At 65.9% G+C, this 56,090-nt stretch carries 54 protein-coding genes (1 of these 54 running past the window's edge); 31 read left to right on the plus strand and 23 right to left on the minus strand.

Features of this window, described 5'->3' with window-relative positions; translation table 11 throughout:
- Positions 1-173: 173 nt before the first annotated feature.
- The gene (locus MFF62_RS23835) at positions 174-920 is read right to left on the minus strand and encodes an SDR family oxidoreductase (protein ID WP_238265594.1); all 747 of its coding nucleotides are present in this window, start codon (positions 918-920) and stop codon (positions 174-176) included.
- A 158-nt stretch (positions 921-1,078) separates the two neighbouring features.
- Here MFF62_RS23835 and MFF62_RS23840 point away from each other — a divergent pair, with 158 nt between their 5' ends.
- Positions 1,079-1,993 (plus strand): LysR family transcriptional regulator, encoded by a 915-nt coding sequence (locus tag MFF62_RS23840; RefSeq protein ID WP_238265595.1) that lies wholly within the window; start codon positions 1,079-1,081, stop codon positions 1,991-1,993.
- A gap of 13 nt (positions 1,994-2,006) precedes the next feature.
- Here MFF62_RS23840 and MFF62_RS23845 read toward each other — a convergent pair whose 3' ends face one another.
- Positions 2,007-3,125: an NAD(P)H-dependent flavin oxidoreductase gene (locus MFF62_RS23845; protein ID WP_238265596.1), complete on the minus strand. Its 1,119-nt coding sequence runs from the start codon at positions 3,123-3,125 to the stop codon at positions 2,007-2,009.
- Positions 3,126-3,149: 24 nt separating this feature from the next.
- A complete protein-coding gene (locus tag MFF62_RS23850) occupies positions 3,150-4,037 on the minus strand; it encodes a LysR family transcriptional regulator (RefSeq protein WP_238265597.1) in 888 nt (295 codons plus the stop codon).
- Between the two features lie 168 nt (positions 4,038-4,205).
- Here MFF62_RS23850 and MFF62_RS23855 point away from each other — a divergent pair, with 168 nt between their 5' ends.
- The 5 genes from MFF62_RS23855 to MFF62_RS23875 all read left to right on the plus strand — a co-directional run bounded on the left by MFF62_RS23855 (position 4,206) and on the right by MFF62_RS23875 (position 10,551).
- Positions 4,206-4,643: a DUF1801 domain-containing protein gene (locus MFF62_RS23855; RefSeq protein ID WP_238265598.1), complete on the plus strand. Its 438-nt coding sequence runs from the start codon at positions 4,206-4,208 to the stop codon at positions 4,641-4,643.
- 135 nt (positions 4,644-4,778) lie between these two features.
- Positions 4,779-7,931 carry a response regulator gene (locus MFF62_RS23860; protein WP_238265599.1) on the plus strand — a complete coding sequence of 1,051 codons (3,153 nt, stop codon included), beginning with the start codon at positions 4,779-4,781 and terminating at the stop codon, positions 7,929-7,931.
- Positions 7,913-8,803: a CheR family methyltransferase gene (locus MFF62_RS23865; RefSeq protein ID WP_238265600.1), complete on the plus strand. Its 891-nt coding sequence runs from the start codon at positions 7,913-7,915 to the stop codon at positions 8,801-8,803. The genes MFF62_RS23860 and MFF62_RS23865 overlap by 19 nt, the downstream gene beginning before the upstream one ends.
- A gap of 9 nt (positions 8,804-8,812) precedes the next feature.
- Entirely contained in the window at positions 8,813-9,409 is a 597-nt protein-coding gene (locus MFF62_RS23870) for a chemotaxis protein CheB (protein WP_283205372.1), read from the plus strand.
- 8 nt (positions 9,410-9,417) lie between these two features.
- Positions 9,418-10,551 (plus strand): hybrid sensor histidine kinase/response regulator, encoded by a 1,134-nt coding sequence (locus tag MFF62_RS23875; RefSeq protein WP_238265601.1) that lies wholly within the window; start codon positions 9,418-9,420, stop codon positions 10,549-10,551.
- Between the two features lie 7 nt (positions 10,552-10,558).
- Here MFF62_RS23875 and MFF62_RS23880 read toward each other — a convergent pair whose 3' ends face one another.
- The 3 genes from MFF62_RS23880 to MFF62_RS23890 all read right to left on the minus strand — a co-directional run bounded on the left by MFF62_RS23880 (position 10,559) and on the right by MFF62_RS23890 (position 16,520).
- On the minus strand, positions 10,559-12,043 hold the full coding sequence (locus tag MFF62_RS23880; protein WP_238265602.1) for a SulP family inorganic anion transporter: 1,485 nt from the start codon (positions 12,041-12,043) through the stop codon (positions 10,559-10,561).
- A gap of 357 nt (positions 12,044-12,400) precedes the next feature.
- A complete protein-coding gene (gene mdeB, locus MFF62_RS23885; protein ID WP_238265604.1) occupies positions 12,401-15,055 on the minus strand; it encodes an alpha-ketoglutarate dehydrogenase in 2,655 nt (884 codons plus the stop codon).
- 157 nt (positions 15,056-15,212) lie between these two features.
- A complete protein-coding gene (locus MFF62_RS23890; RefSeq protein WP_238265605.1) occupies positions 15,213-16,520 on the minus strand; it encodes a sensor histidine kinase in 1,308 nt (435 codons plus the stop codon).
- Between the two features lie 346 nt (positions 16,521-16,866).
- Between MFF62_RS23890 and MFF62_RS23895 the strand changes: the two genes are divergently transcribed.
- From MFF62_RS23895 to MFF62_RS23920, 6 genes are all read left to right on the plus strand, one after another.
- The gene (locus tag MFF62_RS23895) at positions 16,867-17,553 is read left to right on the plus strand and encodes a TetR/AcrR family transcriptional regulator (protein ID WP_238265606.1); all 687 of its coding nucleotides are present in this window, start codon (positions 16,867-16,869) and stop codon (positions 17,551-17,553) included.
- A gap of 24 nt (positions 17,554-17,577) precedes the next feature.
- Positions 17,578-18,429, plus strand: coding sequence for an FAD binding domain-containing protein (locus MFF62_RS23900; protein WP_238265607.1), 852 nt, complete (start codon positions 17,578-17,580; stop codon positions 18,427-18,429).
- Positions 18,410-21,199, plus strand: a complete 2,790-nt coding sequence (locus MFF62_RS23905) for a molybdopterin-dependent oxidoreductase (protein ID WP_238265608.1) — start codon at positions 18,410-18,412, stop codon at positions 21,197-21,199. Before MFF62_RS23900 ends, MFF62_RS23905 begins: the two co-directional genes overlap by 20 nt.
- Positions 21,200-21,253: 54 nt before the next feature.
- Positions 21,254-22,531 (plus strand): MFS transporter, encoded by a 1,278-nt coding sequence (locus MFF62_RS23910; RefSeq protein ID WP_238265609.1) that lies wholly within the window; start codon positions 21,254-21,256, stop codon positions 22,529-22,531.
- 78 nt (positions 22,532-22,609) lie between these two features.
- Entirely contained in the window at positions 22,610-23,272 is a 663-nt protein-coding gene (locus MFF62_RS23915; protein ID WP_238265610.1) for a response regulator transcription factor, read from the plus strand.
- 136 nt (positions 23,273-23,408) lie between these two features.
- A complete protein-coding gene (locus MFF62_RS23920; protein WP_238265611.1) occupies positions 23,409-24,476 on the plus strand; it encodes a sensor histidine kinase in 1,068 nt (355 codons plus the stop codon).
- Positions 24,477-24,486: 10 nt separating this feature from the next.
- Here the strand turns inward: MFF62_RS23920 and MFF62_RS23925 are convergent, their stop codons facing one another.
- Positions 24,487-25,704 (minus strand): cytochrome P450, encoded by a 1,218-nt coding sequence (locus tag MFF62_RS23925; RefSeq protein ID WP_238265612.1) that lies wholly within the window; start codon positions 25,702-25,704, stop codon positions 24,487-24,489.
- Positions 25,705-26,086: 382 nt separating this feature from the next.
- Between MFF62_RS23925 and MFF62_RS23930 the strand changes: the two genes are divergently transcribed.
- The 5 genes from MFF62_RS23930 (at position 26,087) to MFF62_RS23950 (ending at position 29,775) form a co-directional block, all read left to right on the plus strand.
- Positions 26,087-27,367, plus strand: coding sequence for an epoxide hydrolase family protein (locus MFF62_RS23930; protein WP_404990828.1), 1,281 nt, complete (start codon positions 26,087-26,089; stop codon positions 27,365-27,367).
- 140 nt (positions 27,368-27,507) lie between these two features.
- The gene (locus tag MFF62_RS23935) at positions 27,508-28,275 is read left to right on the plus strand and encodes a bestrophin-like domain (RefSeq protein WP_238265613.1); all 768 of its coding nucleotides are present in this window, start codon (positions 27,508-27,510) and stop codon (positions 28,273-28,275) included.
- A gap of 79 nt (positions 28,276-28,354) precedes the next feature.
- On the plus strand, positions 28,355-28,810 hold the full coding sequence (gene parS, locus MFF62_RS23940) for a type II RES/Xre toxin-antitoxin system antitoxin (protein ID WP_238265614.1): 456 nt from the start codon (positions 28,355-28,357) through the stop codon (positions 28,808-28,810).
- The gene (locus tag MFF62_RS23945) at positions 28,807-29,277 is read left to right on the plus strand and encodes an RES family NAD+ phosphorylase (RefSeq protein ID WP_238265719.1); all 471 of its coding nucleotides are present in this window, start codon (positions 28,807-28,809) and stop codon (positions 29,275-29,277) included. Before parS ends, MFF62_RS23945 begins: the two co-directional genes overlap by 4 nt.
- A 33-nt stretch (positions 29,278-29,310) precedes the next feature.
- Positions 29,311-29,775, plus strand: a complete 465-nt coding sequence (locus MFF62_RS23950; RefSeq protein ID WP_238265615.1) for a YaiI/YqxD family protein — start codon at positions 29,311-29,313, stop codon at positions 29,773-29,775.
- On the opposite strand, the gene MFF62_RS23955 is transcribed toward MFF62_RS23950, so the two are convergent.
- A complete protein-coding gene (locus tag MFF62_RS23955; RefSeq protein ID WP_238265617.1) occupies positions 29,772-30,746 on the minus strand; it encodes a bifunctional helix-turn-helix transcriptional regulator/GNAT family N-acetyltransferase in 975 nt (324 codons plus the stop codon). The two genes, MFF62_RS23950 and MFF62_RS23955, sit on opposite strands and share 4 nt — an antisense overlap.
- 85 nt (positions 30,747-30,831) lie before the next feature.
- On the minus strand, positions 30,832-31,605 hold the full coding sequence (locus tag MFF62_RS23960; RefSeq protein ID WP_238265618.1) for an SDR family NAD(P)-dependent oxidoreductase: 774 nt from the start codon (positions 31,603-31,605) through the stop codon (positions 30,832-30,834).
- 179 nt (positions 31,606-31,784) lie between these two features.
- Between MFF62_RS23960 and gcvA the strand changes: the two genes are divergently transcribed.
- Positions 31,785-32,726, plus strand: a complete 942-nt coding sequence (gene gcvA, locus MFF62_RS23965) for a transcriptional regulator GcvA (RefSeq protein WP_238265619.1) — start codon at positions 31,785-31,787, stop codon at positions 32,724-32,726.
- A gap of 245 nt (positions 32,727-32,971) precedes the next feature.
- Here gcvA and MFF62_RS23970 read toward each other — a convergent pair whose 3' ends face one another.
- The 3 genes from MFF62_RS23970 to MFF62_RS30960 all read right to left on the minus strand — a co-directional run bounded on the left by MFF62_RS23970 (position 32,972) and on the right by MFF62_RS30960 (position 34,179).
- Positions 32,972-33,439 (minus strand): cupin domain-containing protein, encoded by a 468-nt coding sequence (locus tag MFF62_RS23970; protein WP_238265620.1) that lies wholly within the window; start codon positions 33,437-33,439, stop codon positions 32,972-32,974.
- Positions 33,440-33,685: 246 nt separating this feature from the next.
- A complete protein-coding gene (locus MFF62_RS30955) occupies positions 33,686-34,003 on the minus strand; it encodes an IclR family transcriptional regulator domain-containing protein (protein ID WP_404990827.1) in 318 nt (105 codons plus the stop codon).
- Positions 33,940-34,179 carry an IclR family transcriptional regulator gene (locus MFF62_RS30960; protein ID WP_404990829.1) on the minus strand — a complete coding sequence of 80 codons (240 nt, stop codon included), beginning with the start codon at positions 34,177-34,179 and terminating at the stop codon, positions 33,940-33,942. Before MFF62_RS30960 ends, MFF62_RS30955 begins: the two co-directional genes overlap by 64 nt.
- Positions 34,180-34,494: 315 nt before the next feature.
- Here MFF62_RS30960 and MFF62_RS23980 point away from each other — a divergent pair, with 315 nt between their 5' ends.
- From MFF62_RS23980 to MFF62_RS24010, 7 genes are read left to right on the plus strand one after another with little or no spacing between them, the layout of a single operon-like run.
- Positions 34,495-35,460 (plus strand): Bug family tripartite tricarboxylate transporter substrate binding protein, encoded by a 966-nt coding sequence (locus tag MFF62_RS23980; RefSeq protein ID WP_238265621.1) that lies wholly within the window; start codon positions 34,495-34,497, stop codon positions 35,458-35,460.
- Between the two features lie 53 nt (positions 35,461-35,513).
- A complete protein-coding gene (locus MFF62_RS23985) occupies positions 35,514-36,470 on the plus strand; it encodes an NAD(P)H-dependent flavin oxidoreductase (RefSeq protein WP_238265622.1) in 957 nt (318 codons plus the stop codon).
- 4 nt (positions 36,471-36,474) lie between these two features.
- Positions 36,475-37,206: an enoyl-CoA hydratase/isomerase family protein gene (locus MFF62_RS23990; RefSeq protein WP_238265623.1), complete on the plus strand. Its 732-nt coding sequence runs from the start codon at positions 36,475-36,477 to the stop codon at positions 37,204-37,206.
- A gap of 6 nt (positions 37,207-37,212) precedes the next feature.
- Positions 37,213-38,424 (plus strand): CaiB/BaiF CoA transferase family protein, encoded by a 1,212-nt coding sequence (locus tag MFF62_RS23995; RefSeq protein WP_238265624.1) that lies wholly within the window; start codon positions 37,213-37,215, stop codon positions 38,422-38,424.
- Positions 38,425-38,450: 26 nt separating this feature from the next.
- Complete coding sequence (locus MFF62_RS24000) at positions 38,451-39,221, plus strand: enoyl-CoA hydratase/isomerase family protein (protein WP_238265625.1); 771 nt, start codon at positions 38,451-38,453, stop codon at positions 39,219-39,221.
- Positions 39,218-40,840, plus strand: coding sequence for an AMP-binding protein (locus MFF62_RS24005; protein WP_238265626.1), 1,623 nt, complete (start codon positions 39,218-39,220; stop codon positions 40,838-40,840). The genes MFF62_RS24000 and MFF62_RS24005 overlap by 4 nt, the downstream gene beginning before the upstream one ends.
- 21 nt (positions 40,841-40,861) lie before the next feature.
- Positions 40,862-41,815, plus strand: a complete 954-nt coding sequence (locus tag MFF62_RS24010) for a hydroxymethylglutaryl-CoA lyase (protein WP_238265627.1) — start codon at positions 40,862-40,864, stop codon at positions 41,813-41,815.
- A gap of 23 nt (positions 41,816-41,838) precedes the next feature.
- On the opposite strand, the gene MFF62_RS24015 is transcribed toward MFF62_RS24010, so the two are convergent.
- The gene (locus MFF62_RS24015) at positions 41,839-42,474 is read right to left on the minus strand and encodes a MarR family winged helix-turn-helix transcriptional regulator (RefSeq protein WP_238265628.1); all 636 of its coding nucleotides are present in this window, start codon (positions 42,472-42,474) and stop codon (positions 41,839-41,841) included.
- A gap of 221 nt (positions 42,475-42,695) precedes the next feature.
- Between MFF62_RS24015 and MFF62_RS24020 the strand changes: the two genes are divergently transcribed.
- The 5 genes from MFF62_RS24020 (at position 42,696) to MFF62_RS24040 (ending at position 47,619) form a co-directional block, all read left to right on the plus strand.
- On the plus strand, positions 42,696-43,820 hold the full coding sequence (locus tag MFF62_RS24020; RefSeq protein ID WP_238265629.1) for a porin: 1,125 nt from the start codon (positions 42,696-42,698) through the stop codon (positions 43,818-43,820).
- Between the two features lie 209 nt (positions 43,821-44,029).
- Positions 44,030-45,742, plus strand: coding sequence for a M30 family zinc metallopeptidase (locus MFF62_RS24025; RefSeq protein ID WP_238265630.1), 1,713 nt, complete (start codon positions 44,030-44,032; stop codon positions 45,740-45,742).
- A 49-nt stretch (positions 45,743-45,791) separates the two neighbouring features.
- Positions 45,792-46,100 carry a hypothetical protein gene (locus tag MFF62_RS24030; protein ID WP_238265631.1) on the plus strand — a complete coding sequence of 103 codons (309 nt, stop codon included), beginning with the start codon at positions 45,792-45,794 and terminating at the stop codon, positions 46,098-46,100.
- Between the two features lie 137 nt (positions 46,101-46,237).
- Positions 46,238-46,738, plus strand: a complete 501-nt coding sequence (locus MFF62_RS24035) for a hypothetical protein (protein ID WP_238265632.1) — start codon at positions 46,238-46,240, stop codon at positions 46,736-46,738.
- 143 nt (positions 46,739-46,881) lie between these two features.
- Positions 46,882-47,619 carry a hypothetical protein gene (locus MFF62_RS24040; protein WP_238265633.1) on the plus strand — a complete coding sequence of 246 codons (738 nt, stop codon included), beginning with the start codon at positions 46,882-46,884 and terminating at the stop codon, positions 47,617-47,619.
- A gap of 25 nt (positions 47,620-47,644) precedes the next feature.
- Here MFF62_RS24040 and MFF62_RS24045 read toward each other — a convergent pair whose 3' ends face one another.
- From MFF62_RS24045 to MFF62_RS24055, 3 genes are read right to left on the minus strand one after another with little or no spacing between them, the layout of a single operon-like run.
- Positions 47,645-47,986 (minus strand): YciI family protein, encoded by a 342-nt coding sequence (locus tag MFF62_RS24045; protein WP_238265634.1) that lies wholly within the window; start codon positions 47,984-47,986, stop codon positions 47,645-47,647.
- A gap of 26 nt (positions 47,987-48,012) precedes the next feature.
- Positions 48,013-49,410 carry an ATP-dependent RNA helicase DbpA gene (gene dbpA / locus MFF62_RS24050; RefSeq protein ID WP_238265635.1) on the minus strand — a complete coding sequence of 466 codons (1,398 nt, stop codon included), beginning with the start codon at positions 49,408-49,410 and terminating at the stop codon, positions 48,013-48,015.
- 50 nt (positions 49,411-49,460) lie between these two features.
- Positions 49,461-50,447, minus strand: coding sequence for a zinc-dependent alcohol dehydrogenase family protein (locus MFF62_RS24055; protein WP_238265636.1), 987 nt, complete (start codon positions 50,445-50,447; stop codon positions 49,461-49,463).
- Positions 50,448-50,591: 144 nt separating this feature from the next.
- Between MFF62_RS24055 and MFF62_RS24060 the strand changes: the two genes are divergently transcribed.
- Entirely contained in the window at positions 50,592-51,467 is an 876-nt protein-coding gene (locus tag MFF62_RS24060) for a LysR family transcriptional regulator (RefSeq protein ID WP_238265637.1), read from the plus strand.
- Here the strand turns inward: MFF62_RS24060 and MFF62_RS24065 are convergent.
- From MFF62_RS24065 to MFF62_RS24095, 7 genes are all read right to left on the minus strand, one after another.
- Positions 51,464-52,192, minus strand: a complete 729-nt coding sequence (locus tag MFF62_RS24065) for an anti-sigma factor (protein ID WP_238265638.1) — start codon at positions 52,190-52,192, stop codon at positions 51,464-51,466. The genes MFF62_RS24060 and MFF62_RS24065 overlap by 4 nt on opposite strands.
- Positions 52,189-52,767 carry a sigma-70 family RNA polymerase sigma factor gene (locus MFF62_RS24070; protein ID WP_238265639.1) on the minus strand — a complete coding sequence of 193 codons (579 nt, stop codon included), beginning with the start codon at positions 52,765-52,767 and terminating at the stop codon, positions 52,189-52,191. Before MFF62_RS24070 ends, MFF62_RS24065 begins: the two co-directional genes overlap by 4 nt.
- 67 nt (positions 52,768-52,834) lie before the next feature.
- Complete coding sequence (locus MFF62_RS24075) at positions 52,835-53,371, minus strand: DUF3455 domain-containing protein (protein WP_238265640.1); 537 nt, start codon at positions 53,369-53,371, stop codon at positions 52,835-52,837.
- A 122-nt stretch (positions 53,372-53,493) separates the two neighbouring features.
- Positions 53,494-54,372: an alpha/beta hydrolase gene (locus tag MFF62_RS24080; RefSeq protein ID WP_238265720.1), complete on the minus strand. Its 879-nt coding sequence runs from the start codon at positions 54,370-54,372 to the stop codon at positions 53,494-53,496.
- A complete protein-coding gene (locus tag MFF62_RS24085) occupies positions 54,372-54,821 on the minus strand; it encodes a nuclear transport factor 2 family protein (RefSeq protein ID WP_238265641.1) in 450 nt (149 codons plus the stop codon). The genes MFF62_RS24080 and MFF62_RS24085 overlap by 1 nt, the downstream gene beginning before the upstream one ends.
- A 6-nt stretch (positions 54,822-54,827) precedes the next feature.
- Complete coding sequence (locus MFF62_RS24090) at positions 54,828-55,613, minus strand: SDR family NAD(P)-dependent oxidoreductase (RefSeq protein WP_238265642.1); 786 nt, start codon at positions 55,611-55,613, stop codon at positions 54,828-54,830.
- A gap of 17 nt (positions 55,614-55,630) precedes the next feature.
- Positions 55,631-56,090: the 3' portion of a DUF3833 domain-containing protein gene (locus MFF62_RS24095; protein WP_238265643.1), read on the minus strand. 77 nt of this gene lie beyond the right edge of the window; 460 of the gene's 537 nt are visible here — the last part of the coding sequence; its start codon lies beyond the right edge, outside the window; it ends in the stop codon at positions 55,631-55,633.

A 56,090-nucleotide genomic window follows, 5' to 3' on the forward strand; every position in this document is an offset into this window, starting at 1 on the left:
CACGCGTTGATCCATGAGTGACACTTCCTTCCATGGCATGGCAGGTCTCCAAAAAGACACTGCCGGCCAGTCTAGACGTGTTACCCATGTTCCCGAACGGGTGTTACCTATGTTCCCGGTCTGTACATGCGGGAGAGGGGAGCAAACCGACAGTTGCGAGATCGACGCGCGCCTCAAATAACCCCGCCATTCACCCGCAACGTCTGCCCGTTCACCCACGCACCATCCGCCCCAGCCAGAAAAGCCACCACATTGGCAATATCCTCCGGCTTGCCCAAACGTTCCAGCGGCGCCATCTTCGCCATCTTTTCGATCAGTTCCGGCGACTTGCCGTCCAGGAACAATTCGGTCGCGGTCGGGCCGGGTGCCACGGCGTTTACGCTGATATTGCGGCCGCGCAGTTCCTTCATCAACACGTGGGTCATCGCCTCCACGGCCGTTTTGGACGCCGCGTAGACCCCATACGTCGGCATCAGCAGGCCCACCAGGCTTGACGACAGGTTGACGATGCGGCCGCCGTCGCGCAGGCGGCGCGAAGCTTCGCGCAGCGTGTTGAACGTGCCCTTGACGTTGATGTCGATGATGCTGTCGAACAGCGCATCGTCGGCCTCGGCCAGCGTGGCCAGCTTCATGACGCCAGCGTTGTTCACCAGCACGTCCACGCCACCGAAGGCCGCTTCGGCCGCGGCGAACATGCGTGCCACGGCGGCGGGGTCGCTGACGTCGGCCTGGTGGGTCAGGGCGCGGCCGCCCGCGGCTTCGATGTTGGCGGCCACGCCTTCGGCGTCGCGGGCGTTGCCAGCGTAGTTGACGACGATGGTGAAGCCGTCGGCGGCCAGGCGGCGGGCGATGGCGGCGCCAATGCCGCGCGAGGCGCCGGTGACGATAGCGACTTTCTGAGTGGTTTCGGTACGGGTCATCTGGGGCTCCGGTAGATCAGGTTGTGGTGTGAATGAACTATGGGCGATACCAGTGTCTGGATAATCGGCCTAGAATTGCCAGCACTTGTTCTGCCAGGGAAACAATCAAAACCCGGCAAACGCAAAAAAGAGACGCAAAATACACAAACGGGGCGAGCATGGACCGATTCGACGCGATGCGGCTTTTCACACGCGTGGTGGAGCGGCGCAGCTTCACGGTGGCGGCCAACGACATGGAGGTGCCGCGTTCCACCGTGACAAAGGTGATTGCCGATCTGGAGAAGCGCCTCGGGGTACGGCTGTTGCAGCGGACGACGCGCGTGGTGCGGCCGACGCTCGATGGCGAGGCGTACTACCGGCGCTGCCTGCGCATCCTTGACGATATCGAGGACGCGGAAGGCGGCTTCAGCGGTGCCGAACCACGCGGCATGCTGCGCATCGAAGTGCAGGGCACATTGGCCCGGTATTTCCTGATGCCCGGCTTTCCGGCATTCCTGGAGCGCTATCCGGCACTGCAGATCACGATGAGCGAAGGCGACCGCTGGGTCGATCTCGTGCAAGAGGGCGTGGATTGCGTGTTGCGCTACGGCGTGCTGCCCGATAGCGAACTGGTGGCGCGGCAGGTGGCCATGCTCGACCGCCTGACTTGCGCCACGCCTAGATACCTGGAACGATTTGGCACGCCCACCGGCCTCGATGCGCTCGACGGTCACCGGATGGTGGCAATTCGCCAGATGAGCACCGGCAACGTCACGCCACTGGAATTTGTCGTGGGGGATGACCTCAAATCGGCCGCGCTACCGTGCCCGTTGGCCGTGACAGGCACCGAAAGCTACCTGGCTGGCATCGAGCTGGGCCTGGGCATGGCGCAGGTACCGCGCTTCCACGTGGTCGACCAGCTCAAGTCCGGCTCGCTCGTGGAAATCCTGCGCGACACCCCGCCGCCGTCGCAGCCGGTGTCGCTGCTGTATCCGCGCTCGCGCCAGCTTTCGCCGCGCGTGCGCGCATTCCTGGACTGGGCGGCCGGTGAGTTTGCCAACAGCCCATTGCTAAGCCAGCCGAAAGCCGGCTGACCGGTGCGAGAAATCAGCCCAGCGCCGCCCGCAGGCCGGCGAGTTGATCGAGCGATTCGCGCAGTTCCTGTTCCAGCACCCTGACCAGTTCCGCCGACGGCATCGAGCGCGTCAGCGGCACGGCCTGGCCGGCCCATTGCGCCGCGTATTCGCTAACGCCCTTGGCCTTGGCCGCCGCGTGCAGCGCCTTGCCGGCGTCGTACGTCACCGGATAGTCCGGAATTACCGGGGCGCCGGCGGCGATGCCCAGCCGCGTGAAGTGGCTCGTGAAGCCGCGTGCGGGACGGCCCGAAATGGCGCGGGTCAGCGTGGTGGGGCGCGTATCGGCGGCGGTCAGGTTGGCGCGATAGGCGGCGTCGGCGGCTGATTCGTCGGTGGCCACGAACGCGGTGCCAAGCTGCGCGGCCGTGGCGCCCAGCGCCAGAACTGCGGCAATGCCAGCACCGTCCATGATGCCGCCGGACGCGATGACCGGTAGGCGGGTGCGCTCAACCAGCACGCGCACCAGCGCGAACGTGCCCAGCCCTTCGTCCTCGGCCTCGGAATCGAACGTGCCGCGATGGCCGCCAGCCTCGATGCCTTGGGCGACGATGGCATCCACGCCGGCCGCCTCGATGCGTCGGGCATCCGCCAGCGACGTGGCGCTGGCCAGCAGCACGATACCGGCCGCGTGCAACGCGTCGATCCATTCCTGCGCCGGCAGGCCGAAATGAAAGCTCACCACGGCGGGCTTTTCTTCCAGCAGCATCCGGTACATCGCGTCGTCGACGACAAAGCTCTTGTAGATCTCGCGCAGGCTGGCCGGCGGCGTGGCGCCGAATTCGGCAAACGCGGACGCCAGATACATCAGCCATGCCGACTCGCGTTCGGCGTTCGCCGTGGCGGGGGCGTGGCAGAACAGGTTGATGTTGAACGGCTTGGCGGTCAGCGCGCGAGTGTCGCGAATGACCTTGCGCGCGCCTTCGGCGTCCATGGCGCCAACGCCCAGGGAGCCCAGGCCGCCGGCTTCGGATACCGCCGCCGCCATGGCAGGCGTGCTGACGCCAGCCATCGGCGCCTGGATGATCGGAAGGCGCATGCCCATGCGGGACAGCAGGTTGCGCGACAGGGTCTGACGATCGGAGGTGTCCATTGCAAAAATCCTCGGGGGTACGGGCTAGCTACGGCGCAGTTCCTGCTGGAACGCCTCGTAGGCGGAGGTAGAGAATCCGGCGCGGTGAATCAGATACGTATGCACCTTGCGCACCGGAACGGTCTGGAGTTCGCTGGTGTCGCCTTGCATGGCCAGCAGCGAGCGCGGCACGATGGCGACAGCGGACCCGGCCGTCACATGGGCCAGGATCGCGTGATAAGAGGGCAGTTCGATGACGGACAGATTGCGGCGCGCATCGTCGCCAGCCTGCTCCAGCCAGTCTTCGGCACAGCGGCGATAGGTGCAGCCGCGTGAAAAGGCCGCCAGTTGGCGCAGCTTCACGTCTTCGGGCCGGCGCACCTTGGGATGCGTGGCGGGCAGCACCAGCACCAGCTCCTCGGTCTTCAGGAACACGCCTTCCAGGCCCTCGCCCATGTCGGCGACGTCGATATCGCGCGGCGCGCCCGTGCCCGGATGCGCGACGATCGCGCAGTCGATACGGCGCTGCAGCACGGCATCGACCAGTGCTTGCGAGGTGCCCGTGGCGAGGTCCACCTCCACGTCGGGCCAGGCGGCATGAAAGCGGCCCAGCGGGCGCGGCAGCAGCGTGGCGGCGGTGCTTTCCATCGACCCCACGTGCAGGCGCCCGCTCGGGGCATCGACGCGCATCGACTGGCGCGCTTCCTCGGCCAGCGCCAGCAACTGGTCGGCATAGCCCAGTAACCGCTGGCCGGCGGGGGTCAGGATCATTTGCTTGTTCGTGCGCTGGAACAGCGGCACGCCCAGGCTTTCTTCCAGTTGCTTGACGCGCGTGGTCACGTTGGACTGCACGCGTTCCAGCAACTTGGCGGCGCGAGTGATGCTCTGCTCGCGTGCGACGGCCCGGAAAATCTCAAGTTCAGCCAGTTCCACGGCGATTTGGCGACACGTCCGTGTCGTTCTCCAATTGAGAATGAAAAGTGTGGTTAGTATTGTAATTGGAGAACGATTTGTCAAGCTGTCGGATTGGGGCGGCAGGTGATCTATAGTGATGTCCGTCCGGCCTTGGCCGCAACGCAGTGATCCGATGGAGACACCGGTATGGGAAAGAGCGCTAGCGAGACGGACGCGGGTATTCCCGCCGACGAGCTGATCGATGCACGGATTGCCGAGCTGGCCGACTGGCGCGGCGAGACGCTGGCGGCGCTGCGGGCCATCGTCCAGGAAGCCGACCCCGAGGTGGTAGAGGAATGGAAGTGGAGCGTGCCCGTCTGGTCGCACGACGGCATCCTCTGCACGGGCGAGGTCTACAAGGCCGCTGTGAAGATGACCTTCCCGAAAGGCGCGTCGCTGCCTGACCCCAAAAAGCTGTTCAATTCGAGCCTGGAAGGCAATGTCCGCCGGGCCATCGACTTCCGTGAAGGCGAAAAGATCGACAAGACGGCCTTGAAGGCGTTGATCCGGGCCGCCATCGCCGCGAACCAGGCATCGGCCAAACCGAAGCCGAAACCCCGGGCCAGGGCCGCCGCGAAGGCGTAGCGCCGGCGCCGCATGTCGGTGTGACACCGACATCTATTTCGGTGCACGCGGGGTAGCATGAGGCGCTTTGCTTGACGCTGGGGTGTCGGCCGGTCTTCGGCCAGCGCCGCCCCGTCATCTTCCTGCCCCGTCGGTATGAATCCGTCCTCCCTGCAACGCTTTCTGTTCGGCGCGATCCTGGTACCGGTCTCGATGGCCGTGGTATTTGGCATCGACGCGCTGACGCCACTCGGCCTGGCGGCATGGATCTTCTACCTCGTGCCGGTCTGCCTGAGCCTGTATGGCAACGACTCGCGGGTGCCGCTGATTGCGGCGGCGGTGGGCACGGTGCTGGTTGGCATCGGCTATGCGATATCGCCCACCAGCAACGCCAACGTGCTGTTCGCCATCATCAATCGCAGCGCCGGCGTGGCCATGCTGTGGTTCCTGGCGGTGGTGGTCTACCGCTATATCGTGTCGCAGCAGGCCATGCAGCGCGCCAACTGGCTGCAGCAATCGCAGGTGCGCGTGCATCAGGCCATGCGCGACGCGCAGTCGGCCGGCAATGTTGGCGACGGGCTGGTGCGGGCGCTGGCGCAGATCTGCCAAGCCCACGTCGGCGTGGTCTACCAGGTTGAAGGCAGCCAGATGCAGCGCGTGGCGGTGTGGGGGCTGGCCAATGCCGCCGCATTGCCGCAGACGATCATCGCGGGCCAGACGCTGGCCGGCCAGGCCGCTGCCGAGAACCGCGTGATCGCCGTGGGCGGTCTGCCCGCCGATTATCTGCAGGTGTCGTCCGCGCTGGGCCGCACGGCGGCCAATGAGATCGTGGTGGCGCCGCTGACCGCCGAGGGCGAGGTGATCGGCGTGGTGGAACTGGGCTTTGTCTCGATGCAGCACGAGACCGCCGACATCGTGGAATTGCTCGAACGCATTGGCGAGCCCATCGGCATGATGCTGCGCTCGGCAGCGTATCGTGGCCGGCTGGAAAAGCTGCTGGGCGAGACCCAGCGCCAGAGCGAGGAACTGCAGGTCCAGCAGGAAGAACTGCGCGTATCGAACGAGGAACTGGAGGAACGCGGCCGCGCGCTGATGGATTCGCAGGCGCGGCTCGAAGCGCAGCAGGCCGAACTGGAGCAGACCAACGTCCAGTTGGAGGAACACTCGCAGCGGCTGGAAGGCCAGAAGCGCGAGATGATGACGTTCCAGGCCGAACTGGCGGCCAATGCGCGCGCGCTGGAGCGCTCGAACCAGTACAAGAGCGAATTCCTGGCCAATATGTCGCATGAACTGCGCACGCCGCTGAACAGTGCGCTGATCCTGGCCAAGCTGCTGCAGGAAAACAAGGATGGCACGCTGACCACCGAACAGGTGCGCTACGCGGCCACGATCCACGCGGCCAACACCGACCTGCTGAACCTGATCAACGACATCCTGGACCTGTCGAAGATCGAGGCCGGACACCTGGTGATCGAGCGCGAAACGGTGGAGCTGCAATCGCTGGCCAGCACGCTGCAGAACCTGTTCGGGCATGTGGGCGAGGCCAAGGGCGTGCCGTTCCGCGTGGAGATGCTGCCCGGCGTGCCGGATGCCATCGTGTCGGACAACCAGCGCCTGCAGCAGGTGCTCAAGAACCTGCTGTCCAACGCGTTCAAGTTCACGGAATCGGGCTCGGTCACGCTGGCCATGGCCGTGCAGGGCGACGATGCGCTGCGCTTTGAAGTGCGCGACACCGGCATCGGCATTCCCAAGGACAAGCAGCAGGTCATCTTCGAAGCCTTCCAGCAGGCCGATGGCACCACGAGCCGGCGCTATGGCGGCACGGGGCTGGGCCTGTCGATCTCGCGCGAACTGGGTCGGCTGCTGGGCGGCGTGATTTCCGTGGCCAGCGAACCGGGGCAGGGCAGCGTCTTCGCGCTGACCGTGCCGCGCGTGCTGTCCGGCGACGCGGCGACGCAGGCCGGACTGATGACACAGGCCGAGCCGCACGACAAGGTGCTGGCGCCGCCGCCGCGCGCGGTGCCGCCGGTGCCCGCGCCGGCGCCCAAACAGGACGTGCCGGAGCGCGTGCAGCCGGGCTATCCGGCGCCCATCGCCGACGACCGCGACCATCGCACGCGCGGCAACCGCCTGATCCTGGTGGTGGAGGACGACAGCGACTTCGCGGGCATCCTCTACGACCTGGCTCACGAACTCGATTTCGACTGCATCCACGCCACCACTTCGGCACAGGGCCTGGAACTGGCGCGCCACCACCAGCCGTGCGGCATCCTGCTGGACGTGGCGCTGCCGGACCAGTCCGGCCTGACGCTGCTGGACTGGCTCAAGCGCGATCCGGCCACACGGCACATCCCCACGCACCTGGTGTCGGTGAGCGACCATGCCGAAGCGGCGCTGCACCTGGGCGCGGTGGGCTACACCTTCAAACCGAGCGAGCGCGACAAGCTGGCTGCGGCAATCCGTGGGCTGGAAGCGCGCATGACGGCCGGCCAGCGCCGCGTGCTGGTGATCGAAGACGACCCGGCCTTGCGCGAGAGCATCCGCGCGCTGCTGAAGTCGCTCGACGCCGAGATCGTCACGGCGGACAGCGTGGCGGACGCCACGGCCGCGCTGGATGGCACGCCATTCGATTGCGTGGTGATGGACATGGTGCTGCCCGACGGCACCGGCCACGACCTGCTGGCCTACATGGCGCAACTGGCCCAGGACCATGCCGGCTTGATGCCGCCCGTCATCATCTACACGGGCCGGCAGTTGTCGGCCGAGGACGAGCAGCGCCTGCGCCGTTATTCGAAGTCGATCATCATCAAGGGCGCGCGCTCGCCGGACCGGCTGCTGGACGAGGTGACGCTGTTCCTGCACAGCGTGGAATCGTCGTTGCCGCCCGAGCACCAGCGCATGTTGCGCGCCGCGCGCAGCCGTGACGACACGTTCGACGGCCGCAAGCTGCTGCTGGTGGAGGACGATGCGCGGAACATCTTCGCGCTGTCGAAGGTCATCGAGCCGCTTGGCGCATCGGTGGAAATCGCGCGCAGCGGGCGCGAGGCGCTGGACGTGCTGAACCGCATGGACGACGTGGACCTGGTGCTGATGGACATCATGATGCCCGAGATGGACGGCATCACGGCCATGCGCCACATCCGCGAGATGCCGCGCTACGCGCGCCTGCCGATCATCGCACTGACCGCCAAGGCCATGCAGTCCGATCGCGAGGCGTGCCTGAAGGCCGGTGCCAACGACTACATCGCCAAGCCGATCGACGTCGACAAACTTCTTTCGCTGTGTCGCGTATGGCTACACGCAAACTGAGGCCGAAGGCCACGGACCCGGCCGCCTTGCCCGTGGGCGAGGACGCCGGCACCTTGCCCGACGACAACTTCGAAATCGAGCTGGACCTGCTGCTGGAGGCCATCTTCCGCAAGTACCAGCACGACTTCCGGGCCTATTCACGCGCGTCGCTGCGCCGCCGGCTGCAGCAGGCGCTGCAGGACCTGCACCTTTCCACGCTGTCGCGGCTGCAGGACCGCATGCTGCGCGACCCCGTGGTATTCGGCCGGCTGCTGCAGTACCTGACGGTGCAGGTCAGCGAGATGTTCCGTGACCCGCACTACTTCCTGGCGATTCGCGAGCACGTGATACCGGTGCTGAAGACCTATCCGTCGATCAACGTCTGGGTGGCCGGCTGCAGCAGTGGTGAGGAACTGTGGTCGCTGGCGATACTGTTCGAGGAAGAGGGCCTGGCGCAGCGCACGGTGTTCTACGCCACCGACATCAACCCCGAGGCACTGGTCACTGCGCGCGCCGGCGTGTACGATGCGGGCCGCCTGCGCGGGTTTAGCCAGAACTACCTGGACGCGGGCGGCAAGCGGTCGCTGTCCGACTACTATCACGCCGCCTACGGCAAGGCCAAGTTCGATGCGCGGCTGATCCAGCAGTCGGTGTTTGCCGATCACAGCCTGGCCACCGACAGCGTGTTCCAGGAGGCGCAGCTGATTTCGTGCCGCAACGTGCTGATCTATTTCGACCGGCCGCTGCAGGACCGTGCCATCGGGCTGTTCCGCGATGCGCTGGCGCGTCGCGGCTTCCTGGGCCTGGGCAGCAAGGAGAGCCTGCATTTCAGTGCGCATGTGCAGGATTTCGAGGCGCTGGTGCCGCGCGAGCGGCTCTACCGCAAGTTATGAGGCATGGCCATGGATACCGCGAGACAGTCATGCGCCGCAGTGGTCATCGGCGGCTCGGCCGGTGCGCTGGAAGCGCTGAACACGCTGCTGCCAATGCTGCCGGGTGTCGGTGCGCCGGCGGTGCTGGTGGTGGTGCACCAGGTGCCGTCGTCGACGAGCCTGCTGCCCGAGCTGCTGGCGCTGCGTTGCAGGCTGCCCGTGCATGAAGGCGAGGACAAGATGATGGTACAAGCCGGCCACCTGTATGTGGCGCCGCCCGACTACCACCTGCTGGTGGAAGCGGACCCCGCCGTGCCGGGCAGCGTGCGGCTGGCACTGTCCGTGGAACCGCCGGTGCGGTATTCGCGCCCGTCCATCGACGTGCTGTTCGAATCGGCGGCCATTGCATGGCGCAAACGCATGCTCGGCATCCTGTTGTCGGGCGCCAACGACGACGGTGCGCGCGGCCTGGCCGCCATCCACGCGGCCGGCGGCCAGACGTGGGTGCAGGCGCCGGACAGCGCGCTGGTCGATACCATGCCGCAGGATGCCATCACACGCGGTGTTGCCGACCGCATCCTGACACCGGAAGCCATTGGCCAAGGGCTGGCCTGCCTGACTGAATGATGCCTACCATGCAAGCTCCCGTAAAAATTCTCGCTGTCGACGATATCGTCTCGAACCTGACCGCGCTGGACGCGGTACTGGCCAAGCCCGGCGTGGAGATCGTCCATGCCAACTCGGGGGCCCAGGCGCTGGAACTGCTGCTCGACCACGAGTTCGGGCTGGCTATCCTCGACGTGCACATGCCCGAGATGGATGGCTTTGAACTGGCCGAGCTGATGCGCGGCAGCAAGCGCACGAGCCAGATCCCGATCCTGTTCCTGACGGCCGCGGGCCACGATAGCCAGCGGGCGTTTCGCGGCTACGCCACGGGCGCCGTGGATTTCCTGTTCAAGCCCGTGGATGCGCGCGTGCTGTCGGCCAAGGTTGATGTCTTCGTGCAACTGGCGCAACAGAAACAACTGCTGGCCGAGCAGCTCGAAACCGCGCAGCAGCTACTGAAGACCAACCAGATGCTGATGGCCGTGCTGGCGCACGACCTGCGCACGCCGCTGTCGGCGATCATCGCGTCGGCGTCGTTCCTGGGCCGCTTCGGCGGCGAGGAAAAGCTCAAGCCCGCCACCGAGCGTATTTCACGTAGCAGCCAGCGCATGGCACGCATGGTGGACCAGTTGCTGCACGTGGCGCGGCTGCATGGCGGCCGGGTGAGTCTGATGCCGCAGGCGTCGGACCTTGGCGCGATCTGCGCGGCGATTGTCGACGAATGCCAGGTGTCGCGGGGCCAGATGCAACTGGCGCTGGAACTGGCGGGCGACTGCCGGGCCACGATCGATCCGGACCTGATCGCGCAGGTGCTGCAGAACCTGGTGGGTAACGCGCTGCAGCACGGCGATTCCGTGGCGCCCGTCAACGTGCGCGTTGACGGCTCGGCTACCAACAGCGTGGTGGTGTCCGTCTCGAACGGCGGCGCGATCGACCCGGGGGTGCTGCACCATATCTTCGAGGCGTTCCATTCCGGCGCCGAGAACGCCGTGGGCAACAGCAGCCCGGAAGGGCTCGGGCTGGGGCTCTACATCGCCCGCGAGCTGGTGATGCTGCACGGCGGCACGGTGGTCGCCGAATCGTCGCCGGAGCAGGGCACCACGACATTCACCGTGACCCTGCCGCGCGAATGCTGCACGGCGCAGCGCGCCATCCAGCGTTAAAAATCGGTCAGTGGGACAGTCCGGCGCCGGCCTCGGTACCAGCCTTGTCGTGCGTGCCGTACTTCTCGATCATCGTCGCGCTGGCACGATTCAGGCCGGTAACCTCGACTGCGATGCCATTGCGCCGGAACTTGTGGACGATGCGGTCCAGTGCGTCGATGGCAGTGATGTCCCAGAAATGGGCGTGCGACAGATCGAGCCTGACGGCACGGATCGGCTCGCGGAAATCGAACTCGGCGACTAGTGCTTCCGACGACGCAAAGAACACCTGGCCGCGCACCACGTAGCGGCGCGTCTGCGTGTCCGCATCGAGCGCGGATTCCACCGTCAGCACGCGGCGCGCCTTTTCTGTAAAGAAGATCGCGCTCAGCAACACCCCGAGCCCGACGCCGATTGCCAGGTTGTGGGTGGTGACCACGGCCACGACCGTCGCCACCATGACCACCGACGAACTGGCCGGATTGGTGCGGAGCTTGGCCACCGAGCGCCAGTCGAAGGTGCTGATCGACACCATGACCATGACGGCCACCAGCGCCGCCATCGGGATCTGACGCACCCACGGTGCCAGGAATACCACCAGCACCAGCAGGAATGCGCCGGCAATGAACGTGGAAAGCCGGCCGCGCCCGCCCGATTTTAGGTTGATCACGGTCTGCCCGATCATCGCGCAGCCGGGCATGCCACCCAGAAAGCCCGCGACGATGTTGGCGCAACCCTGGCCCCGGCATTCGCGGTTCTTGTCGCTGGCGGTGTCGGTGAAGTCGTCCACGATGCTAGCCGTCATCAGCGATTCCAGCAGGCCCACCACGGCGATGCTGACCGAGTACGGGAAGATGATGCGCAGCGTATCGAGTGAGAACGGCACCTGGGGCAGGGCGAACACCGGCAGCTCGTCCGGGAACGATCCCATGTCACCGACCGTGCGCAGGTCCAGTTGCAGCGCCATCGAGATGGCAGTCATCACGACAATGCAGACCAGCGGCGACGGCACCGCCCGCGTGATGCGCGGCAGCAGGTAGATGATGGCCAGGCCGCCGGCAACCATGGCATAGGCATACCAGGCGCCGCCCTGCAGTTGCGGCAACTGGGCCAGGAAGATCAGGATCGCCAGTGCATTGACGAAGCCGGTGACCACCGAACGCGAGACGAAGCGCATCAGTGCACCCAGCCGCAGGTAGCCGGCGCCGATCTGCAACACGCCCGCCAGGATGCCGTCGGCCAGCACATATTCCACGCCGTGCGCCTTGACCAGCGACGCGATGACCAGCGCCACGGCACCGGTGGCCGCCGAGATCATGCCGGGCCGGCCGCCTGCGATAGCGGAGACCACGGCGATGCTGAACGCGGCGTAAAGGCCGACGCACGGATCCACGCCAGCAATGATCGAAAAGGCCAGCGCCTCGGGAATGAGCGCGAGCGCCACGACAATGCCCGCAAGCGTGTCGCCACGGACGTTGGAGAACCATTCCTCGCGGAAAGTATGCGTTTTCATGGGAAGGACCTGCTGATTGTGCGAGTTCGACAAGGCCGCTTGGGCGCAGGATGTCGACTCGAAGGGAAGCTGGGGGCAAGCAGGCGAGGGGAATCGCCGCGAGGCGGAATTTTAGGGGAATGGGGCGGCGCGGTCTAGTGTGGAGAGTGTTGGGTGGGGCGCGGAAGGCCGGTTTGCTCTGGAGTATCCCGCCGGTTTGCTCCCCTCTCCCACAGCGTGGGAGAGGGGCTGCGGGTGAGGGCGCAGCGGTTCAAATTGCGACTTGTCGGCAAGCAGAGCCGCATGCCCTCTCCCCTAACCCTTCTCCCGCGGGCGGGAGAAGGGAGCAAACCAGCGGTGACGGGCAGGACTAAACGATCAGCAATTCCACGGCGCGGCCTTCTCCACACTCAAGCCATACCTTGCCACGGCCTGCGCATGCAACAACGCATCCACCGCATGCAGCGCGCTGGCCACGACATGGTGCCGATCGATCCCGAAGAAGCGGCGCAAGGCGTTTCGCGTGTCGCTGCGGCCGAAGCCGTCGGTGCCCAACGCGATGTAGCGGGCATCGACATACGGCGCGATCAGTTGGGCGTAGGCGCGCACGTAGTCGGTGGCGGCCACCACCGGAGCCGCGCCGGCAAGGCAGCGTGCCACATGGCTGGTGGCGTCGGCACCGCCAAACAGCTGCTGGCGCTCGCATTCCCTGGCGTCGCGGGCCAGTTCGGGGAAGCTTGTCACGCTCCAGATTTCGCTGGCGATGTTCCAGTCTTGCGCGAGCAGGTCGGCGGCGGCGATCACTTCGCGCAGGATGGGGCCCGAGCCCAGCAGCCGTACGCGTGCGGCGCCGTCGCCACGCGTGCCGAAGCGGTACATGCCGCGGATCACGTCGGCGTGCGCGGACTCCGGCACCGGTGCCTGTGCGTAGTTCTCGTTGTTGACCGTGATGTAGTAGAACTCGTCGCGCTGATGCTCCAGCATTGCCCGTGCGCCGTGGTCGATAATCACGGCGGCCTCGCCGATGAAGGCGGGGTCGTAGGCGCGGCAGTTGGGCACCGTGGCGGCCACCAGTTGGCTGCTGCCGTCCTGGTGCTGCAGTCCCTCGCCGGACAGCGTGGTGCGGCCGGCGGTGGCGCCGATCAGGAAGCCGCGCGCACGCTGGTCGGCGGCGGCCCAGATCATGTCGCCCACGCGCTGGAAGCCGAACATCGAGTAGTAAATGTAGAACGGCAGCATCGGCTCGCCATTGACACTGTACGACGTGGCGGCCGCCGTCCACGATGCCATCGCACCGGCTTCGGTGATGCCTTCCTCCAGCAACTGGCCGTCGCGGCTTTCCTTGTAGTACAGCATCGAGCCGGCATCCTCGGGCTCGTAGAGCTGGCCCTGCGGCGAGTAGATGCCGATTTGCCGGAACAGGTTGGCCATGCCGAAGGTACGCGCCTCGTCGGCCACGATGGGCACGATGCGTCGACCGATCCTGGCGTCCTTGATCAGATTGGTGAACAGGCGCACCACGCCGGTGGTGGTAGACACCTCGCGCCCGTCCGGTGCCAGGGCAAAGCCGCCATAGCTGTCGAGCGGCGGCACGGGCAGCGCGGGTGCCTGGTCGGTGCGGCGCGGCAGGTAGCCGCCCAGCGCTTCGCGCCGCTGCCGCAGGTACACCATCTCGGGGCTATTGTCGGCGGGCTTGTAGAACTGCATCGACGCCAGCGCGTCGTCGTCGATTGGCAGCGCAAAGCGCTGGCGGAAGGCTTGCAGCGCATCGATGTCGAGCTTCTTCTGCTGGTGCGCGGTCATGCGCGACTCGCCCGCGTTGCCCATGCCAAAGCCCTTCTTGGTCTTGGCCAGTATGACCGTGGGCCGTCCCGGATGCCGCACCGCCGCGTGATACGCCGCGTGCAGCTTGCGCAGGTCATGGCCACCGCGCCGCAGGCCGTCGATGTCGGCGGCGCTCATGCCCGCCACCAGTGCCTTGAGTTCGGGGTCCTGGTGGAAGAAGTGCGAGAGGTTGTAGTCGCCGTCCTTGGCGCCAAGGTTCTGGTATTCGCCGTCGACCATGGCCGCAAAGCGCTTGAGCAGCGCGTGGTTGGTATCGCGCGCGAACAGCGTGTCCCACTCGGAGCCCCAGACCACCTTGATGACGTTCCAGCCGGCGCCGCTGAACAGCGCTTCGAGTTCGTTGATCACCTGGCCGTTGCCGCGCACCGGGCCGTCCAGCCGCTGCAGGTTGCAGTTGATGACGAACGTCAGGTTGTCCAGCCCCTCGCGTGCCGCCAGCGACAACGCGGCCAGCGATTCGGGCTCGTCCATCTCGCCATCGCCAAACACACCCCACACGCGGCGGCCTGCCGTGGACGCGATGCCGCGATGCTCCAGATAGCGCAGGAAACGCGCCTGGTAGATGGCGCTGATGGGCCCGATGCCCATCGAGCCAGTCGGGAATTGCCAGAAATCGGGCATCAGCCAGGGATGCGGGTACGAGCACAGTCCGGCACCGTCCACCTCTTGCCGATAGCGCGACAGTTGGTCCTCTGACAGTCGGCCCTCCAGGAAGGCGCGGGCATAGACGCCGGGCGCCGAGTGGGGCTGGAAGAACACCAGGTCGCCCTTGCGCTCGGCCGTATCGGCGCGAAAGAAATGCTGGAAGCCCACCTCGAAGATTTCCGCCGCCGATGCATAGCTGGCCAGATGGCCGCCCAGTTCGCCATACGCCTTGTTGGCGCGTACCACCATGGCCAGTGCATTCCAGCGCAGGATGGCCGTCAGGCGCTGCTCCAGCGCGAGGTCGCCGGGATAGGGCGGCTGAGCCTGCGGGGTAATCGAATTCTGGTAGGCGGAGTAGGGGTGCGCGCGCTTGTCCAGCCCCAGGTGCGCCGCGTGCTCACCAAGCCGTTCGAGCAGGAATCCCGCTCGCTGCGCGCCCGCGCCGGTCACGACGCCGCTCAGGGCCTCGATCCATTCCTGTGTTTCCAGCGGATCGATGTCCCCGTCGATCTGCAGTGGCTTGAGTGGTTCGGCGTGCCCCATGGCTTGTCTCCTGAAAAGCGAATGCCGTTGTCGTGCAATCGATTCTAGGCCGCAGGGGGGAACAGAACATTCCGGATTGGGTTGTGGTCTCGCGGTTGTGCAGCACGTCATGCTGCCAATGTCATCATTGGCAGCATGACGTATTAAAAGCTGCTGCTCAGCTCGCCAGGCGTGGCAAGGCGATCGTGGCCCGTGTGCCGCCGGCCGCGCGTGGCGTGAGTTCCAGCCGGCCGTGATGGGCGTCGACAATCGACCGGCAGATCGACAGCCCCATGCCCATGCCGTTGGGCTTGGTCGTGAACAGCGGCTCGAAGAAGCGGTCCGCCAGTTGCGGGTCGAAACCTTCGCCGTTGTCGTCGATGTGGATGCACAGCAGATCATGCGCTGACTCGCAACTCAGCGACAGCACGCGCTGGCCCTGCGGAACCGCCAGCATCGACTCTGCGCCATTCATCAGCAGGTTGACGATGGCCTGCTGCAGTTGCACGCGCTCGGCTCGTACCAGGGTTTTAGGCGATGGCGCCTCCAGGCGCAGGGTCACGTTCATGGCGTCGAGCGTGCAGGCGACCATCTCCGCCACTTCCGCCAGCGCGCCATCGAGCTCGAACACGGCAAAGGTGGGCTCTACCTGCTGGGCCTTGGCGCGCAGACCGTTGATGATGGTGCGGGCGCGCATCGCGCAGGCGGAAATATGCGCGAGCATCTCGCGGGCGCCGTCGATGTTGGGGCTGCTGCGATCCAGCCAGCGCAAGCCGGCCCGTGCGGACGAGTCCAGCGCCGTCACCGGTTGCGCCACCTCGTGCACGATCGACGCCACCAGTTCGCCGTACGCCTTGAAGCGGCTGGCGCGGGCCAGTTCCGACAGCGTATCGCGCATCTTCGCCTCGGTGCTGGTCAGCCGGGCGCCCTGTTCGCACAGTGCATCGTGCAGCCGGGCGTTTTCGAGTGCGAAACCGGCCTGCAACGCGATAATCTCCACCACGGCCGTCCTGGCCGGCGTGAATACCCCGGTGACGTGCCGATGTTCCAGGTAGAGCGCCCCGACCAGAGATCCATGGCAACGCATAGGCACGCAGATCACGGCGCGTGGCCGGCATCGACGCACGTAGTCGTCCGCTTGCCAGTCGGGCGCGGTGATGGCGTCGTCCAGTACCAGCCCGTTGCGCAGGGTCGTCGCGGTGGCCAGCAGGGACAGCGGCAATTCGCTGGCAGCCACCGGTGCCGGCAAGGCGCACAGCGCGCTCAGGACTTTCGACCAGCCCGGCGCCAACGCTTCGGCGGCCACGTCCCAGATGCCGTCCTGCGCCACGGCGAGGCAGCCCCATGACGCGCCAGTGCTTTCCAGCGCGGCATTGAGCAGCGTCTGCACGCGCTTGTCGGGCATGGCTTCGGTGGCCAGCGTATCGGAAATCCGCTGCAGCGCGCGTACGTCCGGCACCTGTAAATCATCGAGTTTGTTGTTCATTTCTTTTTGGCCTCTCACCCCGCTTGTGTGTAACTCCGCACGATCCGCATGACTGCTTCGAATCGTCATTCATGTAGTGAACACTCCATACACCAACCTTAGCACATCCGTTTTGAAAAAGACAAACGGAAGACCTTGATGATGGTTCTGAAAGGGCCGGATTTACCGACTTTTATCGTGAACAAGATATTGAAAATAAACGGTATTTTTCTTTTTGTTGCGAATCGTCACATCACCGCGTATCATCCGTTCACTCATGTAGTGTTCCCTGTATGAAATGCACGGAACGGATGCCTCCAGAAAAATGAGGAGGCCAGCGGAGAGGGGCCGCTGTCATAGGAGTGATATGACCCAAGCAGCAAAGAAGGCCGTGCGCGGCACCGGAGTCCGGGAAGCTGCGGCGCAGGCCACTCGCGACAAGATTCTCAGCGCGGCGACCAAGGTCTTCGCGCGGTATGGCTATGAAGGCGGCAGTGTCGAGAAGATTTCCCGACTGGCGAAGTCTTACGACCGCATGATCTATTACTACTACGGGAGCAAGGAAGGTCTGTTCATCGCGGTGCTGGAAGGGATCTACCGGCGTATGGACGAGGCCGAGGCAAGCGTGGCGCCCGATCCGTCGGACCCCGTGGAGGCGCTCAAGACGGTCATCCGCTTCAAGCTGGACTACTATCGGCGCAATCCCGATTTCGTCAATCTGCTCAATACCGAGAACCTGCACAAGGGCCGGCACGTATCGAAGTCCGATCGCCGGGGCGAGTATTCGTCGCACGCGGTGGAGATCATCGAGCGGATACTGGCGAGCGGCATGGCGCAGGGATTGTTCCGGCCGGGCCTGAACGCCCGTGACGTGTTCCTGCTGATTGCGTCGCCGGCTTATTTCTATACATCGAACCGCTACACGCTGTCGGCATTCCTGGGCGAGGAGCTGGATACCCCGGAAGCCGTGCGCCATTGGGAGTCTTTCGTGATCGACAGTGTGTTGCGCACGGTTCGCGCGGATGTACTGCCCGCAGGGCAGCCGGCACAATAACGAAGACATCGTCCCCACATCGCGATGCACTACCTACGCCCCCACACCGTCGAAGCCGCTCTGGCCGGGCTTGCCGAGCGCCCACGCCGCATCGTCTGCGGCGCCACCGATTGCTTCGCGCAACCGGCGCTGGTGCCAGCCCGGTACGAATGGATGGATATCAGCGGCATCGACGCGCTGCGCGGCATTGCCCGCCACGACGGAACGGTGCGCATTGGCGCGGCAACCACCTGGCAGGCCATCGCTCAGACCGCGTGGCTGCCCGTTGCGCTGCGTGAAGCCGCCGCTGGCGTTGGATCGCGGCAAATCCGCATCCAGGGCAGCATTGGCGGCAACCTGTGCCATGCGTCGCCGGTGGCCGACGGCGTGCCGCCACTGCTGGTATTGGGCGCCACCGTGGAGTTGGCCAGCGTGCGCGGCGTGCGTCGCCTGCCGCTGGGGGACTTCCTGCTGGACCGGTACCGCACTGCGCTGGCGCCGGACGAACTGCTCGTGGCCATCACATTCCGGCAACCGGGCGAGCATGACCACACCGCTTTCATGAAATGCACGAATCGCGATGGCATGGCGCTGGCCGTGGTGTCGGCGGCCGTCCACCTGCGCATGGCGCCCGGCAACACGCTGGCGGAAGCAGCCGTGGCCGTCGGCGGCGCTTCGGCCGTGCCGCTGCGGCTGCCGGCGCTGGAGGCCGCGCTGGCCGGACGCAGGCCGAGCGAGCTAGCCGGCGTGATCGACGCAGCCAGTCTGGCAACGCTCACCCCCATCGACGACTGCCGCGCCACCGCCGCGCATCGACTTCACCTTGCCCGGCTCGCCATTGCGCGGGCCGTCAATCTTTGCATCGAGGAATCCGGCCATGACGCAGCCGCTGCCTGAAGCCACCAGCCGCGACGGCGACACCACGGCCGATGCCGGCTGGTTCGACCTGAACGGCGCGCGGCTGCCGCTGCCCGCCGACCCGTCGCGCCGCCTGCTCGACCATCTGCGCACGGACCTGCGCCAGTTCGGCACCAAGGAAGGCTGCCGGCAGGGCGACTGCGGAAGCTGCACCGTGCTGATCGACGGCAAGGCGCGCTATGCCTGCCTGGTGCCCGTGGGCCAGATTGCCGGGCGCAGCGTGGTGACCGTTGAAGGCATGGCCGAGCGCACGCAATGCGGCGGGCGCCTTCAGCACGCATTCCTGGCGCACCAGGCCGTGCAGTGCGGCTTCTGTACGCCGGGCATGTTGCTGGCGTCGGCGGCGGCCATCGATGCTGGCCGCGTGACCGACCGCGCGAGCGCCCGCGAAGCCATCGACGGCGTGCTCTGCCGCTGCACCGGCTACCAGAAGATTGTTGATGCCGTGACCGAAGTGGGGTGCGGCGCCCCGGCGCGGCCGTGCACGATGCCGCCCGCGCAGGGCACGATGGTCGGCGTGCCGCTAACCCGTCTCGATGGTCCGGAAAAAGTCGACGGCAGCCAGTGCTTTGGCGCCGATGGCTGGCCCGCCGACAGCCTTGTGCTGCGCGCGGTCCGCAGCCCGCATCACCGAGCCAGCTTTGCGTTTGGCGATATCGATGCGTTCGTCGCGGCCCATCCGGGCGTGCACCGGGTGCTGACGCATGCCGATGTGCCGGGCCAGAACCTCCACGGCGTGGCCACGCCTTATGCCGACCAGCCCGTGCTGCCGGTTGCCGAGGTGCGCCACTACCTGGAGGCCGTTGCGCTGGTGATCGGCGAGCCCGAGGTGGTCGCCGCGCTGGATCTGGAAGATTTCCCGGTGACCTGGCAGCCGCTGGTGCCGGTGATGGCCGTCGCCGACGCCTTGCGCGACGACAGCCCCAAACTCCACGACAGCCGTCCGGACAATGTGCTGATCGAAGGTGTGGTCCGCCAGGGCGATACCACGGAGGCGTTGAAGGATGCCCGCCACGTGGTCAGCGCCAGTTTCACGTCGAGCTTCGTCGAGCACGCTTACCTGGAGCCTGAAGCCGGCTGGGCGCGGCGTGTCGGCGACGTCGTCGAGATTTACTCGTCCACGCAGGCGCCGCATCCGCATCGCGCCGATCTGGCGCGCATCCTTGGCGTAGCGCCGGAACGGGTGCGCGTGGTGGCCACTGCCGTGGGCGGCGGCTTTGGCGGCAAGCTCGACATGACGTTACAGCCGTGGCTGGCGATTGCCGCCTGGCACGTGGACCGGCCCGTGGGCATGGTGTTCTCGCGTGAGGAATCGATGGCGACATCGACCAAGCGTCATCCCGCCAGCATCGTGTCGACCATGGCGGCCGATGCCGAGGGCCGGCTCTGCGCGGTGGAGTTCGACGGCGACTACAACACCGGCGCGTTTGCGTCGTGGGGCACCGCAGTCGCCAACCGGGTGCCGGTGCACGCGGGCGGCCCGTATGTCATTCCGCACTACCGGGCGCGTGCCCGCGCGGTGCACACGCACATCACGCCAGCCGGGGCGTTCCGTGGCTTCGGTGTGCCGCAGACCACGATGTCGCAGGAGCAACTGATCGACGAACTGGCGCGCAAGGTCGGCATCGACGCGCTGGAGTTTCGTGTGATCAACGCCATGCGCCCGGGGGATTCGTTGCCCACGGGGCAGGTGCTGGACCACAGCGTCGGGCTGGTCGAATGTCTCGATGCGTTGCGCCCCGCCTGGCTTGAAGCCCAGGCGCGCGTGGCCACGCTCAATGCAGCGTCGCCGGCCGGCATTCGCCATGGCGTTGGCCTGGCCGCCTTCTTCTATGGCTGCGGCAATACCGCGTTGCCGAATCCATCGACGGTGCGCTTTGGCGTGCGGCCGGACGGCACGGTGGTGCTGCACCAGGGCGCCGTGGACGCCGGGCAGGGCGCCAACACGGTGATCCCGCAAATCGCGGCCGATGCGCTGGGCGTGCCAGTCGACCAGCTTCACATCGTCGGCCCCGATACCCACCTGACGCCCGACTGCGGCCGCACGTCGGCCTCGCGGCAGACGTTCATTACCGGCCGCGCCGCCTTCCTGGCCGGCACCGCCTTGCGGCGCCGGCTGCTGGAACTGGCGGGCGCGCCGGCAGATGCCCGCATCCACGCGAACGCGGACGGTCTCCACATCGATGGCCAGCGACTGGACCTGCGCGGCCTGCCGGTGGACGCCCATGGCTACACCGTGGCCGCCGAGGAAAGCTTCGATCCGCCGATCACGGCGCTGGACGCTGCCGGCCAGGGCAGTCCGTACGGCACCTACGCGTTCGGCGCGCAGATTGCCGAAGTGGTGGTCGATTGCGAGAGCGGGCGCGTGCGGGTAAGCAAGGTGGTGGCCGCGCACGACGTGGGGCGCATGATCAATCCGACGCTGCTGGAAGGCCAGGTGGAAGGCGCGGTGGCCCAGGGCGTGGGGCTGGCGCTGATGGAGCAGTATCACCCCGGCAAGCACAACAACCTGCACGACTACCTGATTGCCACGGTGCACGACATGCCCGAGGTACGCGCGATCTTTGTCGAGGCACCGAACCCGCTGGGCCCCTACGGCGCCAAGGGCATTGGCGAACCAGCGCTGGTGCCCACGGCGGCGGCCATCCTGAATGCCATCCACGATGCAACCGGTGTGCGCATCCGGCAGGCGCCCGCGTTGCCCGACGTCGTGCTGCGCGCGCTGGCGGAACAGGGCGGCCACGACTAGCCTGTACGGGCGACCGACAGATCTGGAATCCAGACAATGATGACAACAACAAAAATGGATCAAGCCCCCACGCAGTCGGCCTCCGGCTTAGGGTGGTATGCGGAACTGGGCCCGGCGGACAAGCGGGCATTCAAGGCATCGTTCGCGGGCTGGGCGACTGATGCGTTCGACTTCATGGTGTTCAGCTTCGTGCTGGCGTCGCTGATCGACCTGTGGAGCCTGGATCGCGGCCAGGCCGGGCTGCTGGGCACCGTGACGCTGATTTTCTCGTCCATCGGCGGCTGGATCGCCGGCATGCTGGCCGACCGCTACGGCCGGGTCAAGGTATTGCAGGGCACGATCCTGTGGTTCTCGGTCTGTACGCTCGCCATCGGCTTTGCCCAGAATTTCGAACAGGTCTTCGTGCTGCGCGCGCTGCAGGGCCTGGGCTTTGGCGGCGAATGGGCGGTTGGCGCGGTGCTGATCGGCGAGATGATCGCGCCCAAGCACCGTGGCAAGGCCGTGGGTCTGGTGCAAAGCGGTTGGGCCGTGGGCTGGGGCGTGGCGGCGATTCTCTACAGCATCGCGTTCTCGGTACTGCCCGAATCGCTGGCGTGGCGCAGCCTGTTCTGGGTGGGTATCCTGCCCGCGCTGCTGGTGATCTACGTACGCCGCCATGTGGAGGAACCGGAGGCGTTCAAGGCCACCGGCGCCGCGCGCAAGCAGGGCAAGGGCCCGTCGGTGTGGGTCATCTTCTCGCCGGCGCTGCTGCGTCGGACCGTGGCCTCGGCGCTGCTGTGCACCGGCATCCAAGGCGGGTTCTATGCGATGTCGACGTGGCTGCCGACCTATCTCAAGATCGAGCGCCACCTGTCGGTGCTCGATACCGGCGGCTACCTGCTCGTGATCATCGTGGGATCGTTCTGCGGCTACATAGCGGGTGCCTATCTGGTGGACCACTGGGGACGCCGGCGCAATTTCATGCTGTTCTCGGTGCTGTCGCTGGTGTCGGTCTACCTGTACCTGACGCTGCCGTTGACCAATGCCGAAATGCTCTGGCTCGGATTTCCGCTGGGCTTTTCGTCGTGCGGCATCTTCAGCGGCGTCGGGGCGTACCTGACCGAGTTGTTCCCGTCGGAGAGCCGGGCCAACGGCCAGAGCTTTACCTACAACTTTGGCCGGGGCATCGGCGCGCTGTTTCCGAGCCTGGTCGGCTGGCTGAGCCATTCGATGAGCCTGGCGATGGCCATCGCCATTTTCTCCGGCGCCGCCTACGGACTGGTGCTGCTGATGGTGCTGGTGCTGCCGGAAACCAAGGGCCAAGCGCTCGAAACCATGGGAACAACGCCATGACGCCCGGATTTTCACGCCGCCGCACCATACATTGGTATGGATTCGCGCCTATGGACGTTTACATCACCGCTTTCGATCATGCTCGCGGCTGAATCCACGCTCTCATTGGCGCCGCAGGTGGTCGCGCAGGGCACCGTCCACATCGTCGATGACGATGAACTGGTGCGCGCCGCCCTGGTGGGGCTGCTGGAATCGATCGACATGCAGGTCAGGGCGTTCGGCTCGATCGAGGAATTCCTGCGCGCGCCGCAGGCCGACGGACCGTCGTGCCTGGTGCTGGACGTGCGCCTGCGCGGCCAGAGCGGGCTGGCGTTCCAGAGGTCGCTGGTGGATAAGGGCCAGCCGCATATGCCGATCGTCTTCATGAGCGGGCATGGCGATGTGGCCATGACGGTCAAGGCCATGAAGGCCGGCGCGGTCGACTTTCTGGCCAAGCCGTTCCGTGACCAGGACATGATCGATGCCGTGATTGCCGCGCTGGAACGCGACATGAAGCGGCTGGAAACCGAGCAGCAACTGAGCGGCCTGCGGTCGAGCTGGGAAACCCTGACGCTGCGCGAGCGCGAGGTGCTGCGGCACCTGGTGACCGGCCTGATGAACAAGCAGATCGCGGCCGCCATGGGCGTGGCCGAGATCACCGCCAAGATCTATCGCGGCCATGCCATGCGCAAGATGAACGCGCGGACCGTGGTGGAAGTGGTGCGCATGATGCAGGCGCTGGACGTCGAAGCCGCCGCCTAGCCCATCTGCATTTTGGCAATGCCAGCACATATGTTGGTATGCCCGCCGTCACCTGCCGGGCTGATGGTGCGTTGCACCCAAACCATGATGTCATTCCGCCGCGCCGTACGAGACAGACGGCGAACGGAGATCGACAATGACCATGGACACGGCCGCACCGCCAAACGTTTCCTCCCAGTCTCCCATCTATACGGATTGGACCCGCCAATGGACCCGCCAGTGGGCCGGCTACTGGTCCCGCCATGGCCGGTTGCGGCATGCGCTGGCGCTGGGCATCCTGCTTCTGCTGTTGGGCGCGGAATGGCTGGGCGTGCGTGGCCAGCTGGCCAGCATGACATCGGGCGCGGCGGCGCTGGTGATTGGCGTGCTGGGTTTTGGCACGGGCACCGCGCTGGTGGCCGGCACCTGCGTGCATCGTGCGCGCCTGCTGCGGGCCGCGATGGCGGCCCTGGCCTGGCAGGTGGAACAACTGGCGACGGCGGATCAGGGGCGCACGGTACCACTGACCGAGGCCGGCCCGCCCGACGTGGCAAGGCTGAGCGGAGCCATCAATGCGGCCCGGCGGCACAGCGCGGAGCGCGAATCGGAACTGCTGACGATGCAGGCGTCATACGTGCATGACCTGCGCACGCCGCTGACGCGCCTAGTGCTGCGGTGCGACCTGATAGAAGACCCATCGCTGCGCGCGGCGATGGAGCGCGATCTCGACGAGATGCGCGAGCTTGCCGAGGCGGGGCTGGCGTGTGCGCGCATGCAGAGCGGCCAGGCGCAGAAGCCGCGCGACGTCGATGCCGACGGCATGCTGGCCGCGCTGGTACGGAACTACCGCGATGCCGGCTGCGCGCTGGTGCTCGATGGCCAGGTGGGCCGATCCGTGCTCACGTGCCCGCACGCGCTGCGTCGCATCCTGGTCAACCTGGTCGATAACGCGCTGCGCTATGGCAGCGATGTCCGGGTAAGCGTGCGCATGGACGACCGGCACCTGCACCTGGCCGTGCTCGATTCGGGGCCCGGCATCGCCCCGACGGAGCTGGAGGCCGTGTTCAGGCCGTGGTACCGGTCGGCGGAAACCGCTACCCGGGGGCCGGGCAGCGGACTGGGCCTGGCCATAGCCCGCCGGCTCGCACTGGCAATTCGCGGCGAACTGGCGCTGCGAAACCGGTGCGAGGGCGGACTGGAGGCGCGGCTGTCGTTACCGCTCTAGGGGTTGATTCTCAGCGCGTGCGCACGCGCAGCGACTGCACGCCGCGCAGGTTATTGCGGCGATGCCACTGCAGTTGGTCCAGATCGACCGGCGCCAGCGCTGGAAAGCGCGACAGCACGCCCGCGATGGCCGATTCCAGTTCGAGCATGGCCAGCCGTGCACCCAGGCAGTAGTGAATGCCGCCGCCGAACGACAGCGACGGCGTGCCATCGCGCGACAGGTCGAGTCGATCCGGATCGCTGAACGCATCGGGGTCGCGATTGGCGGCGCCGACAAGCATGAACACGATGCTGCCTCGCGGCACGGTGACACCACTGCCATCGTCCAGCGTCACGTCCTCGAAGGCCGTACGCACCACCATCTGCACCGCGCCGTCGTACCGCAGGCATTCCGCCACGGCGCGCGACACCAGCGCCCGGTCGCCCAGCCCATCCTTCAGACGCTGCAGTTCGTCCGGCGCCCGGAACAGCGCGATCATCGTGTTGCCGATCATGTTCGAGGTGGTCTCGTGCCCGGCCACGAACAGCAGGATCACGTTCGAGATGATCTCGGCTTCGGTCAGCGTGGCGCCGTCGTCTTCCACGCCCAGCAGGCTCGATACCAGGTCGTCGCCGGGCTGCGCACGGCGCTGCGCCACGATATCGCGGAAGTAGGCTTCCAGCGTGCGGGCTGCCGTGTTGGCTTCAGCCAGAAGGCTCTCGTTGAGCGGCGCCAGGTCCATCGCGCTGGCCAGCCGGCTGGCGGCGCCACCCAGCTTGACGCCGTCTTCCACAGGAATATCGAGCAGGCGGCAGATGATCTCCACCGGCAGCGGCAGCGCGAAATCGGAGATCAGGTCGAATTCGCCCTTGTTGCCGATGCGGTCGAGCAGGCTGCGCGTGGTGGTCTCCACGATCTGCGCCAGGCCTTCCACCTGCCTGCGGTTGAACGCCTGCATCAGCAGCGCGCGCAGCCGGGTATGCGCGGGCGGATTCATCATCAGGAAGGTTCGGCTCAACGCCTGGAACACCGGGTCTTGCGTGGCGGCTTCGCCGTAGCGGGCCTGCACGCTCTGCAAGTAGGTCTTGCCCATGCGGCGGTCACGCAGCAGGGCGTCGATCACGCGAAAGCGTCCGGTGACGTAGAGGTTGGGGCCGAGTGGCAGCAGGGGGCCGGCGTTGCGGATCTGCTCGTACAGCGAATAGGGGTTTTCGAAGAAGGCGGGCGAGGCGAAGGACTCGAAATTCATCACGGCTTTTTTATTGATCTGGCGAGGGAGACGAGAGGAGAACCGGCACGGTTTCCGCGCCAACTTATAGCAGCGCGCGTGCCGGCAATCCATCGCGTTATGTATCGCAATGTATCCGGGGCGCCTATTGGTACAAGGTGTTACGGACGCGCTTGTATCGGGTTGTATCCGTCCGCGATGGCGATACACGGCGATCCAAAAACGCCGCCAGCCGACATGTGACGCCTGCATTGGCTCTCCAGAATGCCTTCCATTCGTTCACGCACCGGTGCATCGCACCGGGTAGAGCCAACCAGGAGAAAAATCCATGATGTCCCAGGCAGTCGTTCGAAACACTTCGCGTCGTCCGTCTACCCGCCGCGCCATCGCGCTGGCTTCGGCCATGGCCGCCGTGGCCACCGTGGCCCTGACCGGCTACATCCAGCCGGCCGCCGCGGCCGATGCCGCGCCGAAGGCCGTGGCCGCGACGCGCGTCAATGCCGACGAGAGCATCCGCCCGTTCCACGTGCACGTACCCCAATCTCAACTGGACGACCTGCGCAAGCGCATCGCCGCCACGCGCTGGCCGGACAAGGAACCTGTGGCCGACGAAAGCCAGGGCATCCAGCTTGCGCAGGTGCAGGAGCTGGTCAAGTACTGGGGCACGAAGTACGACTGGCGCAAGGCCGAGGCGCAGCTCAACGCGCTGCCGCAGTTCGTGACCAAGATCGATGGCCTTGACATCCACTTCATCCACGTCAAGTCGAAGAACCCCAATGCGCTGCCGCTGATCCTGACCCACGGCTGGCCCGGCTCGATCTTCGAATTCGTCAAGACCATCGGTCCGCTGACCGACCCCACCGCCTACGGTGGCCGTGCGGAAGACGCGTTCGACGTGGTGATCCCGTCGATTCCGGGTTACGGCTTCTCGGGCCGGCCGACGGAGCTGGGCTGGAACCCCGAGCGCACCGCGCGTGCGTGGGACGTGCTGATGAAGCGCCTTGGCTATACGCAATACGTGTCGCAGGGCGGCGACCATGGCTCGGTCGTCTCCGACGCGCTGGCACGTCAGGCGCCGGCCGGGCTCAAGGCCATCCACCTGAACATGCCCGCCACCGTGCCGGGACCGGTGATGCGGTCGATCCTGGCCGGCGACCCTGTGCCCCAGGAACTGACCGATCCGGAACGCAAGGCTTACCAGTCGCTGAGCACGTTCTTCGGACGCAACGCCGCGTACGGCGGCATGATGGTCACGCGTCCGCAGACCATCGGCTATTCGCTGGCCGATTCCCCGGCGGGCCTGGCCACGTTCACGTACGAAAAGATCGCCGAATGGAGCGACAGCAACGGCGTGCCCGAGCGCGTGCTGACGCGCGACGCCATCCTGAACGACATCACGCTGTACTGGCTGACTAACACCGGTGCCTCGTCGTCGCGCTACTACTGGGAGAACAACAACAACAACTTCAGCGCCGATGCCCAGAAGACCCGGGATATCAAGGTGCCGGTGGCGATCAGCGTGTTCCCGCACGAGATCTATCAGGCGCCCGAAAGCTGGAGCAAGCAGGCGTACCCGTCGCTGTACTACTACAAGACGGTGTCCAAGGGCGGCCACTTCGCGGCCTGGGAGCAGCCGCAACTGTTCGCCGAGGAATTGCGCGCTGCGTTCAAGTCGGTGCGCTAGCACCAGCCACCGGTATCCCGGTGGCTTGAAAGAAAAATTCAGATCGGCGGCGTAAAAATGAAAGGCATCCCGTATGGCCACAAGTGGCGCGGGATGCCTATCATCAGAAGAAGTCCACCGCCCCGATTCTGGATAGACAAATGCGCAACCTGATCAGCCACCCGGGTTTCCTGTTCCTTGTGTTGATGGTGCTGATGGGCAGCGCCACGGCGATTGGTGCGCTGGTGCTGCGCCGGGCGCGGCCAGTCGACCCCAAGAGCCGCGACGATTTCAATATCGTCCAGGGCGCCACGCTGACCCTGCTGGCTCTGCTGATCGGGTTCACGCTGTCGATGGCGGTCGGCCGATACGACCAGCGCAAGAACCTCGAGGAAGAAGAGGCCAACGCCATCGGCACCGAATACCTGCGCGCCGACCTGCTGGAAAAGGCCCTGGACCAGGACAAGATAAGGGCGCTGCTCCGCCAGTACCTGGACGAGCGCATCCGCTACTACCAGACGCGCGACCGTGACGAGCAGGCGGAAATCGCCGCCGGAACGGCCAGGATCGAGGACGAGATGTGGAAGATCGTCCGCGACGCGGCCCGCACGGCGCCAAACCCGATCACGGCGCTGGCGGTGGCCGGCATGAACGACGTCATCAACTCGCAGGGCTATTCCGAAGCTGCGTCGATCAACCGCATTCCCGTGGCCGCCTGGGGTCTGATGTTCGGCATCGCGTTCTTCAGCAGCCTGATGCAGGGATACGGCGTACGAACGGAAAACGGCAAGTCGTTCCTGTTGCTGGTGGTGCCGCTGACCGTATCGCTCTCCATGGCGTTGATCGCCGACATCGACAGTCCGCGTGGCGGCCTGATTCGCGTGGCGCCTCAGAATCTGCTTAGCCTGCAGGCGTCGCTGCCCAAGTAGCGCCCAGACAGGCCGGAAGCGCCTGGTTTGCTTTCATGGCAAAATGCCGCTAATATTCAGGCATATTGCCGGAGTCGCCATGCAAACCATTGCTTTCCGCCCGACTGGCGCGCAAGCGCCTTACGAGCGCTATCTCGATCGTCTAAGTGATTTTCTGAGCACGAAAGTGCGCACCGGGGCCGATCTGGCCACGCTGGCCAACGACCGTTTGCCGGTCGATATCCTGGAGCGCCTGCTCGAAGCCGGCCTGACCTGGGACGAGGTGGCGTTCATCATCCCCCGCCGCACCCTGAGCCATCGTCGCGAGAAAGGGCAGCCGCTGACCGTCGAGGAATCGGACAAGGCGATTCGCCTGGCCCGCATTCTCGCGCAGGCGGCCAGCACGTTTGGCGACGGCGAGCGTGCGCTGAACTGGCTGCGCGCCCGGCAACAACGGCTTGGCGGCGCCGCGCCGCTGTCGCTGGCCGGGACGGAGCAGGGCGCCCATCTGGTCGAAGAGCAACTGGTGCAGATCGACGAAGGTTATTTCGCCTGATGGTCCTTTGGCGAATCAGCAACTATGCCGACCTGAAGGGCATCGGCGGCCTGCGCGCCGGGGGCCGCTGGCATTTTCCCGGTCAGCCTGTGGTGTACCTGGCGGAACATCCGGCGCTGGCTTTCCTGGAGGTGCTGGTACACCACGAAGTGTCCAGAATCGAGGACCTGCCCAAACACTATCAACTGCTTACCGTGGAAGTCGACGATGCCATCGCCGTGGCGAACATCGCCGATCTGCCCGATGACTGGAAGCAGGACGCCGGCTGGTCGAAGAGTGCCGGCACCGAGTGGCTGACCGTACGATCCAGCCTGCTGCTGAAGGTGCCGAGCGTGCTGGTGCCCTATGCGTCGAACTATCTTTTCAACCCGGTTCACCCGGACGCCGGCAAGGCCCGGATCGTCGAGGCCAAGCGCATCGAACACGATCCACGGATTCTATCGCTGCTGTCCGAGCCGCGCGGTTGAGATCCACACCCACACAGAACTGGAAACACCGTCATGCAAGTACTGGTAGACGCAGACGCCTGCCCGGTCGTCGTCAAGGATATGCTGTTCAGGGCCGCGCAGCGCGTCGAGGTAAATGTCACGCTGGTGGCGAACAAATTCCTGCGCACGCCGCCATCGCGCTTTATCAAGTCGGTGCAGGTACCGGCAGGCTTCGATGCCGCCGATGACCGCATCGTAGAACTGGCCGAAACCGGCGACCTGGTGATCACGGCCGATATCCCGCTGGCCGCCGCCGCGCTGGACAAAGGCGCGCATGTGCTGGACCCCCGGGGCGTCTGGTTCAGCCGCGAGAATATCCAGGAGCGCCTGACCATGCGCGACGTACTGGACCAGCTGCGCGGCGCGGGCATCGATACCGGCGGGCCGCCACCGTTTTCCCCGCAGGACAGCAAGGCGTTCGCCGGCCAGCTTGACCGGTTCCTGGCCCAGCATGCACGCGCGGCTAAAGGTAGCTAGGGGCGGCCAGGACGGCTGAAGCGCTGTTCTGTCACCGCGGAACCCCACTGGGTTCCTTCCGCCTCGCTCGTCAGGGCGAAGCCGAACGATTCGTACAGGTGACGCGCCGAGTCGAGTCCCTTGAACGTCCACAAATAGGTTTCCCGGAACCGCAGGTCATCGACAAACTGGATCGCCCGTTGCATGAGCTGCCGGCCCACGCCGGAGCCACGCAGGGAGTCATCCACGATGAACCACCTCAGATGCGCGATGCCGGTCTGCATATCGCCATCGATGGCCAGCGATGCCAGCGCGCGGCCGTTCTCAACGTATAGCCATAGCGCCTTGCCTTGCGCCGGCAACGCGCCGGCAAACTCGGCCAGTTCGGTGGCCACCTTCTTTTCGAAGAACGATCCAAAGCCCCAGTGCTCGGCATAAAACCGCGCATGCATGCCCGCCACATCGCCGATGCAGCCGGCCTGATAGCCTTCAACAATTCGCGAGCCCGTTTGCCCGGTATCGCTTGCCTTGGTGGCGTTGTCTTGTGCCAGCGCGTCCGAGTAGAGCGCCAATGAGCGGAGCAGCGCCTGCTGGTCTGATGGCAGCAGGCGGCGCAGGGCGTTCGACACCTGATCCGTCGCAAACCGGTCTATCCGGTTCCTGAGTGTCTTGCCCTCGGCGGTCAGATATAGCTCGGACGTGCGGCCGTCATCGGCGCTAGGCCGGCGCTCGACCAGGCCATCGCTTTCCAGGCGCGACACCTGCCGGCTGGTATTCGATTTGTCCAGCCGCAGGATGTCGCCCAGATCCCTGGCACTGAGGCCAGGCTTCATGCCGATTTCCAGCACGGCATGCACGGCGGACGGCGCGAGCGCGCTGTCCGCCAGCGTCTCGCGCATAAAACCGAGTTCACGCACCAACCGGCGCGAGAAATCCCGTAGTTCCAGGATGGTGGTCTCTCGGCTTTTGGCGGGCAGGTCGACGAGGTCCATGGTGGGCTCCAGAAGGTTGCGTGTCGCAACCAATACTAGTTGCGGAGCGCAACCAAGTCAACGCCCGCCTGTTCCGCCGAGCCGATCAGTTGCGCCCAGCCATCACGCCGCCGTCGACGTCCCAGATGGCACCCGTCACCCAGCCCGCCTTTTCCGACAGCAGGAAGGTGACCGCCGCAGCCACATCCTCGGGCGTACCGACGCGGCCGATCGGGTGGAAGCCGTTGAAACCCTGCAGCGCGTCCGCGACTTCGGCCTTCGGAATGAAACCCTCGTAGATCGGCGTATGCACCACGGCCGGCGACACCGCGTTGACGCGGATGTGATTCGGCGCCAGTTCCATGGCCAGGTGCTGGGTTAGCGAATGCAGCCCGGCCTTGGCCATGGAATAGACCGACGATGGCGTAGCCGCGATGGCCTGCCTGGCCCACATCGAGCCGATATTGACGATGGCACCGGGCCGGCCCGCCTTGACCAGATTGGCGGCCACGCGTTGTGTAATGAAAAACTGCGCCTTGTTCAGCGCCATGTACTGGTCGTAGTCGGCTTCCTGGTGATCGAGGAAGGGCTTCGGAAAGAACACACCGGCCGCGTTCACGAGAAGATCGATGTCCTGGTGCTGGTCGTCAATGGTCTGCAGCAAGCCGGCCAGCGCCTCGCCGTTGGACAGGTTGGCCACCAGCGCCGTGACCGCGCCCAGCGCCGCCAGATCCTGGCGGGCCTGTTCGGCCTTGTCGGCACGATTGCCGACCACCACCACGCTGCCGCACTGGGTCAGCACGTCGCGGGCAACCTGCAGGCCCATGCCGCTGGTGCCGCCTACGACCAGCAGCTTGCGGCCCCGGAATTGGTTGTTCATGAATGACTCCGTCTAAGTCGATGGTTGTTGAGATGCGATAGCTAAACTATCTGGAGGTCGCTGCCGCCCGTAATGCATGTGGCTGGCTGTAGAGCGCCTTGGACCTAGCCATTCTTTGACATCCTCGCCCCATCCACAAACGAGATAAACTCCGCCGCATTGAAAGAAAATATTTAGTGATGAAGACGCCAGTCCACCTCAATGCACTACGTGCATTCGAAGCCAGTGCCCGGCATCAGAGCTTTTCGATGGCGGCGGCCGAACTCAACGTGACACCGGCGGCGGTCGGGCAACTCGTCAGGACCCTGGAGGAATGGCTGGGTACGCCGCTGTTCCACCGGACGTCTAGTGGTCGCGTCCGCCTGATCCCCACCGAAGCCGCCGAGCGGGCGCTGCCCGACATCCGCGCGGGCTTCGACAGGTTGGTACTGGGCGTGGAGCGTCTGAAGGAAGGCGCGACAAGCGGCGTGCTGACCGTGACCGTCAGCCCGGCCTTCGCGGCCAAATGGCTGTTGCCGCGCGTGGACCGGTTTCAGGCGGCATGGCCCGATACGGACGTGCGGCTGGAAACCAGTCTCAAGCCCGTGGATTTTGTCGCCCAGGGCATCGATATCGGCGTGCGCTACGGCACCGGCACGTGGCCCGGATTGACGGCCGAGAAGCTGATGGACGAGGAGGTCTATCCGGTGTGCTCGCCGGCCTTGCTACGGCAGCGGGCTATCGAGCAGCCGGCCGACCTGGCGCGAGAGATCCTGATCCACGACCTGTCGATGGCGGGGCACGCAGGTTTTCCGGTGTGGGACGCCTGGCTGCGCCGCGCGAAGATTACCGACGCCGCCACCACACGTGGCATGCAGATCAACAACTCGGCAGCGGTCTTGCAGGCAGCCGCCGAAGGGCAGGGCATCGCGCTGGCACGTAGCGTGATGGCCCGTGAGGACATTGCAAGCGGGCGCCTGGTGCGCCTGTTCCCGGAAATCGGCTTCGCGTCGCCGCTGGCCTACTTCATCGTGTACCGGCCCGAGTGCGCCAATCTGCCGAGGCTGGTGGCCTTTCGCGACTGGCTGCTGGAGGAAGCGGCTGGCGCGCAGGCAGTGTTCAGTCCAGCAGATAACGGATAGGAAAGGGGATCCGCATATCGCGGTTGATGCCGCCGAATTTTGCCACGTCGCAGAAATTGGATACCTTTGACTGCGTTGCTCGACGGGCACAATTCGACCCTTAGGGGACAGCGGCACTTCCTCGAAGCTGCCCGACTATCCGAAGCTCGCGCAACTCTGGTGGAAGAACGCGGCCACAGCCGTCACGGAAACGGCGACGCCTGGTGGCGTCGCCGTTTTGCATTGTGCTTTTAGCCTGCAGGAGTTCAGGGCAGCAGATGGGTATCGCCGGCGGCTTGCGGCGGCAGCTTGATGGCCAGCGCCTTGAACTCGCCGTTGGTGGCCATCGACCCCGCGTGGGCCGCGCCCTTCGGAATGATGATCAGGTCGCCTGGGCCAACCTCGCGCTGCTCGTTGCCGAGCCAGAACGTGCCCTTGCCGGCAATGACGTACTGAATCTCGTCGGCGCTGGTGTGGTAGTGCTTCGGCACGTTGCCGGCCTGCACCGCTACCGTGCCGTGCGGCGTTGAGACCAGTCCTTTCGTGCGGAGCGTGCCCATGTTGGGAACTTGCGGCCCGATGTCTTCGTTGCTCATCGCCGCGAGATTGATGATTTGCGGCGCGAGCCCGGCGGGCGGGGTCTGCGCGTGAGCCAGTGGCAGCTCCAGGTGCGCAGCAAGGTAGCCGCAGGCAAACGCGGCAGGCACGGCGAGTAGAGCAGCAAGGCGACGCATTGTTGTTATCTCCCTTTTGATTTTTATTCCCTTTGCGGGGCTCCCGATCATTACACCGCCGTTACGCTTCGATCAAGCGGCGAGGGAGGACTGTCTCAGTAATATTGCAATGCTCTGCACCATCGTTGGGCGGTCGCAACACGCATTCCTGTCGAGTGTCGGCAATCCTCAGGCGAACCGCCATTGCCATCCGCAGCGCCGCGCGGAGAATTCGGCTTCTCGGCGAGACCGATGTAGCGGCACCCGTTAGCGGCGGCGTGGCACGCCGCCCCCAAGCGCCGAGGAAATTTTGAATACTGCCGCTCGTACGGTATTCGCAAAGGATTCCGAATACCGAGCGGTCGGCATGGTCAACGTAACGGCACCGGCGAGTTCGCCAGCGGCGTTGAATACTGGGGCAGAGACACCCCCGAGTTCTGGCACCCGGTCTCCTACAAGCATCGCTATACCTTCTTCGCGCACCCGTTCGTAGACTCCTCCTTCTGCACCCCCGTAAGCCATCAGGACGCGACCACCTGCGCCGCGTCGCGGACGGGTTGAGGCGAGTCGACGCGATACAGGCATAGCCGGAAATCACCTTGGCGTACGTGAAACGCGGCGCTTTCCTTCGTCTCGCGCATGAGTTCTCGCAACGCGGGCATCACGATCTCTTCAAGTGAAAACGAAGCCGAGTGGATGGCATGCAGCCTTGCTACGCCAGGGCCGAGGCTGTGGCTCCCATCGGCCTTTTGCTGAACCAAGCCTCTGTTCTGCACCGACCTTGGTCAACACAAAGCCGCCCGTATCGAGCGTAATTGGCTTGGTGGGCGTGCCGACCGTGAATAAGCGTTACAAACATGCTTGTGGGGTGCTGTGATGACGTGACGACAATCCGACTTTCCCACGTTGCGATCAGGGTTAACTCCATATTAGAGCTGACGCTCTAAGCGGGTCGGAGGTTTCTGCCTGGCGATTGGTGCCGCAGTCAACGAGCTACGTCGATATAGTGGACAATATCAACAATATAAAGTACTATGTCCACCACCATATCGAACAATTCCAAGACAGGAGACACGATGTTCCGCCCATTGCTGTACACGCTCTGCACGGCCGCCTTGCTGGCGGTCAGCCCGGCGCAGGCCGCCTTTCCGGACAAGCCGATCGTGCTGGTGGTGCCGTTCGCGGCCGGCGGTCCGGCCGACGTCATGGCGCGCACGCTGGCCAAGTCGATGGGCGGCCGCCTGGGCCAGCCGATCGTCGTGGAAAACCGCCCCGGCGCGGGCGGGCTGGTCGGCATCTCCGCCGTCACGCGTGCCACGGCCGACGGCTACACATTGGGCATGGCCGGCACTGGCGCCATGGTCTACGCGCCGTTCATCTCGCCGAAGATGCCGTTCGATCCGATCAAGGACGTGACCTATCTGAGCACGATGGTCAGCACGCCCAACCTGCTGGTGGTCAACGCGAATTCGCCATTCAAGACGGTGGCTGAACTGCAGGCCGCCGCCAAGCGTGAGCCGGACAAGTTCACGGTGGCATCGGCCGGCGTAGGCAGCAGCACCCACGTGGTGGGCGCGCTGTTCCAGCGCGAGGCGGGCATCCGTCTGCGCCACGTGCCGTACAAGGGCGGCGCCCCGGCCGTGCAGGACCTGATGGGCGGCCAGGTGGACATGTTCATCGCCGAAGTGCCGGCCGTGGCGCACCTGATCAAGTCCGGCAAGCTGCGCGGGCTGCTGGTGACCGATTCCAAGCGCCTGGCTGCGCTGCCCGACGTGCCTACCGCCGCCGAAGCCGGCTTGCCGAAGGTGCTGGCTGCCGGCGCATACGGCATCGTGGCGCCGCGCGGGCTGCCCGACGATGTGGCGCGCAAGATCGTCGACGCCGTCACGGGCGCCTTGCGCACCCATGAAGTTGTGGAGAAATTCGCCGAGCAGGGCGGCGTGGCGCAAGCGAGCACGCCCGACGCCTATCGCGCGCTGATCAAGTCCGAGCAGGGCCGCTGGGGCCCGATCATCAAGGCGGCAGGCATCACGGCGGAATAATCGCCAATCGCCGGTTTTTTTGGCGCCAAGGCGCCTCGTACAGGAATCAGAACATGAGTATCAAGACGCGAATCACCGAGTTGCTTGGGATTCGCTATCCCATCGTCCAGGCCGGCATGAGCTGGGCGTCGTCGAGTTCGCTGCTGGCCGGGGCGGTGTCCAAGGCCGGTGGCCTGGGCGTGATCGCGGCCGGCCCGATGCGGCCCGAAGACCTGCGCCGCGCGATCAGCGAGGTGCGCGAGATGACCGACGCGCCGTTCGCGGTCAACGTGGCGCTCTATAACAAGCGCGCAGCGGAACACCTGCAGATCGTGCTGGACGAAGGGGTGCCGATCCTGATCGCATCGCAGGGCAGTCCGCGCGAGCATATCGCCCGCTTCCAGGCGGCCGGGGTCAAGTGGCTCCACGTGGTGGCGCATCCCGAGCATGCCCGCAAGGCGGCAGCGGCCGGCGTGGATGGGCTGGTTGTGGTCGGCGGCGAGGCTGGCGGACATCCGCCGCCCAGCGGCACCAGCACGCTGGTGCTGGTCCGGCTGATTGCGCGCGCCGTGGATCTGCCGATCATTGCCGGCGGCGGCGTGGCCGATGGCGCGGGCGTGGCAGCCATGCTGTGCCTGGGCGCCGATGCCGTCCAGATGGGCACGCGATTCCTGCTGACGCCTGAAGCGTCACTGCACGACGCCTACAAGTACAAGGTGCTGGCCGCCGGCGTGGGCGACACCACGCTGGTTGGCTGGCGCGGCCTGCCGATTCGCGCGGTGCGTAACGCGTTCACCGACGAATACGAAGCGGCCGAACGTGCCGGCCAGCCGCGCGAGGCGCTGGAAGCGCTGTTCGGCAGCCGCTCGCTGAAGATGGCCGCGCTCGACGGCGACGTGGACCAGGGCAAGGTCGAGGCGGGGCAGAGCGCCGCGCTGGTCGACGAACTGGTGCCGGCCGCCACGCTGGTGGAACAGATTGCGGCGGAAACGCGCGAAGCGCTGGCCCGCATGACCCAACTGAACGGATAAAGACATGAACGAACTGCTGATCGAAGACGTCGGCCACGTACGCGTGCTGCGCATGAACCGCCCGGAAAAGCGCAACGCCCTGAACAACGCCCTGACGCGCGGGCTGGTCGACGCGCTGGCCGCCGCCGAAATGGACGACGCGGTGCACGTGGTGGTGCTGACCGGCAACGGCTCGGCCTTCTGCGCCGGTGCCGATATCACCGAATTCAAGGACCTGACGCCGGACCAGATGGGCCGCGTGGAAGAACGCGCCGAGCTGACCATGCAGCTTCACCTGAGCGTGTCGCGCATGAGCAAGCCCGTGATTGCCGCCGTCAACGGCTTCGCGATGGGTGGCGGCGCGGGCCTGGCCATCGCCTGCGACCTGGCGCTGGCGGCGCGCTCCGCACGCTTTGGTTATCCGGAAGTGAAGCACGGCATCGTCGCCGCCATCGTGCTGCCAAACCTGACGCGCCAGATCGGCCGCAAGGCAGCATTCCACATGGTGGCCACGGGCGAGTCGGTCGATGCCGAGCGCGCCGTGGAAATGGGCCTGGCCAACGCCGTGCATGACGACGACGTGCTGATGGACGAAACCATGAAGCTGGCGAGCCATCTTGCAGGTGTGAGCCGCGCCGCCATGGCCACGACCAAGCAGACCTTTCACCAGGTGGTGGACCTGCCGCTGGCGCGCGGGCTGGAAATCGGCCGCGAAGCCAACAAGCGCATGCGCAGCTTTGTGCGGACCGAGCGGTAGGGCGCCATGACCAAGCCACTCGAACACATCACGATCCTGGATCTGTCGCGCGTGCTGGCCTGCCCGTTCGCGTCGATGATCCTGGCGGAAATGGGCGCCACGGTGATCAAGGTGGAACAGCCCGGCACCGGCGACGAGACGCGCAGCTTCGAACCGCGCGTGGAGGCCAAGGCGGGCAGCGATGGCGGCAGCGAGAGCGCCTACTACATGGCGTTCAACCGCAGCAAGCAGTCGATCACCGTGAACCTGCGCAGCGAAGCGGGGCAGCAGATCGTGCGCGACCTGGCTGCCGGCGTCGACGTGGTGATCGAGAACTTCCCGGTGGGCACGCTCAAGCGCTACGGCCTGGGTCCCGACACGCTGCGCGAGATCAATCCGAAACTGGTCTATCTGTCCTGCACCGGCTTCGGCCAGACCGGCCCGTACGCGCCGCGCAAGGGCTATGACACCGTGTTCCAGGCCATGGGCGGCATCATGAGCCTGACCGGCGAACGCGACGGCGGCCCGGTCAAGCCCGGCCTGCCGGTGGCGGACCTAACCTCCGGCCTGTGGGCCGCGATTGCGGTGCTGTCGGCATTGCAGGGGCGCAGCGCGACGGGGCAGGGCTGCCATATCGATCTGTCGATGTTCGACGCGCAAGTCAACCTGCTGACGCTGGCCGCCGCCCGCTGGTTCGCACTGGAAGAAGTACCGCCGCGCATGGGCACCGAGCATCCGGGACGCGTGCCGTCGGCCAGCTTCCAGGCCGCCTGCGGCCGCTGGCTGCATATCACCGCCAGCGACCAGCACTGGGAGCCGCTGTGCCGGGTGCTGAAGCTCGAAGCGTGGGGCGCCGATCCGGAACTGCAGACCAATATGGGCCGCGTGCGCCGGCGCGATGAAGTGATGCAGCGACTGACCGAGGCCATCGCAACGCAAGACCGCGACGCGCTGTGCGATGCCATGGACGCTGCCAGCGTGCCGGCCGGCCCGATCAAGTCGGTGGACGAGGTGCTGTCAGACCCGCACGTCAAGGCGCGCGGCATGGTCGGCGAATTCGACCATCCTGTCATCGGCACCTTTCCGGCGCTGCCCGTGCCGTTGCGCTTCGACGGTTGGGACAACCCCGTCGTCGGCCGGCCGCCGCTGCTGGGCGAGCATACGGCCCAGGTACTCAAGGACCGGCTGGGCCTGGACGCCGCGCGCGTGCAGGCGCTGCGCGAAGCCAAGGCCATCTAGATTGCAGTCAACGCAAGCCAACACCCATGATTGAATCGAACCAACCGGGCGAACAGCCTGCGGTGCTCTACACGGTCGACGGCGGCATCGCCACGATCACCCTGAACCGGCCCGACAGCCGCAACGCGCTGAACCTGGCGATGTGCGAGGGGCTGCAGGCCGCGGCCACGGCAGCGCGCCAGGACCCCGAGGTGCGCGTGGTGCTGATCCGCGCCGCAGGGCCGGTGTTCTGCGCCGGCGCCGACCTGAAGGAACGCAAGACGATGGACGAGGCCCAGGTGCTGGCCCGTCGCATGCGCGGTTTCTTTGCCTACGAGGCCATCGAAAGCCTGCCGATGCCGGTCATCGCGGAAGTGGCTGGCGCCGCCGCGGGCTCGGGCGTGGAAATCACCGCCGCCTGCGACTTCGCGGTGGCCACGACGGACGCCTCGTTCTGGACGCCCGAGGCGCAATGGGGCACCGTCGGTGCCACCCAGCGGCTTGCGCGCATCGTCGGCAAGCGGTTGGCCAAGGACATGATGTTCACGGGCCGCCGGTTGACGGCGGCCGAAGCGCTGGACGTGGGCCTGGTCACGCGCGTGGTGTCTGCCGACGCGCTGGAACGCGTGGTAGCCGAGATGGCAGCCACCGTCGCCAAGGCGCCGCCGCTGGGCATGCGCCTGGCCAAGCGCTGTATCGACCGGGGCATCGAACTGGGACCGCGCGGCGCGCTGGCCGAAGAACTGCTGGCCATCGACGAGAACCTGGCGGGCTCTGACTGGCGCGCTGGCATCGGCGCATTCGGAGGCAGCAAATGACCTGGCAACCTCGTACCCTGGCCACGGTGCTGGCGCAACAGGCCGGCCTGCGTGGCCAGCAACGCGCGCTGGTGACGCCCGACGGCGACACCACGTGGGCCGAACTCGAATCCCAGGCGCGCCGCGTGGCGAAGGCGCTGCTGGCTCGCGGCGTGCAACGCGGCGACTTCGTCGGCCTGCTGTGCAGCAATGACGATCACTGGGTGGCCAGTTTCTACGGCGCCGCCATGATCGGTGCGGTCACGGTGCCCGTGAACACGCGCTTCAAGGCCGCCGAGATCGAGTACTGCCTGCGTCAGTCCGACGTGCGGCTGCTGATCCTGGTCGACCGCTTCCTCAAGATCGATTTCATGGGCTTTCTCCGCGAGGCGGAGCCCGCTGTCGATGGCACGCTGCCGGGCCAGATCCTGCCGCAGCTTGACGATGTGGTGGTCGTGGGCGACGACGTGCCGCGTGCCGGACTGGCCTGGGAAGCGTTCCTGGCGGGCGGCGACGCCTTGCCGGACGCCATGCTGGCCCAGGCGATGGCGGCCGTGACGCCCGACGACCTGCTGCTGATCCAGTTCACATCCGGCACCACCGCGCATCCGAAGGGCGTGATGCTCACGCACGACAACATGCTGCGCAATGCGTCGGCGGTGGGTGAGCGGCTGGGTATCGGCCCGCTCGACTGCTATTTCAACTGCCGGCCGTTCTTCCATGTGGCGGGCTCCACGCTGTCGCTGCTGTGCGCGCTGTGCGCCGGCGCCAGTATCGCCACGCTGCCGACATTTGAAGCCGGCGCCGCGCTGGAGATGCTGGAGCGGGAACGCTGCACGTTCATCTCCGGCAACGAGACGCTGTTCCAACTGCTGATCTCGCACGCGTCGTTCGACCGCTCGCGGCTGCATCTGCGCGGCGGCTGGGCGGCGGCGGGCCCGGACACCATGCAGCGCATCATCGACCAGATGGGCATCGAGCGGATCTGCTGGGCCTATGGCCTTTCGGAAGCGTCGCCGAACGTGGTGCTGAACGACTGGCGCGATGACGTGGCGCTGCGCGTGGGCGGCTTTGCGCTGCCGCATGACGGCGTGTCGGTGCGAATCGTCGACGAGGCGTCGGGCGAAACCTGCGCCACCGGCGAGGTGGGCGAGATCCAGGTGCATGGCTGGGGCGTGATGCGCGGCTACTACAAGCAGTCCGAAGCCAATGCCAAGGTCTTTACCGCCGATGGCTGGCTGCGCACTGGCGACCTTGGCGCGTTGCGTGCCGACGGTCGCCTGCGTCTGGTTGGCCGGCTGAAGGACGTATTTCGCGTGGGCGGCGAGAACGTGGCGCCCGCCGAGGTGGAGCAGGTGCTGCTGTCGCACCCGGCCGTGGCCACGGCGCAGGTGGTGGGTGTGCCCGACGCGCGTCTGGGTGAGGTGCCGGCGGCATTCGTCACGATCAAGCCGGGCATGTCGCTGGAAGCCGAAGCGCTGCTGGCGTGGGCCAAGCCGCGCATGGCGAATTTCCGCATGCCGCGCTATGCCGAGGTGGTCAGCGATTTCGAGCGCATCGGCATGACGGCGAGCGGCAAGGTGCAGAAGAACAAGCTGCGCGAGCACGCCATCGCGTTGTTCAACCTGGCGAGCCAGTAACGTCTTGAACCGGACATACCCATGAACCCCGTCATGAACCCTGAAGTCGTGCTGTGCGAATGCTTTGCCCGCGACGGGCTGCAGCACGAACCCGACTTTGTGCCGACCGAAACCAAGGTGGCGCTGGTTGACCGCTTCGCGGCCATCGGCTTTCCGCGCGTGGAAGCCACGTCGTACTCGAACCCCAAGGTGGTGCCGCAGTTTGCCGATGCCACCGACGTACTGCGGTCGCTGCCCCGGCGCGAAGGCGCAATGTACAAGGCAACCTGCGCCAACGTGCGCGCCGTCGAGCGTGCGCTGGCCGACCTGGAGGCCGGCATCGGCGCCAGCGAGGTGAGCCTGCTGGTGTCGGCATCGGCATCGCATTCCGAGCGCAACCTGAAGCGCAGCCGGGCCGACCAGTGGGACAACGTGCGCGCCATGGCTGACGCCGCGCGCGGCCACTTCCGCATGGTCGGGACGATTTCCGTGGCGTTCGGCTGCCCGTTCGAAGGCCATGTCGACCCGCAGGAAGTGCTGCGCGACGTGGGACGGTTCCGCGATCTTGGTGTGGGGCTGGTCACGCTGGGCGACACCACGGGCATGGCGACGCCCGAGACCACGCGTGCGCTGTTCCGCGCCATGCGCAAGGACTTTCCGGACGTCACGCCGATTGCGCATTTCCACGACACGCGCGGCACGGGGCTGGTCAACTATGTGGCGGCGCTGGAAGCCGGCGTCACGCATTTCGATTGCGCGATGGGCGGCGTGGGCGGGCATCCGGCCAAGGTCCAGTACGGCGGCGGGCATACCGGCAATGTGTGTACCGAGGACTGGGTGGCGTTGCTCGACGCGATGGGCGTGCGGACCGGCATCGACCTGGACGCCATGCTGGAGGCCGCGCGGGAATGTGAAGCAGTGCTGGGCCGGCCGCTGCACAGCCGGGTGCTGCGCAGCGGGCTGAATCCGTTGCGGGCGCTGCCGCGCGCCGCCTGAGCCAGGCGTCTTAGCCGGGCGCCTCAGCCGCCGACGAGCTGGTTGAGGCGCTGGACCAGCGTGCGGATCTCGTCGAGATCCAGCGCGCCGCCGTGGTGTTCCGCTGCGGCGCTGCCTGAAGGCGGCGTGGGGACGATGTCTTCCTCGGTGTCCTCGCCCGCCGCCGCGCGCTTTTCCTCGTCGAGCACATCGCGTGCGCTGGCGGTAATCATCGACAGCATGTCCATCAGCTGCTTGCGCTGGTCGGCATCGAGCGGACGCAGCAGCCGTTCGTTACGCGCGTTGGCGTCGACAATCACCTTGCGGTAGAGCGCGTCGCCGGCCTTGGTCAGGCTCAGCAGCACCGCGCGTGCATCGGTGTCGCTGCGCTCGCTGACGATCAGGCCGCGCTCGATCAACCCCGATACCGTGCGGCTGGCGTAGCTCTTGTCCAGCGCGGCCCGGCGCGCCAGTTCCTTGAGCGAAAGCGGGGCGTGCGCGCCCAGCATGCCGATCGAGCGCCATTCCAGCAGCGTCAGCCCGAACTTGCGCTGCACGCGCAGCGACGCGCTGGCGGCGGACAAGCCCGCAAGGTTGTGCAGGCGCGAGGAAAGCAGGTCGGTAATGATTCGCGGCGCGGCGCTCGTGCCGCTTTTTGCTGCGCTTCTTGTTGCGCTCATTGGCAAGCGTCCCGTTAGTTGTTTCTGTCAACGATTCTAGCTGGATTGTCATCTGGAGGCGACACTTCATGCGCCCTTCATGCGTCCATATTGTTGACGATGTCCATCATGTGCTTTACATTCGCAACCAATATCAACAAGAGCAGCAACAAGAGAAGGAGAGGAGACAGCATGGACCGTAGTGCAGCAGCAATCGTCGACGCGAAGGGTGGGCCGACGTCATGAAGAAGATTTCCACTTTCGGCGCGATGCTGGCGATGGCCGGCGCCGCGCATGCGCAAACCTCGATCACGCTGTACGGCCTGATCGACACCGCCGTCGCCTACCAGTCGCATCAGGTGGCATCGACCAACGCCGCAGGACGTGCCACCAGCAGCGGCGGCACGGTGGGCATCGCGCCCGGCTTCTTCAACGGATCGCGCTGGGGGATCCTGGGCAGCGAAGACCTGGGCGGCGGCACCTCGGCGGTGTTCCGGCTGGAGTCAGGCTTCAGCCCCGATACCGGCGTGTCGTTGCAGGGCGCACGGCTGTTCGGACGGCAGGCTTGGGTCGGGCTGAATGCCGACTATGGCCAGATCACGCTCGGCCGCCAGTACAGCGTGCCGTTCGACATCCTGCTGCCGTTCGATACGATCGGCTGGGGCAATACCGGCGCCAGCGACGTGTGGGTGCAGTTGCTGGAAGGCTCGCGCCTCGACAACTCGGTCAAGTACCAGCAGAACATCGGCCCGGTGAAGGTCGAGGCGGCGTACTCGTTCGGCGAGTTCGCGGGCGCTGCCTCGTCGGGTTCCACCTACGCGGCAGGCGTGGGCTATTCCCAAGGCGCATTGGGCCTGGGCCTGGTTGGCCAGCAGGCGCGTGATCCGGCCAGGAACAAGCAGACCAACGCCGGCGTGGGCGCATCGTATGTGTTCGGCCCCGTGACGCTGCACAGCTTCTACCTGTACACGCGTCGCGACGGCGCGTTCGCACCGTCCACCAGCCAGGACTTCGCGCCCACCTACGGCACCAACGCCCAGTTCTACGCCAACCCTGGCATCACCAACATTGGCGCCAGCACGGCGGATAGAACCGACCACGTGTTCCAGTTCGGCACCACGTACCAGGTGACTTCGGCCGTGGTGGTCAAGGCGGCGGCAATCTATGACACCGCCAAGAACGTCAACGCGGCAGGCCAGAGCGGACACAAGCTGACCGCCTACCTGGTTGGCGACTATTTCTTCTCGAAGCGCACCGACACCTACCTGGCTGCCACCTACAACAAGGTCAGCACCAGCATGAACGGCCCGTACGGCGGCCATGACGACAGCGTCGGCGTGTTCCTGGGGATGCGCCACCGTTTCTGATTTCTTGCCAGGGTAGTGACGTAGTACTGACGGCGCCATTTATATGGCGCCGTTTTTTTATGGTTCGACGCGCGGTGTCTGCGCGGCAATGCAAAACCCGAAACTAGGGAAAACCCCCGACAAGCGGGGTTTCAGGACCCGCAATTCCGCCGATATATGGATGCCGCGCCTTAAAAGGCATGGCAATTAAAAATAAGGAGAAGAAGTCCATGCAGCGTAATTTGTCCTTCCCGGGGTCTCTTGCTTTGGCATTGCTGACCTCCGCCGTCCTGGCCGCCTGCGGAGGCGGTGGTGATAGCGGCGAACCGGCCGCGCAATCCACGACGACTACGGCCGGCGCGCCGGGTACAACGGGTACGCCAGGCACGCAGACGCCGGGAGACCCGGCAGCCAAGCCGACCAGCGTCGTGACGCCCGCCTGTTCGGGCTGTGCCGCCGTTGACGCCAATACCTACGCCGGTTCGGGTGTCGGTGTCTGGCAGAGCATGAATGCCACGGCAGGCGCCGTCGACATGCCGATCAGCATCGCCGGCCTGACTGGCCAGGACGTGACGCTCGTCTTCACGAACCAGTCCGGCAGTGTGCAAACCATGCCGACCCTTGCGCTGACGGCTTCGCAGTACCCGACGGTGGCCGCGAGTGTCCTTCGGATGGACGACGGCGGCGCCGCCGCCAAGGCCCGCATCGCCGATTTCAACCGCGACGGCTGGGCCGCCCAGGCGGGCGCCCGGGGTACCGCTGTCAGCCGCTCGACGTTTGGCGCCACGCCGCCGCTGCGTGCCGCCTACAGCGTGGGCGCCACGCGTACCTGGTATCACGAGGACGACAGCCTGCGCTCGACCACGCTGGTCCGCACTGATACGACCTCCGACGGCACGGTGGTTAACTTCTGGGTCGAGGATACCGAGAACGATCCGGCCAAGGTCAGCCCGTCTATCGTCAACACGCTGGAAGCGGGCTTCGTGCCGGCCGGCAAGATCTATGACCTGCTCAAGCAGACCGGCGGCCCGGTGTGGGGGCCTCATGGGTACACCAACCTGATCAGTGGTGCCGTGGCGCAGCCGATCGACATCGTGATCCTGAACTTCGACAACAACGCCACGCCGTTCGGCATGGTCGGCTACTTCTATAGCCGCAATGCGCTTACGGTCGCCGCCAATCCGCTCAGCAACCAGTCGGTGTCGCTGTACCTGGACGCCGAAACGCTGTACATGGGCGGCCCCACGGCCATGAAGTCGATGCTGCTGACGATGGCGCACGAAGGCATGCACATGCAGAACTTCTACCGCCGCGGCGTATCGAACGATCCGGCCTACGCCTTTGATACGTGGCTGGAAGAAGGCACGGCGATGATGATGGAGGACTTCGCGAGCCAGTCGATCGACCCGACCTACAACGCGATCCGCGATGTGCGCTTCCCCGACTACATCAGCTACAAGGCCGGTTCGTATAACTGCAGCCTGCTGACCTGGGATCCGTTCGGTGCGGCATGCGACAGCTATTCGGTGTCGGGCTCGCTGGGCGGCTTCCTGGACCGGCAGCTTGGCCTGGGCTTCTACAAGCACCTGCTGACCAACGTCTCCAGCACCGACTCGGTGGCAGTGCTCGATTCGTCGATCCGTGCAACCGTGCCGACCTCCAGCCTTGGCGAGCAACTGCGCCGCTTTGCCGCCACGTCGGGTGCGCTGATGAAGGCGCCGAGCCCCACGGGCTTTGGCTTCCCGGCCCGCGCGGAAGGTGGCTTCACGCTGCCGGTGATCGATCCGCAGGGGCTGCTGTCCAGCCGCACGCTGACGCAGACCGTGCCGTCGACGCTCCAGCCTTACGCCAGCCTGCCGGTGGTACGCAAGGCCGTGAACGGGACCTATGCCGAGACCGTCAAGGTGCCGGCTAACTCCACGCTGTCGGTCGTGATTCAATAAGACCCCGGGGCGGCTTCGGCCGCCCGTTCCGTTTTATCCTGAGAGCAACATGCAGAACATCGTACTGTCCGTACTGGTTGCGCTGGGCCTGGTGGCCTGCGCGGGCGCAGCAACGGAACCGCAGATCCAGACGCTGGTGGGCGAGATTCACATCAAGGGTAACGAGCCATTCCCGACCGTCATGCTGGAAACCGCCACCCATGACACCTGGGAACTGGTGGGAATGCCGATTAGCGAGGCGCGCCCGCTGGTTGGCCGTCAGGCGACGGTAGAGGGCGTCGTCGTCAAGGCGCCAGGACCCGGCGTGTGGTTGCCGTCCATCCGGATTCAGGGGACGCCGCGACTCTCCCAACCGTAATTTCGATCTTCAAGGTAGGGCAGTGCCGCTGACCCCTTGCGGCAAATGGCCTAAATACTGTATGTTTATACAGTATGCAAATCCCAGGCACCGCGCCGCATCGGCGACGGCTTCCCAATACCTTGAAAATGATTGCCATGTCCCAAGACGACGCCGCCCTTCTGGAAGAAGACGTTTCTCTAATCCATGAGCCTCGGCTCTGGCGAGACAAAGGGTGGACGGCAAAGGTAATCAAGAACGAAGACGGGGACGGCTGGGCCGTCGAGATGATTCGCGACGGCAGTTCCGAGCCGGCCCTTGTCGGGCCCTGGACGATGGGCCGAAACAAGGTCGATCCGAAACCGCTAGACGCCACCGCCCACCAGACCCTGGTGAAAACGGCCTCGGAAGTCATCCGCCGGCACGAGCAGCAAATGCACGCGCGACTCAACAAGGAAGTTTCCATCCTGACCGCATCGCAGGTCGTGAAAGTCAAACTGGCCATCACGCCGGACGAATTCGAACCGTTTGGCACGCTGACGGCCATCGACCAATTCGGGGAAGTTCTGGCAAGCATCACCGTGCAACCGGATTTTCGATTGACGACGGAAAGCGCGAGCAAATGGGCCGATGGTGGATTTGGTCAGATCCGGCAGTAGGCGCCTGGTAAATGAAGCCCACTGACGGGCATTCCGCTTTCGCGACTCCACCTGCCGAATCCATGCTGCCTTCCGCCGACTCTTCCCGCGCGAATCGCCAGTCCCGTAGCCTGCCGACCCCAGAGCCCCTCGCTCGAAGACACGTGCTGGCCACGCTGTCGAGCCGTTTCTTCATCCGGTGTCACGCGGGGCTGATCGCCCTGTGGGCATTGTCGGTTGGCGTGATGTCCAGCAAGCTGCTTTGGATGGCGGGAATCGAATCGCTGCCGGTGCGTTACGGTCTTGCCACGTTGGCCGCGTACGGGGGCTTCCTGCTCGGCGTGCGGTGCTGGCTTGCCTACGTCGGCCTTTCGCGCTATCTGCAGGAGCGACACGGGCCGTCCGATTCCTCCGTCGACCCGTCGGATCTGTTCGAAATTCCATTGAAAGGCGGCAGCGCTCATCCCACGCCGGTCTCGGGGTACGGCGGCACTTTCGATGGTGGTGGGGCCTCCGCGAACTTCACGCTCAAAGGCACCGGAGTCCTGGGAGAGACCGATACCGACGGTAGCGGTGCCCTTGATGCGCTCGGAGATGCCGGCGACGCCCTGGGATTTCTCGTGCTGGTGTTTTCCCTGCTCCTGGCGGCGGCGCTGGGGGCGTTCTATATGGCGAGCCAAGGGCCCGTGCTGCTGGCGGAAGTCGCGTTCGAGGCGCTGCTGGCCGGCGGCATGCTCAAGGTTGCACGGCGTGTGGATCAAGCAAACTGGTTACTCGCAGCTTTTCGGAGCACCGTCGTGGCGGCATTGGTCGTCTGCGTGATGGCGGTGGGGCTGGGTTTCGCCCTGCAACATTGGTTTCCCGGCAAGCAGAGCCTGATGCAGGTACTGCACAGCAAGTAATCAGAAAACGGTGACACCCTGCTGCTCAACTCTCAGGGTCATATCCAAACTCGCGTAGTTCCTGCGCGCAGCGGCAAGCCTTGGCGATCTTCGCCGCCCACAGGGTGGCGGCTTCCCGCGACGGGAGCTCCAGGACACAGAAGCCGCCGTCGAACTCCCGGGTCTCGGGGTAGGTTTCGTTTGTCACTGCGCCGTCCGGGGCAACCATGAGCGGTGCGACATCGCCGTTGATGCCGCCGCCAAATACGTACACGCCTGCAGCCTTTGCCTCGCGGATGACCTCGCGCGCAGCTTCGCCAACGGCGGCCAGCTCTTCGGCGGGGACCTTCATCGCGCTTGCCGGAAAGGAGATCAGGTATTTGGTCATGGATTCGAAGCGGCCAGGCCGCCCACTCAGCCCGTCGTCAGCATCCTGACCTTCACCTTCCGGCCCTTCACCTTGCCGTCGTTGAGGCGCTTCATTGCCTCGCGGCCGATGGCGCGGTCCACGGCGATATAGGTCGACATCTCCATCACGCTGATCTTGCCGACCTGTTCCTTGGTGAAGCCGGCCTCGCCGGTCAGTGCGCCGAGGATGTCGCCGGCGCGGATCTTTTCCTTGCGGCCACCCAGCATCTGCAGCGTGACCATCGGCGGCAGCAGGCGCGTGCCACCGGCCGGCGTCAGCTCGGTCAGGGCGTGCCACTCGAATTCGCCGCCATGGTGCTGTTCGATATTACCCACGCGGCCCATTTCGTCCATGCTGACCAGGCTGAAGGCCCAGCCTGCCTCGCCTGCGCGTCCGGTACGGCCCACGCGATGCACATGCACCTCGGGGTCGGGCGTCACGTCCACGTTGATCACGGCTTCCAGTTGGGCGATGTCCAGGCCGCGCGCGGCCACGTCGGTGGCCACCAGTACCGAGCAGCTCCGGTTGGCAAACTGCACCAGCACCTGGTCGCGCTCGCGCTGATCCAGATCGCCATGCAATGCCAGCGCGGCGTAGCCCTGCGCATTGAGCAGGTCCACCAGATCGCGGCAACGCGCCTTGGTATTGCAGAAGGCGAGGCTGGTGCCCGGGCGGAAATGGTCGAGCAGCAGGCCCACGGCATTGAGCCGGTTGCCTTCTTCTACCTCGTAGAAGCGCTGCGTGATGGTGGCGGCGTCATGCGACTCCTCCACCTTCACCGTCTTCGGCTGGCGCAGGAAGCGATGGGCCAGCTTGTCGATGGCGGCCGGATAGGTGGCCGAGAACAGCAGCGTCTGGCGGTCCTTGGGTGCGTGGCTGGCGATGAACGAGATGTCGTCATGGAAGCCCATGTCGAGCATGCGGTCGGCTTCATCGAGGACCAGCGTCCGGATCGTGTCGAGATTCAGGCTGCCACGGTCGAGGTGATCGATGATGCGGCCCGGCGTGCCAACAACGACGTGAGCACCGTGCACCAGGCTGTCCACCTGCGGCCGGATCGGCGAGCCGCCGCTGAGCGTCAGGACCTTGACGTTGTCTTCGGCGCGCGCCAGCCGGCGGATTTCCTGGGTGACCTGGTCGGCCAGTTCACGCGTGGGGCAGAGCACCATGGCCTGTACGTCGAACGAACGCGCATCCAGGCGGTGCAGCAGCGCCAGCGCGAACGCGGCGGTCTTGCCGCTGCCGGTGCGGGCCTGGGCGATCAGGTCCTGGCCAGCCAGCGCCAGCGGCAGGCTGGCGGCCTGGATCGGCGTCATGGCGTCGTAGCCGAGCTGGACAAGGGTGGCCTGCATGGCCGCGGACAGCGGCAGCGTGGCAAATGGGGTGGGGCTGGAAGAAGTCATGCCGGATTATAGATGCGCGGCCGGGTCTTGCCGCGCTTTCCGGCACGCCGTCATGCAATCTCGACGACCACCTTGGCGCGCGCGGTGCCGGCGCTGACCACTTCGTAGGCCTGCTCCGCCTGCGCCAGCGTGAAGCGGCGCGGATCGACCACCGGCCGCAGCAGTCCGGCTTCCACCAGCCGCGTCGCCTCGCGCATCATCTCGCCATGGTGGGCGCGCAGCTTGCCCGTCAGCAGCGGATACAGCGTGAACACGCCGGAATAGGTGGCTTCGCGGAACGACAGCGGCGCCAACGCATGCGTGCCCCAGCCCAGCGCGCTGACCACATGGCCGAAGTGCCGCACCGCCGCGAACGACGCGTCCAGCGTCGGGCCGCCCACCGTGTCGACGACCAGATCGAAGCCTTCATCCTGGGTATGGGCCGCGACGTACGTCTCAACGGGCTGCGCGCGGTAGTCGATGGGCGTGGCTCCGAGTTCGCGCACCAGGTCCTGATCCTTCGCGCTGGCCGTGGCAAACACAGCGGCGCCCAGCGCACGTGCCAGTTGCACGGCGATATGGCCCACGCCGCCCGCGCCGCCTTGCACCAGCACGGTCTGGCCGGGTTGCAGATGCGCCCGGTCGACGATTCCGGCATAGGCCGTGATGAACGCCAGCGGCAGGGCCGCGGCCTCACGCATGGAGAGGTTCGACGGCTTGCGGGCCAGCAGGTCGGCATCCACGGCGGCGTACTGCGCCAGCGAACCCTGCAGGCCACCCACGCCGCCGGTCATGCCGCAAACCTCGTCGCCCGGTTGGAAAGCGGTGACGCCCGCGCCAACCGCCTCCACCGTGCCCGCCATGTCGATGCCAAGCACCAGCGGCAGCGGATGCTGGGCGTGCGCGGCGGCGCCTGCCCGGATCTTGGTGTCGAGCGGATTCAGGCCGCTGGCGGCAATGCGGACCAGCACCTGTCCGGGGCCGGGTTCGGACTTGGCCAGCGTGGTGGGTTCGAGGGGGCCGTTGTATTGGTTCAGCACCAGCGCCTGCATGGACATGTCGTTTCTCCGGGTTCGATGAGTGGTTGACTGATTGAGTCGGTCGTTGCGCCTGGCTATCTGCACGTCGCGCTTCGTTGGATTCATAATGGCGCATGCGGAATCGCATGGAAATTAACAATATCGAATGGCGGCTAGTCAAAAATGCATGAACAACGACTGGAATGGAGTGACGTGCGCATCTTCCTGGCCATCGCGCGGGCCGGGACGCTGGGTGGCGCTGCCCGAGTGATCGGGCAGACACAACCGACCATGGGCCGGCGCCTCAGGGCGCTGGAAGAATCCGTGGGGCAGGCCCTGTTTCACCGGACCAGCGAAGGATTGGTGCTGACCGAAGAAGGCAGTGCCGTGCTGGTCTATGCCGAACGCATGGAGGAAGAAGCACTTGGGCTGTCCCGGGCGCTTGCCGGGCAGGGCAACACGCTGACCGGCGCGCTGCGTGTCACGTCATCGGACTGGTTCGGCATGCATGTGCTGACGCCGGTGTTTGCCAGCTTTCTGCGGCAGCATCCGGACGTGTCGCTGGAACTGGTGACCGATTCCCGCCAATACAGCCTGGCGCGCCGAGAGGCCGAGCTGGCGTTTCGGATTACGCCGTTCGAGGAACCGGACGTCATCCAGCGCAAGCTCATGCACATGCAATACGCGCTGTACGGCCACCGCGATCTCGTGGCGCCGCGTGCTGGCGATGGTCAGGGCGTGGGGCTGATCAGCATGAACACGGCGTTCGGCACGCTGCCCGACGTGGAATGGGTCGGACGTATGCTGCCCCGGGCTCGCATCGTCTATCGCAGCAACAACCGAGGCGTGCAGGCGCGCATGTGCGCCGAGGGAGGTGGCTTTGCCGTGCTGCCGTGCGCGCTGGGCGATGCCACCCCAGACCTGCGGCGTATCGACCTGGGCGAAGCGCCACCGGGGCGCGATGTCTGGTTTGGCATCCACCGCGACCTGCGCCGGCTGGCGCGCCTGCGGGCCCTGGTGGACCTGACCGTGGCGCGCCTGGGGGAGCCGGAAACCTAGCCGACCTTGATCGCTCTGCCTATATAGAGAATCGGTCCAGTCGGACGGCCGGTCGGGGAGCCTGCCGGGGGTTCAAGCGTAATTTCGAACAACTGGTTGGGCTGCAGCGGCGGCAACTTGTCGATCGGGATATCGAGCCGCTGCCCGGGGCGCACGAGGCCAAGCGAGACCGGACCCGCCCAGTCATCGGCCTTGGTCCAGAACTGCAGGCTGCGGTCGCTTGGCGCCGATTGCGACGCGATGGAAATCAGCGACAGCTTGCGGTCGCTGGACGCCTGGATCAGCCATCCCGGTGTCCGGTCGCGCGGTTCGGACAGGATCACAACGAAGCGCGGGCCTGCCGGGGGCGCGAATGCCTGCCAGCCCAGCAGTACCGCCAGCACGAGCGCGCATGCCGTGGCGCCAAGTGCCAGGCCGCGCCAGAGTGCGAGCTTGCCCCACCATCGGAGCGCCGGGTCGCGGCGGGGCGCGCGCAGGCCAACGCTGGCGGCGATACGGTGCCAGAGCGTGGCCGATGGCTGGACGGGTTCGGCCAGTGCGGTCAGCGGGTCGAGCCGGTTCTCCCAGTCGCGTACGCGGCCGGCGAACACCGCATCCGTCCGCATTCGCTGTTGAATCTCCTCGCGGCGCGATTGCGGCAGCGTGCCCAGGACATACTCGGCGGCAAGCTGGTCCTGTGCATCGCCTGGAGTCCGGTCGTCGGGACCGGGTGTGCCGATGCTCATTGCATGCACTCCTTTAGCGCGCGCAGGCCGCGCCGCATCCACGCCTTGACGGTGCCCAGTGGCGCGCCAAGCCGTTTTGCGATTTCACCTTGCGAGCATCCGTCGAGATACGCCAGCAGGATGCTGTCGCGCTTCGGTACCTCCAGCTCGCCCAGGCATTCGCCCAGGCGTCCCACCAGCACGCGCTGTTCGGCTGCGTCGAACTCGCTGGCGTAGGCCGCCAGCGCTGCCTGGGCGTCAAGCGCCTGCGCCACGTCTTCATCGACTGGTATGGCCCGCAGGCGCCCGCGTACGGTGTTCAACGCCTCGTGCCCGACGATCGAGAACAGCCAGCCGCGCGCCTCGCCGCGGCTGCCGTCGTAGCTGCCGGCGGCGGTCCAGATCTTCAGGAAGGCGTCATGCAGGACATCCTCCGCCGTCTGGCGGTCGCGCACGATACGCAAGGCCACGCCAAGCAGATAGGGTGAGGCGTGGTCGTAGAGGCGCCGCAGCGCCTCCGCGTCACGCTTCTCGCAGCCGGCGATGGCGCCCGCATAGTCGAACAGGTCTTGGATATGCGGCGAGTTGGCACCCAATTGAAGTTCCCGCGTCACGCAGTGGCGATGGCCGCATCATATCCGGACAACGCGCGTTTCAAATGCATCAGGACGCCTTCCAGAACAGATAGTCGGCCTGATAGCCAACGGTCTGCTTCGCGCCCGCATTGGCGCTGGAACACGGCATTGCCGGTGCCACGCCGCCCCGGGTGGCCACGCGCTGGATATAGGTCACCCCATTCATGCTGCCGCTGCCCTGTGCCGGATTGGCCTTGACCAGTTGATGCGGAATGTTGCCGTCGCCACCGGGCGCCACGGCAACCTGCGTGGCGGTCACCTTCGAGCCATCGCTGGATTCCCACGTGGCCGGCGGCCCGTAGTACTTGCCGACCATGGCGCCGCTGCGATCCTTGAGCACTGCGGTCGGGCCGACAAATGCCCATTCATGGTCGGCCGTGGTATTCGCCTTGAGCCGGCATTCGTAGAGCAACTGGCCGCTGCCAACGGTCTGCATGGTCATCTTGTTGCCGGCCGGTACGCGAATGGCGTCGGCAACTGGCGGGGTGGGCGCGGCGGGCATCTGGGATGCGCAGGCGGAAAGGATGGCGGCGGAAGCTGCGGCGAACAGAATGGTGCGAGTCATGGTGGAACTCCCAGGTATCGAGCTATTGAGGTATCGAGCGGGCGTCAATCGATGCAAGCCTCGAAGGCTGCATGAGCTCTACACCCCAGCCATGCAAATGGATGCACCTCGCCGGAAATTTTTTACGGCTTGCAGCTGGACTGTGCCAGGACGAACGCCGCGACATCGTCGCTCACCGGGGACAGCCAGCGCAGCGGGGCGGCAAATACGCCGATCAGAAGCGTATGGGACAGGTGGCCGTATTCGCGATACGTCACCGGAACGCCGGCCGCCTCCAGCTTGTGCGCCATCTGCGCCGAATTGCGCTGCGGGTTCACCAGCTTGTCGCCGGTGTCCACGCCCAGGAATGCGGGCGGGGATGCCCGGGATACGTGGTCGATCGGCTGCGACCCTGCCGGGTAGTCCGGGTGGTGGAATACGGGCCGGGCTTCGGGATTGATGATGGGCAGGAAATCGTAGGGACCGGCCAGGCCGATCCAGCCGCGCAGTGCCGAGGGCGCGATACCTGCGCCCTGCAGCCAGCGTGCGTCGAGCGCCAGCATTGCCGCGTTGTAGCCGCCGGCACTATGGCCCATCACGAATACCTTGTCCGGATCGCCGCGGAAGCCGGCGATGTTCTGCTTGGTCCAGGCCACGGCGCGGGCATTGTCCAGCAGGAAGTCGGGATAGGTTACCTCGGGATAGAGGCGATAGTCGGGAATCACGGTCAGGATGCCGTGCCTTGCCAGGTTCGCCGCCACGAAGGCGTAGTCGGCACGCTCACCGGTGTTCCACGTGCCGCCATAGAAGAACACCACCACGGGCGCCCGGGCGCCACAGGCGGGCTGGCGCGGCACGTAGACATCGAGCCGGCCGCGCGCGCCGTCGGCGTAGACCAAGTTGGGGTGGCGGGTATAGCCGGCGCTGGAGGTCAGCGCGTTCAGGGCGTCCGTGGTGCTGCAGGCGCCCAGCGTAACTACGGAGGCCAGCAGCAAGCCGCGCAGCAGCGGGCGGATCGTCATCACGGCACGGGCGCCGCGAAGCGCCGCTGCAGCCAGCCTACCGGCGGGCCGATGAGCGGCAGCTGCCGCCACAATGCCGCCGCATCCCAGAAGTCACGATGCTCGGCGACGCGGCCGTCGTCGCCAAAGCGCAAATGGGAGCTGCCCGGTATCGAGAACGCATGGCCACGCACCGCACCCTGGAACTGCCAGGTGGCAAAGCCTTCGTCGTGCCCCATCAGGCTGGTAGCGATGACAAATCGCGGGGTGTCGACGGTTGCGAACATGTGGTCGAACACCGCGCGAATTGGGGCATGGCCGCGTACGTCGTTGAAGGGGTCGATAAAGCGTGCTTGCGGCTGGTAGAAGTTGTCGAGCGCGGACAACGATGCCGGGGTGAGCGTGGCGTACCAGTCCAGCAGGGCGGAGAGGGGCGATTGGGTAGCGGGAGAAGCCGTGGCTTGTGTCATGGGGCGTCAGGTGGCTTTCATCAGGCGTTGCAGCAGCGCCAGGCGCAGCCGGTAGGGCAGCATGCTGGCCAGCCGCATGGCACGCGTGAAGCGCGAGGGAAATGCGATCTCGAAGCGTCCGCGCGCCAGCCCGGACAGGATCGCATCGGCGGCGTCCTCGGTGGTCTGCAGCGCCGGCATCGAAAAGTCGTTGCGTTCGGTCAGGCGCGTCTTGACGAATCCTGGATTGACCAGATACACGCCGAGTCCGCGCGGATGCAGTTCCGCATAGAGCAGTTCGGCCAGGTTGATCAGCGCGGCCTTGGTGGGGCCGTAGATGGTGGCATTGGGCAGGCCCATATACCCGGCCACGCTGGCCAGCAGCACCAGGCTGCCGGCATGGCGGGACAGCATCTGCGGCAGCACCGACGCCAGCCCGTAGTAGACGCTGCACAGATTGATGTCGATGGTACGGCGCGCTTCGTCGGCGGTGACTTCCCATGGGCGCAGCGGACGGTAATCCGCCGCGCAGAAGATCACCATGTCCACGTCCTGCCACGCGTTGCGTAGCGCGTCGTGCGCCGTTACCCAGTCCTGCGGACGGCTGGCATCCATCGGCAGGGCGATGCCGAGCGGCTGGCCGTCGATCACGGCGGCCAGCGCATCGGCACGCCGCGCCGACACCGCCACGCGCGCGCCCCGGGCCATCAGCGCGCGGGCCAGCGCCGCACCGATGCCGCTCGATGCCCCCACCAGCCAGACGCGCTGGCCGGTCCAGTCAAGCCATCGGGGGTTCAGGTTCAGACCGTCCATGATCGATCCGGCAGACATCAGGGGGCGGGTCGACGGAAGAACAGCGTGACCTGTCCCACCTCGAAACCGAATTTGGTGACGCGCGCCCGGTTGATCATGGTGCGGTCGTCCACCAGCACCATCCAGTCGTCGAACTGCACGTCGTACGTCTTGCCGTCCAACGGTAGCTGGAGCGTGTAGTTCCAGCGCAGTACGTTGCCGCTGGCGCGGCCGGTGGCGTGACCCGTCACATCGGGCGCCGTACCCTGCCAGCTACCGTCGGCGCCGCGCGTCAGCGTCCACGTGCGATGCTGGGTGGTGCCGTCGCCGTACCGGAAATCCTCGTTCAGCACGAAATGGCCGTCCTGGTCACGCCCGTCCAGATCCACATGAAAGCGCTTGACGATCTCGCCGCTGCGTTTCTGGAACATGCCCCACGCCTCGGTCTTGCCCCGGAAGAACGTCGGCACATCGAGCGGCGGCTGTTGATCGGCATAG

The organism is Cupriavidus pauculus, from assembly GCF_022179805.1.
Taxonomy (GTDB): Bacteria; Pseudomonadota; Gammaproteobacteria; order Burkholderiales; family Burkholderiaceae; genus Cupriavidus; species Cupriavidus pauculus_E.

Coding starts and splice junctions, on each gene's coding strand:
- MFF62_RS23835 (WP_238265594.1), bottom strand. CDS start 920: ATGACCCGTACCGAAACCACTCAGAAAGTCGCTATCGTCACCGGCGCC.
- MFF62_RS23840 (WP_238265595.1), top strand. CDS start 1,079: ATGGACCGATTCGACGCGATGCGGCTTTTCACACGCGTGGTGGAGCGG.
- MFF62_RS23845 (WP_238265596.1), bottom strand. CDS start 3,125: ATGGACACCTCCGATCGTCAGACCCTGTCGCGCAACCTGCTGTCCCGC.
- MFF62_RS23855 (WP_238265598.1), top strand. CDS start 4,206: ATGGGAAAGAGCGCTAGCGAGACGGACGCGGGTATTCCCGCCGACGAG.
- MFF62_RS23860 (WP_238265599.1), top strand. CDS start 4,779: ATGAATCCGTCCTCCCTGCAACGCTTTCTGTTCGGCGCGATCCTGGTA.
- MFF62_RS23865 (WP_238265600.1), top strand. CDS start 7,913: ATGGCTACACGCAAACTGAGGCCGAAGGCCACGGACCCGGCCGCCTTG.
- MFF62_RS23870 (WP_283205372.1), top strand. CDS start 8,813: ATGGATACCGCGAGACAGTCATGCGCCGCAGTGGTCATCGGCGGCTCG.
- MFF62_RS23875 (WP_238265601.1), top strand. CDS start 9,418: ATGCAAGCTCCCGTAAAAATTCTCGCTGTCGACGATATCGTCTCGAAC.
- MFF62_RS23880 (WP_238265602.1), bottom strand. CDS start 12,043: ATGAAAACGCATACTTTCCGCGAGGAATGGTTCTCCAACGTCCGTGGC.
- mdeB (WP_238265604.1), bottom strand. CDS start 15,055: ATGGGGCACGCCGAACCACTCAAGCCACTGCAGATCGACGGGGACATC.
- MFF62_RS23890 (WP_238265605.1), bottom strand. CDS start 16,520: ATGAACAACAAACTCGATGATTTACAGGTGCCGGACGTACGCGCGCTG.
- MFF62_RS23895 (WP_238265606.1), top strand. CDS start 16,867: ATGACCCAAGCAGCAAAGAAGGCCGTGCGCGGCACCGGAGTCCGGGAA.
- MFF62_RS23900 (WP_238265607.1), top strand. CDS start 17,578: ATGCACTACCTACGCCCCCACACCGTCGAAGCCGCTCTGGCCGGGCTT.
- MFF62_RS23905 (WP_238265608.1), top strand. CDS start 18,410: ATGACGCAGCCGCTGCCTGAAGCCACCAGCCGCGACGGCGACACCACG.
- MFF62_RS23910 (WP_238265609.1), top strand. CDS start 21,254: ATGGATCAAGCCCCCACGCAGTCGGCCTCCGGCTTAGGGTGGTATGCG.
- MFF62_RS23915 (WP_238265610.1), top strand. CDS start 22,610: ATGCTCGCGGCTGAATCCACGCTCTCATTGGCGCCGCAGGTGGTCGCG.
- MFF62_RS23920 (WP_238265611.1), top strand. CDS start 23,409: ATGACCATGGACACGGCCGCACCGCCAAACGTTTCCTCCCAGTCTCCC.
- MFF62_RS23925 (WP_238265612.1), bottom strand. CDS start 25,704: ATGAATTTCGAGTCCTTCGCCTCGCCCGCCTTCTTCGAAAACCCCTAT.
- MFF62_RS23930 (WP_404990828.1), top strand. CDS start 26,087: ATGGCCGCCGTGGCCACCGTGGCCCTGACCGGCTACATCCAGCCGGCC.
- MFF62_RS23935 (WP_238265613.1), top strand. CDS start 27,508: ATGCGCAACCTGATCAGCCACCCGGGTTTCCTGTTCCTTGTGTTGATG.
- parS (WP_238265614.1), top strand. CDS start 28,355: ATGCAAACCATTGCTTTCCGCCCGACTGGCGCGCAAGCGCCTTACGAG.
- MFF62_RS23950 (WP_238265615.1), top strand. CDS start 29,311: ATGCAAGTACTGGTAGACGCAGACGCCTGCCCGGTCGTCGTCAAGGAT.
- MFF62_RS23955 (WP_238265617.1), bottom strand. CDS start 30,746: ATGGACCTCGTCGACCTGCCCGCCAAAAGCCGAGAGACCACCATCCTG.
- MFF62_RS23960 (WP_238265618.1), bottom strand. CDS start 31,605: ATGAACAACCAATTCCGGGGCCGCAAGCTGCTGGTCGTAGGCGGCACC.
- gcvA (WP_238265619.1), top strand. CDS start 31,785: ATGAAGACGCCAGTCCACCTCAATGCACTACGTGCATTCGAAGCCAGT.
- MFF62_RS23970 (WP_238265620.1), bottom strand. CDS start 33,439: ATGCGTCGCCTTGCTGCTCTACTCGCCGTGCCTGCCGCGTTTGCCTGC.
- MFF62_RS30955 (WP_404990827.1), bottom strand. CDS start 34,003: ATGCCTGTATCGCGTCGACTCGCCTCAACCCGTCCGCGACGCGGCGCA.
- MFF62_RS23980 (WP_238265621.1), top strand. CDS start 34,495: ATGTTCCGCCCATTGCTGTACACGCTCTGCACGGCCGCCTTGCTGGCG.
- MFF62_RS23985 (WP_238265622.1), top strand. CDS start 35,514: ATGAGTATCAAGACGCGAATCACCGAGTTGCTTGGGATTCGCTATCCC.
- MFF62_RS23990 (WP_238265623.1), top strand. CDS start 36,475: ATGAACGAACTGCTGATCGAAGACGTCGGCCACGTACGCGTGCTGCGC.
- MFF62_RS23995 (WP_238265624.1), top strand. CDS start 37,213: ATGACCAAGCCACTCGAACACATCACGATCCTGGATCTGTCGCGCGTG.
- MFF62_RS24000 (WP_238265625.1), top strand. CDS start 38,451: ATGATTGAATCGAACCAACCGGGCGAACAGCCTGCGGTGCTCTACACG.
- MFF62_RS24005 (WP_238265626.1), top strand. CDS start 39,218: ATGACCTGGCAACCTCGTACCCTGGCCACGGTGCTGGCGCAACAGGCC.
- MFF62_RS24010 (WP_238265627.1), top strand. CDS start 40,862: ATGAACCCCGTCATGAACCCTGAAGTCGTGCTGTGCGAATGCTTTGCC.
- MFF62_RS24015 (WP_238265628.1), bottom strand. CDS start 42,474: ATGAGCGCAACAAGAAGCGCAGCAAAAAGCGGCACGAGCGCCGCGCCG.
- MFF62_RS24020 (WP_238265629.1), top strand. CDS start 42,696: ATGAAGAAGATTTCCACTTTCGGCGCGATGCTGGCGATGGCCGGCGCC.
- MFF62_RS24025 (WP_238265630.1), top strand. CDS start 44,030: ATGCAGCGTAATTTGTCCTTCCCGGGGTCTCTTGCTTTGGCATTGCTG.
- MFF62_RS24030 (WP_238265631.1), top strand. CDS start 45,792: ATGCAGAACATCGTACTGTCCGTACTGGTTGCGCTGGGCCTGGTGGCC.
- MFF62_RS24035 (WP_238265632.1), top strand. CDS start 46,238: ATGTCCCAAGACGACGCCGCCCTTCTGGAAGAAGACGTTTCTCTAATC.
- MFF62_RS24045 (WP_238265634.1), bottom strand. CDS start 47,986: ATGACCAAATACCTGATCTCCTTTCCGGCAAGCGCGATGAAGGTCCCC.
- dbpA (WP_238265635.1), bottom strand. CDS start 49,410: ATGACTTCTTCCAGCCCCACCCCATTTGCCACGCTGCCGCTGTCCGCG.
- MFF62_RS24055 (WP_238265636.1), bottom strand. CDS start 50,447: ATGTCCATGCAGGCGCTGGTGCTGAACCAATACAACGGCCCCCTCGAA.
- MFF62_RS24060 (WP_238265637.1), top strand. CDS start 50,592: ATGCATGAACAACGACTGGAATGGAGTGACGTGCGCATCTTCCTGGCC.
- MFF62_RS24065 (WP_238265638.1), bottom strand. CDS start 52,192: ATGAGCATCGGCACACCCGGTCCCGACGACCGGACTCCAGGCGATGCA.
- MFF62_RS24075 (WP_238265640.1), bottom strand. CDS start 53,371: ATGACTCGCACCATTCTGTTCGCCGCAGCTTCCGCCGCCATCCTTTCC.
- MFF62_RS24080 (WP_238265720.1), bottom strand. CDS start 54,372: ATGACGATCCGCCCGCTGCTGCGCGGCTTGCTGCTGGCCTCCGTAGTT.
- MFF62_RS24085 (WP_238265641.1), bottom strand. CDS start 54,821: ATGACACAAGCCACGGCTTCTCCCGCTACCCAATCGCCCCTCTCCGCC.
- MFF62_RS24090 (WP_238265642.1), bottom strand. CDS start 55,613: ATGGACGGTCTGAACCTGAACCCCCGATGGCTTGACTGGACCGGCCAG.